At 33.3% G+C, this 57,671-nt stretch carries 59 protein-coding genes and 2 CRISPR repeat arrays (2 of these 61 only partly in view); of the genes, 23 read left to right on the top strand and 36 right to left on the bottom strand.

The window, feature by feature from the left end:
* The 24 genes from SULAZ_RS01520 to SULAZ_RS01405 all read right to left on the bottom strand — a co-directional run.
* On the bottom strand, positions 1-337 hold the 5' portion of the coding sequence (locus SULAZ_RS01520) for an OmpH/Skp family outer membrane protein (RefSeq protein WP_012673548.1). 164 nt of this gene lie to the left of the window's left edge; 337 of the gene's 501 nt are visible here — the first part of the coding sequence; its start codon is at positions 335-337; its stop codon lies beyond the left edge, outside the window.
* 22 nt (positions 338-359) lie between these two features.
* Positions 360-2,603, bottom strand: a complete 2,244-nt coding sequence (bamA, locus tag SULAZ_RS01515) for an outer membrane protein assembly factor BamA (RefSeq protein WP_012673841.1) — start codon at positions 2,601-2,603, stop codon at positions 360-362.
* A 155-nt stretch (positions 2,604-2,758) separates the two neighbouring features.
* Positions 2,759-5,203 (bottom strand): ATP-dependent Clp protease ATP-binding subunit, encoded by a 2,445-nt coding sequence (locus SULAZ_RS01510; RefSeq protein ID WP_012674085.1) that lies wholly within the window; start codon positions 5,201-5,203, stop codon positions 2,759-2,761.
* A 51-nt stretch (positions 5,204-5,254) separates the two neighbouring features.
* A complete protein-coding gene (locus SULAZ_RS01505) occupies positions 5,255-5,932 on the bottom strand; it encodes an ABC transporter ATP-binding protein (RefSeq protein ID WP_012673600.1) in 678 nt (225 codons plus the stop codon).
* Positions 5,925-7,136 carry a lipoprotein-releasing ABC transporter permease subunit gene (locus SULAZ_RS01500; protein ID WP_012674052.1) on the bottom strand — a complete coding sequence of 404 codons (1,212 nt, stop codon included), beginning with the start codon at positions 7,134-7,136 and terminating at the stop codon, positions 5,925-5,927. Before SULAZ_RS01500 ends, SULAZ_RS01505 begins: the two co-directional genes overlap by 8 nt.
* On the bottom strand, positions 7,133-8,437 hold the full coding sequence (gene trmFO, locus SULAZ_RS01495) for an FADH(2)-oxidizing methylenetetrahydrofolate--tRNA-(uracil(54)-C(5))-methyltransferase TrmFO (RefSeq protein WP_012674820.1): 1,305 nt from the start codon (positions 8,435-8,437) through the stop codon (positions 7,133-7,135). Before trmFO ends, SULAZ_RS01500 begins: the two co-directional genes overlap by 4 nt.
* Positions 8,434-8,850, bottom strand: a complete 417-nt coding sequence (locus SULAZ_RS01490; protein ID WP_012673807.1) for a molybdenum cofactor biosynthesis protein MoaE — start codon at positions 8,848-8,850, stop codon at positions 8,434-8,436. Before SULAZ_RS01490 ends, trmFO begins: the two co-directional genes overlap by 4 nt.
* A complete protein-coding gene (locus SULAZ_RS01485) occupies positions 8,847-9,356 on the bottom strand; it encodes a thioredoxin family protein (RefSeq protein ID WP_012674552.1) in 510 nt (169 codons plus the stop codon). The genes SULAZ_RS01490 and SULAZ_RS01485 overlap by 4 nt, the downstream gene beginning before the upstream one ends.
* Position 9,357: 1 nt before the next feature.
* Positions 9,358-10,119, bottom strand: a complete 762-nt coding sequence (locus SULAZ_RS01480) for a hypothetical protein (RefSeq protein WP_012675038.1) — start codon at positions 10,117-10,119, stop codon at positions 9,358-9,360.
* 41 nt (positions 10,120-10,160) lie between these two features.
* Positions 10,161-11,336, bottom strand: a complete 1,176-nt coding sequence (locus tag SULAZ_RS01475) for a pyridoxal phosphate-dependent aminotransferase (protein ID WP_012674279.1) — start codon at positions 11,334-11,336, stop codon at positions 10,161-10,163.
* 21 nt (positions 11,337-11,357) lie between these two features.
* Entirely contained in the window at positions 11,358-12,353 is a 996-nt protein-coding gene (gene waaF, locus SULAZ_RS01470) for a lipopolysaccharide heptosyltransferase II (RefSeq protein ID WP_012674868.1), read from the bottom strand.
* Entirely contained in the window at positions 12,350-13,294 is a 945-nt protein-coding gene (locus SULAZ_RS01465; protein ID WP_012674068.1) for an acetyl-CoA carboxylase carboxyltransferase subunit alpha, read from the bottom strand. Before SULAZ_RS01465 ends, waaF begins: the two co-directional genes overlap by 4 nt.
* Positions 13,295-13,297: 3 nt before the next feature.
* Entirely contained in the window at positions 13,298-14,296 is a 999-nt protein-coding gene (locus SULAZ_RS01460; RefSeq protein ID WP_012673429.1) for a sodium:calcium antiporter, read from the bottom strand.
* The gene (locus SULAZ_RS01455) at positions 14,293-16,014 is read right to left on the bottom strand and encodes a S1 RNA-binding domain-containing protein (protein WP_012675034.1); all 1,722 of its coding nucleotides are present in this window, start codon (positions 16,012-16,014) and stop codon (positions 14,293-14,295) included. The genes SULAZ_RS01460 and SULAZ_RS01455 overlap by 4 nt, the downstream gene beginning before the upstream one ends.
* Complete coding sequence (gene ispH / locus SULAZ_RS01450) at positions 16,011-16,874, bottom strand: 4-hydroxy-3-methylbut-2-enyl diphosphate reductase (RefSeq protein ID WP_012673687.1); 864 nt, start codon at positions 16,872-16,874, stop codon at positions 16,011-16,013. Before ispH ends, SULAZ_RS01455 begins: the two co-directional genes overlap by 4 nt.
* Complete coding sequence (locus SULAZ_RS01445; protein WP_012674396.1) at positions 16,867-17,493, bottom strand: lysophospholipid acyltransferase family protein; 627 nt, start codon at positions 17,491-17,493, stop codon at positions 16,867-16,869. The genes ispH and SULAZ_RS01445 overlap by 8 nt, the downstream gene beginning before the upstream one ends.
* Positions 17,494-17,524: 31 nt before the next feature.
* Positions 17,525-18,070 carry a DUF507 family protein gene (locus SULAZ_RS01440; RefSeq protein ID WP_012674540.1) on the bottom strand — a complete coding sequence of 182 codons (546 nt, stop codon included), beginning with the start codon at positions 18,068-18,070 and terminating at the stop codon, positions 17,525-17,527.
* A gap of 33 nt (positions 18,071-18,103) precedes the next feature.
* On the bottom strand, positions 18,104-19,201 hold the full coding sequence (thiO, locus tag SULAZ_RS01435) for a glycine oxidase ThiO (RefSeq protein ID WP_012673777.1): 1,098 nt from the start codon (positions 19,199-19,201) through the stop codon (positions 18,104-18,106).
* Positions 19,202-19,209: 8 nt separating this feature from the next.
* Positions 19,210-19,959: an MBL fold metallo-hydrolase gene (locus SULAZ_RS01430; RefSeq protein ID WP_484600288.1), complete on the bottom strand. Its 750-nt coding sequence runs from the start codon at positions 19,957-19,959 to the stop codon at positions 19,210-19,212.
* Between the two features lie 8 nt (positions 19,960-19,967).
* Positions 19,968-20,687 carry an SDR family NAD(P)-dependent oxidoreductase gene (locus SULAZ_RS01425; RefSeq protein ID WP_012674847.1) on the bottom strand — a complete coding sequence of 240 codons (720 nt, stop codon included), beginning with the start codon at positions 20,685-20,687 and terminating at the stop codon, positions 19,968-19,970.
* Between the two features lie 3 nt (positions 20,688-20,690).
* A complete protein-coding gene (locus tag SULAZ_RS01420) occupies positions 20,691-22,745 on the bottom strand; it encodes a thioredoxin domain-containing protein (protein WP_012674969.1) in 2,055 nt (684 codons plus the stop codon).
* Between the two features lie 130 nt (positions 22,746-22,875).
* Complete coding sequence (locus tag SULAZ_RS01415) at positions 22,876-23,712, bottom strand: c-type cytochrome (protein ID WP_012674465.1); 837 nt, start codon at positions 23,710-23,712, stop codon at positions 22,876-22,878.
* Between the two features lies 1 nt (position 23,713).
* Positions 23,714-24,898: a cytochrome b gene (locus SULAZ_RS01410; RefSeq protein WP_012674311.1), complete on the bottom strand. Its 1,185-nt coding sequence runs from the start codon at positions 24,896-24,898 to the stop codon at positions 23,714-23,716.
* A gap of 12 nt (positions 24,899-24,910) precedes the next feature.
* Entirely contained in the window at positions 24,911-25,417 is a 507-nt protein-coding gene (locus SULAZ_RS01405) for a ubiquinol-cytochrome c reductase iron-sulfur subunit (RefSeq protein ID WP_012673767.1), read from the bottom strand.
* Positions 25,418-25,581: 164 nt separating this feature from the next.
* On the opposite strand from SULAZ_RS01405, the gene SULAZ_RS01400 reads away from it, so the two are divergent.
* The 12 genes from SULAZ_RS01400 to rpoZ all read left to right on the top strand — a co-directional run bounded on the left by SULAZ_RS01400 (position 25,582) and on the right by rpoZ (position 36,092).
* Positions 25,582-26,430: an IS982 family transposase gene (locus tag SULAZ_RS01400; RefSeq protein ID WP_012674497.1), complete on the top strand. Its 849-nt coding sequence runs from the start codon at positions 25,582-25,584 to the stop codon at positions 26,428-26,430.
* A 112-nt stretch (positions 26,431-26,542) separates the two neighbouring features.
* Complete coding sequence (gene hemW, locus SULAZ_RS01395) at positions 26,543-27,646, top strand: radical SAM family heme chaperone HemW (protein ID WP_012673973.1); 1,104 nt, start codon at positions 26,543-26,545, stop codon at positions 27,644-27,646.
* Positions 27,647-27,658: 12 nt separating this feature from the next.
* Complete coding sequence (locus SULAZ_RS08980) at positions 27,659-27,802, top strand: hypothetical protein (protein ID WP_012673813.1); 144 nt, start codon at positions 27,659-27,661, stop codon at positions 27,800-27,802.
* A gap of 28 nt (positions 27,803-27,830) precedes the next feature.
* Positions 27,831-28,841: an NADH-quinone oxidoreductase subunit NuoH gene (nuoH, locus tag SULAZ_RS01390; protein ID WP_012674574.1), complete on the top strand. Its 1,011-nt coding sequence runs from the start codon at positions 27,831-27,833 to the stop codon at positions 28,839-28,841.
* Between the two features lie 2 nt (positions 28,842-28,843).
* Positions 28,844-29,446: a NuoI/complex I 23 kDa subunit family protein gene (locus SULAZ_RS01385; RefSeq protein ID WP_012673630.1), complete on the top strand. Its 603-nt coding sequence runs from the start codon at positions 28,844-28,846 to the stop codon at positions 29,444-29,446.
* Complete coding sequence (locus SULAZ_RS01380; RefSeq protein WP_012674361.1) at positions 29,437-29,970, top strand: NADH-quinone oxidoreductase subunit J; 534 nt, start codon at positions 29,437-29,439, stop codon at positions 29,968-29,970. The genes SULAZ_RS01385 and SULAZ_RS01380 overlap by 10 nt, the downstream gene beginning before the upstream one ends.
* Positions 29,970-30,272 carry an NADH-quinone oxidoreductase subunit NuoK gene (gene nuoK / locus SULAZ_RS01375; RefSeq protein WP_012674373.1) on the top strand — a complete coding sequence of 101 codons (303 nt, stop codon included), beginning with the start codon at positions 29,970-29,972 and terminating at the stop codon, positions 30,270-30,272. The genes SULAZ_RS01380 and nuoK overlap by 1 nt, the downstream gene beginning before the upstream one ends.
* A gap of 4 nt (positions 30,273-30,276) precedes the next feature.
* Positions 30,277-32,223, top strand: coding sequence for an NADH-quinone oxidoreductase subunit L (nuoL, locus tag SULAZ_RS01370; protein WP_012673737.1), 1,947 nt, complete (start codon positions 30,277-30,279; stop codon positions 32,221-32,223).
* Between the two features lie 12 nt (positions 32,224-32,235).
* Positions 32,236-33,744 (top strand): complex I subunit 4 family protein, encoded by a 1,509-nt coding sequence (locus tag SULAZ_RS01365; RefSeq protein ID WP_012674879.1) that lies wholly within the window; start codon positions 32,236-32,238, stop codon positions 33,742-33,744.
* Between the two features lie 3 nt (positions 33,745-33,747).
* The gene (locus SULAZ_RS01360; RefSeq protein ID WP_012673517.1) at positions 33,748-35,217 is read left to right on the top strand and encodes an NADH-quinone oxidoreductase subunit N; all 1,470 of its coding nucleotides are present in this window, start codon (positions 33,748-33,750) and stop codon (positions 35,215-35,217) included.
* The gene (gmk, locus tag SULAZ_RS01355; RefSeq protein ID WP_012674696.1) at positions 35,214-35,828 is read left to right on the top strand and encodes a guanylate kinase; all 615 of its coding nucleotides are present in this window, start codon (positions 35,214-35,216) and stop codon (positions 35,826-35,828) included. Before SULAZ_RS01360 ends, gmk begins: the two co-directional genes overlap by 4 nt.
* A 48-nt stretch (positions 35,829-35,876) precedes the next feature.
* The gene (gene rpoZ / locus SULAZ_RS01350) at positions 35,877-36,092 is read left to right on the top strand and encodes a DNA-directed RNA polymerase subunit omega (RefSeq protein ID WP_012674410.1); all 216 of its coding nucleotides are present in this window, start codon (positions 35,877-35,879) and stop codon (positions 36,090-36,092) included.
* Here the strand turns inward: rpoZ and SULAZ_RS01345 are convergent.
* Positions 36,070-36,915, bottom strand: a complete 846-nt coding sequence (locus SULAZ_RS01345) for a sensor histidine kinase (RefSeq protein ID WP_012674963.1) — start codon at positions 36,913-36,915, stop codon at positions 36,070-36,072. The two genes, rpoZ and SULAZ_RS01345, sit on opposite strands and share 23 nt — an antisense overlap.
* Positions 36,905-37,558, bottom strand: a complete 654-nt coding sequence (locus SULAZ_RS01340; protein WP_012674039.1) for a response regulator transcription factor — start codon at positions 37,556-37,558, stop codon at positions 36,905-36,907. The genes SULAZ_RS01345 and SULAZ_RS01340 overlap by 11 nt, the downstream gene beginning before the upstream one ends.
* A gap of 56 nt (positions 37,559-37,614) precedes the next feature.
* Between SULAZ_RS01340 and hemJ the strand changes: the two genes are divergently transcribed.
* The 8 genes from hemJ (at position 37,615) to SULAZ_RS01300 (ending at position 44,340) form a co-directional block, all read left to right on the top strand.
* On the top strand, positions 37,615-38,043 hold the full coding sequence (hemJ, locus tag SULAZ_RS01335; protein ID WP_012673795.1) for a protoporphyrinogen oxidase HemJ: 429 nt from the start codon (positions 37,615-37,617) through the stop codon (positions 38,041-38,043).
* 7 nt (positions 38,044-38,050) lie between these two features.
* Positions 38,051-38,890 carry a carboxylating nicotinate-nucleotide diphosphorylase gene (nadC, locus tag SULAZ_RS01330; RefSeq protein WP_012674693.1) on the top strand — a complete coding sequence of 280 codons (840 nt, stop codon included), beginning with the start codon at positions 38,051-38,053 and terminating at the stop codon, positions 38,888-38,890.
* Between the two features lies 1 nt (position 38,891).
* The gene (gene leuB, locus SULAZ_RS01325; protein ID WP_012674776.1) at positions 38,892-39,965 is read left to right on the top strand and encodes a 3-isopropylmalate dehydrogenase; all 1,074 of its coding nucleotides are present in this window, start codon (positions 38,892-38,894) and stop codon (positions 39,963-39,965) included.
* Between the two features lie 74 nt (positions 39,966-40,039).
* Complete coding sequence (locus SULAZ_RS01320) at positions 40,040-41,773, top strand: NADH-quinone oxidoreductase subunit D (RefSeq protein ID WP_012674269.1); 1,734 nt, start codon at positions 40,040-40,042, stop codon at positions 41,771-41,773.
* The gene (locus SULAZ_RS08675; RefSeq protein WP_012673641.1) at positions 41,773-42,123 is read left to right on the top strand and encodes a coiled-coil domain-containing protein; all 351 of its coding nucleotides are present in this window, start codon (positions 41,773-41,775) and stop codon (positions 42,121-42,123) included. The genes SULAZ_RS01320 and SULAZ_RS08675 overlap by 1 nt, the downstream gene beginning before the upstream one ends.
* Position 42,124: 1 nt before the next feature.
* Positions 42,125-42,817, top strand: a complete 693-nt coding sequence (locus tag SULAZ_RS01310) for a NuoI/complex I 23 kDa subunit family protein (RefSeq protein ID WP_012674778.1) — start codon at positions 42,125-42,127, stop codon at positions 42,815-42,817.
* Positions 42,817-43,971: a class I SAM-dependent methyltransferase gene (locus SULAZ_RS01305; protein WP_012674180.1), complete on the top strand. Its 1,155-nt coding sequence runs from the start codon at positions 42,817-42,819 to the stop codon at positions 43,969-43,971. Before SULAZ_RS01310 ends, SULAZ_RS01305 begins: the two co-directional genes overlap by 1 nt.
* A complete protein-coding gene (locus tag SULAZ_RS01300; RefSeq protein ID WP_012674598.1) occupies positions 43,972-44,340 on the top strand; it encodes a hypothetical protein in 369 nt (122 codons plus the stop codon). It begins immediately after the preceding gene.
* Here SULAZ_RS01300 and rgy read toward each other — a convergent pair whose 3' ends face one another.
* Together rgy and SULAZ_RS01290 are read right to left on the bottom strand one after the other, a co-directional pair.
* On the bottom strand, positions 44,341-47,772 hold the full coding sequence (gene rgy, locus SULAZ_RS01295; RefSeq protein ID WP_012674047.1) for a reverse gyrase: 3,432 nt from the start codon (positions 47,770-47,772) through the stop codon (positions 44,341-44,343).
* Positions 47,773-47,860: 88 nt separating this feature from the next.
* Positions 47,861-48,433: direct repeats of the CRISPR family, unit length 29 nt; unit sequence CTTCAATTCCCTCATAGTCGGGAGAAAAC.
* Between the two features lie 73 nt (positions 48,434-48,506).
* Positions 48,507-49,581: a CRISPR direct-repeat array (repeat unit 29 nt; unit sequence CTTCAATTCCCTCATAGTCGGGAGAAAAC).
* Positions 49,582-49,988: 407 nt separating this feature from the next.
* Entirely contained in the window at positions 49,989-50,240 is a 252-nt protein-coding gene (locus tag SULAZ_RS01290) for a DUF6952 family protein (protein WP_012673552.1), read from the bottom strand.
* A 58-nt stretch (positions 50,241-50,298) separates the two neighbouring features.
* Here SULAZ_RS01290 and SULAZ_RS01285 point away from each other — a divergent pair, with 58 nt between their 5' ends.
* Complete coding sequence (locus SULAZ_RS01285) at positions 50,299-51,129, top strand: radical SAM protein (RefSeq protein WP_012674286.1); 831 nt, start codon at positions 50,299-50,301, stop codon at positions 51,127-51,129.
* Between the two features lie 106 nt (positions 51,130-51,235).
* Here SULAZ_RS01285 and SULAZ_RS01280 read toward each other — a convergent pair whose 3' ends face one another.
* The 8 genes from SULAZ_RS01280 to SULAZ_RS01245 form a co-directional block, all read right to left on the bottom strand.
* Positions 51,236-51,694 (bottom strand): type II toxin-antitoxin system VapC family toxin, encoded by a 459-nt coding sequence (locus SULAZ_RS01280; protein WP_012674856.1) that lies wholly within the window; start codon positions 51,692-51,694, stop codon positions 51,236-51,238.
* On the bottom strand, positions 51,684-51,884 hold the full coding sequence (locus SULAZ_RS01275; RefSeq protein ID WP_012674016.1) for a hypothetical protein: 201 nt from the start codon (positions 51,882-51,884) through the stop codon (positions 51,684-51,686). The genes SULAZ_RS01280 and SULAZ_RS01275 overlap by 11 nt, the downstream gene beginning before the upstream one ends.
* Before the next feature lie 82 nt (positions 51,885-51,966).
* The gene (locus SULAZ_RS01270) at positions 51,967-52,923 is read right to left on the bottom strand and encodes a KpsF/GutQ family sugar-phosphate isomerase (RefSeq protein WP_012674650.1); all 957 of its coding nucleotides are present in this window, start codon (positions 52,921-52,923) and stop codon (positions 51,967-51,969) included.
* A complete protein-coding gene (locus SULAZ_RS01265; protein ID WP_012673868.1) occupies positions 52,904-53,740 on the bottom strand; it encodes a PSP1 domain-containing protein in 837 nt (278 codons plus the stop codon). The genes SULAZ_RS01270 and SULAZ_RS01265 overlap by 20 nt, the downstream gene beginning before the upstream one ends.
* A 10-nt stretch (positions 53,741-53,750) precedes the next feature.
* Positions 53,751-54,671, bottom strand: a complete 921-nt coding sequence (locus SULAZ_RS01260; RefSeq protein ID WP_012674807.1) for a DNA polymerase III subunit delta' — start codon at positions 54,669-54,671, stop codon at positions 53,751-53,753.
* Positions 54,668-55,282 carry a dTMP kinase gene (tmk, locus tag SULAZ_RS01255; RefSeq protein WP_012673774.1) on the bottom strand — a complete coding sequence of 205 codons (615 nt, stop codon included), beginning with the start codon at positions 55,280-55,282 and terminating at the stop codon, positions 54,668-54,670. The genes SULAZ_RS01260 and tmk overlap by 4 nt, the downstream gene beginning before the upstream one ends.
* 63 nt (positions 55,283-55,345) lie before the next feature.
* Positions 55,346-55,828, bottom strand: coding sequence for a PIN domain-containing protein (locus tag SULAZ_RS01250; RefSeq protein WP_012674537.1), 483 nt, complete (start codon positions 55,826-55,828; stop codon positions 55,346-55,348).
* Positions 55,821-56,045, bottom strand: coding sequence for a UPF0175 family protein (locus tag SULAZ_RS01245; RefSeq protein ID WP_012673589.1), 225 nt, complete (start codon positions 56,043-56,045; stop codon positions 55,821-55,823). Before SULAZ_RS01245 ends, SULAZ_RS01250 begins: the two co-directional genes overlap by 8 nt.
* Before the next feature lie 107 nt (positions 56,046-56,152).
* Between SULAZ_RS01245 and SULAZ_RS01240 the strand changes: the two genes are divergently transcribed.
* A complete protein-coding gene (locus SULAZ_RS01240; protein WP_012673650.1) occupies positions 56,153-56,392 on the top strand; it encodes a NifU family protein in 240 nt (79 codons plus the stop codon).
* Between the two features lie 93 nt (positions 56,393-56,485).
* Positions 56,486-57,671, top strand: partial view of an ion transporter gene (locus SULAZ_RS01235; protein ID WP_012674340.1) — the 5' portion only. The gene runs 350 nt beyond the window's last position; only the first 1,186 of its 1,536 coding nucleotides appear in the window; the start codon lies at positions 56,486-56,488; the stop codon falls past the right edge of the window.

Raw genomic sequence — 57,671 nt, 5'->3', positions numbered from 1 at the left:
CAGCTTCTGCTTTCATTTTTGCAAGTTCTTCGCTAGCTTGAACTTCTAAGGATTGGAGTTGTCTTGCTAAATCTCTTAACTCTTTTCTTTTTTCTTCTTTTGCATTGTCTTTAAGGGCTGGGCTTTGGAGCTGTTTTTGAATGTCTTGAATTTTAGCTTGTAACTCTTTTGCTTTGTTTTGATAGTAATTTAGCTTACTTTCTAACTCTTTTTTATACTTTTTACCTTTTTCTGACTCATTCATAACCTTTTCCATATCAACGTAAGCCAAGTTTGCCGCTTTTGATACTCCACTAATCACAAAAATCATCAGTAAAACTGATAAAATCTTTTTCATCTCTTTACCTCTCAATTTTATTTTAGAAGAACGTTCCTAGTATAAATCCAAATCTTGAGTCACTTACTCCAGAAGGTGGGTTTAGTACCTTACCGTAGTAAAGTTCAATCGGTGCAAAAGGTGTAATAATTTTAAGTCCAGCTCCCACAGAGTTATACAAGTTTGAGAATGGATTACCTTTATCAAAACCTTTACCTTGATCTAAAAATACAAATCCCCACAAAAATCTCTCTACAATTGGATGGGCAAGTTGATAGTTTAAGACTATCTCTCTTTTTGCTCCTGCAGGGTCTTTATTTTCATCTAGTGGCCCTGCTCTACCCCAGTCAAAACCTCTAATTGTAAAATCACCACCTACAAAGAATAGCTCGTCTAACGGTATACTTTTAGATATTTTTTCAACCAATCCAAAAGTACCTTTTACAGAGAATATAAAGTTAGTATAAAAAATTCTGTCTGGAATTAACTTAGTCCCTGATAAAACCACTTTATAAAAATCTCTTGTACCAGTACCTGCTTTTAACGTTAAGGTTAGATCACTACCACTTGTAGGGAGTATAGGGTTGTCTATAGTGTTTCTGTTTATAAACCATCCAGCTGAATAAAGATCGTATTTACCTGCTTGTTTCTTAATGTAGATAGATGCTGTATCTAAGATATCTTTATACTCACCTTTTTCTGCAGTTAAGGTTAAACCTGTTCTCCAGTATTCTTTAAACTCGTATGATACAGTTGGAGAAAAACCAGTCTTTGTAGCAACAAAAGATGTGTAGTTAATGTAAGTGTCGTAAAGGTTTAATCCAAGGTCTAAAGGTTTGTATAAAAACCATCTGTGAAGGTAGTTTAATGAGTTGTTTCTGTACTTTGAACCTATTGATAGAGATATACCTGCTGTGTCCCCTGTTCCTAAAAAGTTTCCTTTCTTTATAGATGCAAAGAAAGAAAGTCCTGTTTGCTGGCTGTATCCTGCACCTATAGACATCTGACCTGTAAATCTCTCACTTACCTGAGTTGTAAGATCCATCTCGTTATCTGATTTTACGTTGGGGTCAAAACCTACCATATCGTAGTATCCAAGTCTATAAAGCCTTGCTTGAGATCTTAAAAGGTTTTCCTTCTTAAATAGGTCTCCCGGTGCAAGTTTTAACTCCCTTCTTATAGTAGAGTCTCTAGACTCGTAGTTTCCCTCTATTTTTATTTTATCTACGTAGAATATATTACCTTTGTTTATATTGAATACAACATCTACAGTTTTCTTTTCTTTGTTTACAAGTTTGTTTACTTCAACATTAGCAAATATGTATCCAAGGTCGTTGTACTTGTCTAAAATATTTTTCTTTATAAAGTCTATCTTTTCTTGATCGTAGTACTCTCCCGGTTTTATAGCTTTTCTTTTAGTTACTTCAAGAAGCTCTTTATTTGTGTACAGGTCGTTGTTTTCCAGCTTTATAGATTCAACTTTATACCTATCACCTTCATTTATCTTAATAGTTATATGGTATTTTTTACCGTCTATTAGTTTAACTTCTGGTTCTTGAATATCTACATCAAAAAATCCTTTTCCTACATACAGATTTCTTATTTTATCAATGTCCTCGTACAGTGTTTCTTTCACTAGACTTGGATGAAGTTTTAACTTTAATATACTTCTTTCTGATGTTTCCATCACAGAAAGTATTTCTTTAGTTTTTATATTTTTGTTTCCTACTATCTCAATTTTTTCAACGTAAGCTTTAGTTCCTTCTTCTATCTTAAAGACTAATGTATTTCCTTTATAGTAGTAAGAAATCTTCGTGTTATAGTATCCTCTTTTTTCATAGAGGGATTGGAGTCTTTTTACCATCTGTCCTATTTCATCTGTAGATAAAACTCTTCCAAGACCTTTTTTTATTGAAGAAAGTTTAGAGGTAAGCTCTGGTCCTAACGTTGTAAAAGGTAGAGGTTTTCCTGATTCTAACTTTTCAGACAAGTCTAAGCCTAACTCTTTTATAAGGTCATCTTTTGAGATGGCTTTGTTGCCTTCAAACTCAATCCTTTGAACAACAGGAAGCTCTGTAAATACAAAAGTAATATCTATTCCATTTTCTGTATATTTAGTGTAAGCTTCTACGTTTGAGAAGTATCCAAGTTTATAAAGGTCTCTTAAAGTGTTTTCTATTTTATCCCTACTTACGATAGCTCCTTTTCCAAAAGGTATAAGAGGTTTTATTATCTCTTCATTGAAGAATTTTAGACCCTTTATCTCTATTTTTTCTATTCTATACACTTTAGAAAATTCTCCTTGGATTGTCCCGGTTTGAATTTTGGGTTTATCTAGAGTTATATCTTCTGATTCTACTTGATTAGAATGTTTATTTTCTTCTGCAAAAGAGTTAAAAGAAAGTATAAAAAAAGCGGTCGTAGAAACGACCGCAAACCTTTTTATGCTGGTTGAAGTTCTTTCTTTTTCCTTCCTTTTTTCTTTTGTAGAACTTTTAATCCTACTGTGTTGTCTGGATTTAATACTACTTCCACTTGTGAACCAGGTTGTAATTTTCCAGATAGTATCTCCTCTGCTAACAAGTCCTCTACTTGAGATTGAAGAGCTCTCTTTATACTTCTTGCTCCATACTCTGGTTTGAATTCTTTCTCTATCAAGTAGTTTACAAACTCTGGAGATAAGCTTACTTCTATTTGCCATTCTTTTAACCTTTTATTAATCTCTTTAATTTGTATATCTATTATACCTTTAATCACCTCTTTGTCCAATGGTTTGAATACAATTATCTCATCAAGCCTGTTAACAAACTCTGGATTAAACGCTTTCTTAACTTGGTCCATAACATTTTTCTTAAGGTCCTTGTAATCTACAAGAGAAGATTTTGTTTCAAATCCCATCTTTCCACTATCTAAAATCATCTTAGCACCAAGGTTTGACGTCATTATTATTATTGTGTTGCTAAAGTCAACTACTCTACCTAAAGAGTCTGTAAGTCTTCCATCGTCAAATATCTGTAAGAATATATTAAACACGTCTGGGTGGGCTTTCTCTATCTCATCAAAAAGTATAACAGAGTAAGGTTTTCTTCTTACAGCTTCTGTAAGCTGTCCGCCTTCTTCGTAACCTACGTACCCCGGAGGAGCTCCTATAAGTCTTGATACTGTATGTTTTTCCATATATTCAGACATATCAAACCTTATTAAAGCATCTTCTTTCCCAAATAAGTACTCTGCTAAAGCCTTAGCTGTCTCAGTTTTACCTACTCCGGTAGGTCCTAAGAATAAGAATACTCCTATAGGTCTGTGTCTTCCTTTTAGTCCTACGCTGTTTCTTCTTATAGCTTTTGCAATTGCAGTTATAGCTTCGTTTTGGTCAACAACTCTCTTGTGAAGTTCTTCTTCTATGTGAAGAAGTTTTTCTTTGTTAGACTCTGTTAATCTTGCTATAGGTATTCCAGTCCATCTTGCTACAACTTCTGCAATATCTTTTTCTGTAACTTTAGGTCTGTTTTCTTTTTGCTGTTCTTTCCAGTTTAACTTCATAGTTTCAAACTTAGCTCTTAACTTAACCTCTTCGTCTCTTAACTTAGACGCTTTTTCAAAGTCTTCTTCCCTAATTGCTTTAGTTTTTTCTTCTTCTATCTCTTTTATCTTTTCTTCTATCTTTTTAAGGTCTTCTGGGAGTTCAAGCTCTCTAAGTCTGACTAGAGCTCCTGCTTCATCTAAAAGGTCTATGGCTTTATCAGGTAGTTGTCTATCTGATATGTACTTAACAGAAAACTCTACTGCCTTTTCTATTGCATCTTTTGTATACTCTACGTTATGGAACTCTTCAAACTTTTTCTTTAAACCTTCCAGTATCAGTATTGCATTTTCTGGAGATGGTGGGTCAACTATAACTGGTTGAAATCTTCTTTCAAGAGCTCCGTCTTTTTCTATGTATTTTCTGTATTCATCTAAAGTGGTAGCTCCTATTACCTGTATCTCTCCTCTTGATAAAGCAGGTTTTAACATATTAGAAGCGTCTAATGACCCTTCTGCAGAACCTGCTCCAACCATTGTATGAAGTTCATCTATAAAGAGTATAACGTTAGGAGCTTTTTCTAACTCTTTTAGGATGCTTTTTAACCTTTCTTCAAACTGTCCTCTGTACTTTGTTCCTGCAACGATTAAAGCTAAATCCAGTGCAACTATTCTCTTGTTTTGAAGTGTTTCAGGGACTTGTTTGTTTGCTATTCTTTGGGCAAGACCTTCAACGATAGCAGTTTTACCTACCCCTGGCTCTCCTATTAAGACTGGATTGTTTTTTCTTCTTCTTGAGAGTATCTGGATAACTCTTTCTATTTCTTTTTCTCTACCTACAACAGGGTCTAACTTTCCTTCTTTTGCTAAAGCTGTTAGGTCTCTTCCAAATCTGTCTAAATTTGGTGTTGGAGCTGATTTTGTTTGTTCTTGTGAAGGTATCTCTCCAAGGGCAGAAAGTATCTCTCTTCTTACACTATACTCATCTATACCAAACCCTCTAAGTACTCTTCCACCTAAACCTGTTTTTTCTCTGATTATACCTATAAGTAAATGTTCTGGCCCTACAAATGGATGGTGTAAAATACGAGCCTCTTCTACTGCAAACTCAAGGATTCTTTTTGCATCAGGAGCAAACAAAACCTCTCCCGAATGGCTACCTCTTGACATTTGAGAAGTTAAAGTTTTCTTTACTTTATCAACTGTAAGCCCAAACTTGGAAAGAACTAAGATTGTAATATCATCTTCATCAAGGAGTGCTAAGAGAAGATGCTCACTTCCAAGGTAGTTGTTTCTATATGATAATGCATGCTCCCTTGCTGTTAGTATTACTTTTCTTGCTTTTTCTGTAAATTTCTCAAACATCTTACTATACCTCTTAAACTTTATTTTTGCTTTAAATAATCTACCTAAATTTTAAACTTTTTCAATATCTACTAACATACCATCTCTCATATAGTAAATATACTTACAGTATTTTGCAATTTCAATATCATGAGTTGCGATGATAATAGTCATCCCCTTACTTTCGTTTAGGTGCTTAAACAACATTATAACATTTTTAGCATTTTGAGAGTCTAAGTTTCCTGTAGGCTCATCAGCTATAAGAAGAGAAGGGTCGTTTGCTACAGCCCTTGCTATAGCTACCCTTTGCTGTTCTCCTCCTGACATCTGAGATGGTTTGTGGTTTAGTCTGTGTTGTAAGTTGAATTTTTTTAATATATCACTAGCTTTTTCTTTTGGATTTTTTTCTCCTTTTATCTGGATAGGTATCATAACATTTTCTAAGGCTGTAAACTCAGGAAGTAAATAATGGAATTGAAAAACAAAACCTATATTTTCACTTCTAAATTTTGAAAGTTGCTTATCATTTAGACTGTCTATCTGTAGTCCATTTATAACTACTTTTCCTTCTGTGGGGTAATCTATTCCTCCTATAATATGTAATAGCGTACTTTTACCTGACCCAGAAGGTCCCATCACTGCTACCATCTGACCTTTTTCAATTTTAAGACTTATTCCTTTTAAAGCCCATACCTCTTCTTGACCGTTTCTGTAAACTTTTTTTACATTTTCAAGTAAAACACTACTCATAACGTAAGACCTCTGCAGGAGACTCTTTTGATGCGTTTACAGCAGGAAATACAGAGGATACAAAACATATAACCATAGATGATAAAAATATTACTAATACTTCTAATAATGATATTCTTAAAGGTAGATACTCTATAAGGTAAACTTCTGGGTTTAATTTAATTAAGTGGTAAGTATCTCCAAGGTAAACTATCAACAAGCCTAAGGCAGTTCCAAGTATAGACCCAACAACTCCTATTAAAATTCCTTGAAATAAAAATATCTTTGTTATAAAACTTCTATCAGCACCTAATGTTCTGAGTATAGCTATCTCTTTTCTTTTTTCTCTACTTTTAGTTGAGATTAAACTGGCTATGTTGAAAGATGCAACTACAACTATCAATGTAATGACTAAAAACATGGCAAACTTTTCAAGTTCAAGTGCTTGGAAGAGACTTTTATTCATATCCATCCAAGATTTGACTATGTAAGGAAATTCTAAGACTTTTTCTATATCTGATTTTACAGCTTCTGCTTTAAAAGGGTCTTTTAGTTTAAGTTGTATAGCTGTTATACTATCTCCCATATCAAAAAAGTTTTGAGCAAAAGATAGGTTTGTTGCTACGAAAGATGCATTATACTCGTATATTCCTAAATCTGCTATTCCACAGACTTTAACAGGTTTTATCTTTGGTAAAAAGCCAAGGGGTGTTTTTCTTCCTACAGGAGACATTAAGTTTACTTGGTCTCCTACTGTAATTCCCAACATGATTGCAAGGTCCTTTCCTATGATTACACATTCATCAGAAAGGTCGTAATTTCCAAGTATAATTCTTTTGTCAAGGGCTAAAAAGTTCTTATCTTTTTCAGGGTCAACACCTCTTACATACACAGCCGAAACTTTCGAGTCCTTTGATAAAATTCCTTGAGTGTAAATAAAAGGTTGGTAGTCTAACACCTGAGGGTTTTGTTTTATTTTTTGTATTAATTGATTGTAATCGTCAAACTTTTCATCTGCTTTTAAAATCATTATGTGAGGAGTTGTTTGTAGTAGCTTTGATTTTAGACCAAACATAAATCCATTCATTACTGAAAGAGTTACTATTAAAGCTGCAACTCCCAACATTACACCCACGATAGATACAACAGTCATAAAAGAAAGTAGATTTGATTTGATAGATAAAAGGTATCTTAAAGATATTTTAAGGTAAAGGGGGAGTTTCATCTGTTTATTTTCTCTTTAAACTCTTTTATTTTTTCTAAGGCTATTTCAGCTTTTTTTAACTTTCTCTCTTCTTTATTTTTTATCTTTGTATTAATATCTGGAAGTAAGGCAAAGTTTGGACCCATAGGCTGAAGTTCATTTTTTGCAGTTGTAATGTAGTTTATAAGCCCACCTATCATTGTCTCTTTAGGTACAGTTAAAGGTTCTTTACCTTGAAGGATTCTAACAACATTTATTCCTGCTATTATTCCTGTAGCAGCTGAAGCCATATACCCTTCTACTCCCGTTATCTGTCCTGCAAAGAGTATGTTTGGATTCTTCTTAAGTTGGAGTGTAGGAAGTAAAAGTTTTTGAGACTGGATAAATGTATTTCTATGGATAGAGCCAAGTTTTACAAATTCTGCATCTTTTAAGGCAGGAATGAGTCTAAATATTCTTTGTTGCTCTGGGTATTTTAACTTTGTTTGAAATCCAACTAAGGATAAAAGAGTTCCTTCTATATTTTCTTTTCTTAGCTGAACAACTGCAAAAGGTCTTTTTCCTGTTTTAGGGTCTATTAACCCTACTGGTTTCATAGGTCCATACAGTAGGGTTTCTTTACCTCTTCTTGCCATCTCTTCTATAGGAAGACAGCCTTCAAAGTACACAGCTTTTTCAAAATCTTTTAAAGGTACCTGCTCTCCTTTTATAAGTTCTTGGTAAAAAACTTCGTATTCTTCCTGAGATAGCACACAGTTAAAGTAATCTCCAGATCCTTTACCATACCTATCTGCCCAGAAGCCTTTAGAGTAATCTACTGTTGAAGCATCAACAACAGGAGCTATAGCATCGTAAAAGTATAGATATTCTGAAGAAGTAAGTTTTTGAATTTCCTTTGAAAAATCTTCTGAAGTTAGGGGTCCTGTAGCTATAACTACAATATCAGCATCTGGGAGCTGTTTTACTTCTTCTCTTACTATATTTATATTTGGATGGTTTTCTAAAACCTGTGTTACTTTTTTAGAAAATTTTTCTCTATCTACAGCAAAAGCCTGACCTGCAGGGACTTTATACTCTTTGGCAACATCTAACAGTAAAGACCCAAGCTCTTCCATCTCCTTTTTTAACAGACCTGCTCCGGATGTTAAACTTTCACTGCCAAAAGAGTTACTACAAACTATCTCAGCAAAGTATCCCGTTGTATGGGCAGGAGTAAGCTTTTTAGGACGCATCTCGTAAAGGTCTACTTTAAAACCTGCTTGGGCTATTTTATAAGCTGCCTCACTTCCTGCTAATCCTGCTCCTATAACTGCTACTTTCAACTTTCCTTCCACTGACTTTTTCCAGATTTAAAAACTTCTTTTTTCCATATTGGAGCTCTCGCTTTTACATTGTCAACTACGTATCTACAACCTGTAAAGGCTTCCTGTCTGTGTCCAGCCCAAACAACAACTAAAAAGGAAGGCACTCCTACAGGTACAACTCCTGTTCTGTGATGGACAACACAGTGATGTATGTTGAACTTTTCTTTAGCTTCTTGGATAATTTCGTTTATAACTTTTTCTGCCATTGAAACATAAGCCTCGTAGTGTAATTCTTCTACATCTCCATCCTCAGGAGCTGACCTTGCAACACCTATGAATATATCTACTCCACCACACAAAGGATTTTTGTATGAATTAAAAACTTCATCTAAAGAAAACCAATTTTCTCCTATATAAACTTGTGGAATCAACACTTTCCTCCGTTTTCTATATACTTTTGAAATTCAGTTTTCTCATAACATTTAGACCCTATATAATCACCAAGTTTTATAAAGTAATCCTTTGGTATGTATCCAGGTATTACTCCTATAAGTTCGTAATTTTTATCTGGATTAAATACAGCTATAGTTGGATAACCTGTTACTCTGTATATACCAGCTAAAGTTTTTTCATCAACTTCCTTTTTACCTTCTGGGTCTAAAACTTTTCTACTTCCATTAACGTCAACTATAGCAATCTCTATGTTGTTTTTAACTAAGTTTTGCTTAACTTCCATATCTTTTAAAACTTCTCTGTTTAACTTATCACAGTACTGACATGTTTCAGATTCAAAAATTACAATAAGATTCTTTTTATTATCAACAGCCTGTTTTATAACAGGGTTTGGGTCTACTGTAAACTTTGGTTCAGAAGGTTGTTTATTACATCCAAACCAAAACAAACCAAATATCAAAAGTCCAACTAAAAACTTTTTCATTTTACTCACCTCTTTCTTGGTTTAGTTTATCAAAATTTAATATATCCATATACTCCCATTCTCTGTATGCCATTGCGTATATTTTGTTTTTTGTTAGGTAGTTTACTATATCATCTTCTAACCTTAAAGATGCAAATATAGGGACGAGTTTATAGTTTTCATACTCCGGGAATAATGCTTTAAATCTTTCTAATTTTTCATTTTTAAACTCATTTATATAATCTACCTTTGGAGTTGCTTTTACTTCTATTAGATACACAGTTTTACAAGGGTCGCTAACAGCAATCACATCAAACTCATCTTTTAGATTATCTTTCTTTCTTTTCCTATTCATGTGTATATCTGTTATTTCACAGTTAAAGTACTTTTCTAAAACCGGCTTTGAAGCTGGGAAGATTATGTCTTCAACTATAGTTCCCAGCTTGTTAGACAACTCACCCCATTTTTTGTTAAAATCTATTTTCATTTCTGCAACAGTTTTTTCCATGTTTGTTTTAAATCTTTCAGTGTCGGCCTTCATTTCTGTAATAGTTTTTTCTATGTTTGTTTTAAATTCGGCCATTTCTTTCTTGAGGTTTTGAGTGTCAGCCTTTATCTCAGCAATCATCTTTTCTACGCTGGCTTCGAATCGGTCAAGTCTTTCTTCTGCTTTTTTGTGTAAAAGTTGTAGTTCTTTAAGCTCTATCTGGGTTTCTTGTTGCATGTACAAGATTTTCATAATAATCTCTTCCATATGGGAGACTCTATCTTCAAGTAGTTGCATACCACTACCTCTAAATTGGATTAACTATAAAAATTGTTAAATTAACCTAATTTTTCAAGGGCTTGTTTTATTCTTTCTACTCCTTCTTTTATATTTTCCATAGATGTAGCGTAAGAAAGTCTTATATAGCCTTCTTTTCCAAAAGCTGAACCGGGAACTACTGCCACCTTACCTTCTTCTAGTAGGTAAGTTGTAAGGTCTATATCATTTTTTATATCCCCTTTTATGTAGTAAGATACGTTAGGGAATGCGTAGAATGCTCCTTCCGGTTTTGTACATTTTATTCCTTTTATACTATTCAAAGCCTCAACTATGTAATCTCTTCTTTTCATAAACTCACTTCTCATCATTGCAGGAAACTGTCCATTGTCTTTTAAAGCCTCAAGAGCTCCATACTGAGCAAAGGTTGTGGGGTTTGATATTGTTTGGCTTTGGATGTTTGTCATCGCTTTTATGTACTTTTCAGGAGCTGCAACCCATCCAAGCCTCCAACCAGTCATAGAGTAAGACTTAGAAAATGCTCCAACTGTAAATGTTATCTCTCTAACTTCTTTAGATAGAGAAGCGATGCTTACATGGGGCTCTCCGTAAGAAAACTCTTCATAACATTCATCAGAGATTATCATTATACTATGTTTTAAGCAAACTTCTGCTATTTTCTCTAACTCCTTTTTTGGTATTACTGCGCCAGTAGGGTTTGAAGGAGTGTTTAATACAAGTGCCTTAGTTTTTGGAGTTATTGAAGACTCTACAATATCAGCTGTTAAAACAAACCCGTTTTCTTCTGAAAGTTGTGGTATAACAGACTCTCCGTCATTTAATGCTATCTGCTCTGTGTAAGAAACCCAGTAAGGAGCTGGGACTATCACTTCATCTCCGGGATTTAAAAGAATTGCAAATATTTCATACAATCCCATCTTTGCACCTGGAACTACTATAACCTCAGAAGGGGAGTAATCTATGTTATTTCTAGTCTTTAACTTTTGAGCTATTGCTTCCCTTAACTGGGGTATTCCAGCTGCAGCTGTATACTTTGTTTTTCCTTCTTTTAAGGCTTTTATTGCTGCTTCTTTTACAAAATCAGGGGTATCAAAGTCTGGCTCTCCAGCTCCAAAACTTATAATGTCTATTCCTTTTGCTTTTAATTCGTTTGCTTTTGCTGTGATTGCAAGTGTTTGGGAAGGTTTAATTTTCTTAATTCTGTTGGATAGTTCCATAAACTCACCTCTTAAAAATTTTTAACTTAATATTTTATCAACTTTTTCAAGTACAAATTCTGGCTTTATCTTTTCCATACAGTCATGGGTTTTTATAGGACAGACTTTATGTCCGTGAAGTCCACAAGGTCTACATCTTAGATCTTCAACTTCTATAACTACACCGTTTTTGTAAGGATAGAAACCAAAATCTTTTACAGTCGGCCCGTATATATCAATAACAGGAACGTCAAAACTAACAGCCATATGAACAGGAGCTGAGTCGTTTGATATAAGGAGTTTTGAGTGTTTTATTAATGAAAAAGTTTGTCTTAAGTTTGTTTTTCCTACTAAATTAAGAGGCTTTTCTTCTGTTTTGGACAAAATCTTTTCTACAAAGTCTAAATCTTCACTTGAACCTATTAAAACAACTGTTTCTCCTTTTTTTATTAGAGTATCTATTACAGCTGCAAAGCCTTTATCAGTCCATCTTTTAGTTTCCCATTTAGAACCCGGTGCTACTACTATGTAAGAGTTATCTTTTAAACTTATAGATTTGTAAAAGTTATCTTCTTGTGGAGTAAGATACAACTTCGGATTTTTTTCTATCAAATCGGGTTTATAATCTGGTAGTTTTTCAAGAAGCTTTAGATTTCTATCTATCTCATGGGTTGAATCAAAACGGTGAGGGACTAAGTCTGTGTAAAGGAAAGAAAAACCAGCTTTATCAAAACCTATTCTTTTTGGAATACCCGATAAAAATAAAATGTAAGAAGCTCTATGGGACCTGTGGGGAGAGATAGCAATATCAAACTTTTCTCTACGGAGAGTTTTTATCAGGTCTAAAGTAGAGTCTTTACTTTTATCAAAGGTAATTAGTTTATCAACAAAAGGATTGTTTTTTAAGACCTCCCTTCCAAAAGGCTTAGAGATTACAGTTAAGGTAGCGCTTGGATAAATTTTTTTTATAGATTCTATTAAGGGGGTTGTAAGTATTAAGTCTCCCAAAAATGCTGTTTGATAAAGAAGTATCTTCACTTTTCAGCGAATCTTCCCATTGAGTAAAACTTCTTATGTCTTAACTCTACAAGTTTATCCAAATCTATATTTTCTACTTGTTTTAAAGCATTTCTTAACGACCACTTTAAGAGTCTGTACATCTTTTTAGGTTGAAGGTGAGCTCCTCCTCTTGGTTCTCTAACTATACAGTCTATAACGCCTAACTCTAACAAGTCTTTGGCTGTAATCTTTAAACTCTCTGCTGCTATTGGAGCTGATTCTGCAGACTTAAAAAGTATAGCAGCACAGCCTTCAGGAGATATAACAGAGTATATTGAGTTTTCTAACATTAAGATTTTATCTGCAACTCCTAAAGCCAAAGCTCCACCACTTCCACCTTCTCCTATTACTGTGGCAATTATAGGAGTTCTTAAACTTCCCATCACCATAAGACTTTCTGCTATAGCTTGAGATTGGCCTCTCTCTTCTGCACCTATTCCGGGGTAGGCTCCAGGGGTATCTATAAAAGTAAAAACAGGTCTTTTGAATTTTTCTGCAAGTTTCATAACTCTTATGGCTTTTCTGTAGCCTTCAGGATGAGGCATTCCAAAATTTCTTTCGATCTTCTCTTTGGTGTCCTTTCCTTTTTCGTGTCCTATTACACATACAGGTATACCTTCAAAATTTGCAAATCCTGCCACTATTGCTTTATCGTCTCCAAATCTTCTATCACCGTGAAGTTCTATAAAGTCAGTAAATATATTATTTATATAATCTATTGTGTGAGGTCTTTTGGGGTGTCTTGCAAGCTGAACTCTGTCCCATGCAGTTAGGGACTGCATCTTTTTTTCAGACAGTTTTTTAAAAGTCTTTCTAAGTTTTACAAGTTCATCTATAAGATGATGCTCTCCGTTTTTTATTCTTTCTCTTAGCACTTCTATCTGGTCTGATAAGTTTTGCAGCTCTCTATCCAAATCCATAGTTTAATTTACTCCATTTAAAACTAAATAAAGGTATGCTATAAAAAATACAATCCCTGAGGAAAATCCGTAAGCAAAGTACTTTCTATTAATGTAAGATACAGTTAAAACTAAAAATGCAGAAAATATAGCAAATATACCAGATATTAGTGCCAATCCTGTTATATTCCAGTCCGTAAACACTATTCCAAAACTAACAGGTATAGTACTTTGGAATACCATAGCTCCTGCAACGTTACCTGTTGCCAAAGTATCTTTTCCTCTCCAAACCCACGTAATACTGTTTATCTTTTCTGGAAGTTCTGTAGCAATAGGTGCTATTAACAGAGAAAATATAAGTGGGTCTAAACCAAAAGCCAAACTAATCTTTTCTATCCCGTGGACAAACAGATGAGCTCCAGCAATCATTATAACTAAAGAAAACACAACCTGAAATACTATTACCCACATAGGAGGGTGAGGATTTTTTGGTGCAAAGAATAGATGCTCTGTAGCTTCCATATCCTCACTTTCACCTTTTAACGTTTGGAAAACGTAAACCACATATAAAACCAATAAAAATACTGCAGTTAAAATCCTTACAAAATGACTTTCAAAAGGAACAACGAATAAAGCTATAGAGTATGCAAACAAGAAAAATGTTAAATCCCTTCTAAGTCCTGTAGTTTCCGCATGTAAAGATATACTCCTTTTCTTTAACAGGTATCCAACAATAACGGTTAAACCTATCAACGGAAAAGCTAAAGTAGAAAGCATAAAGGGAGCTCCTAAAATTGCACCTACACCTATATCATGTCCCTTGTTTCCCGCAAAAAAGATTATAGCAATAATTGGTATAAGTGTTTCAGGAAGAGCCGTTCCTACAGCTGCCAAAACACTTCCTGTAAAATTTTTTGAAACTTGCAACCTATGACCAAGTGTTTCTATACCGTTGGTAAAAAGTTCTGCAGCTGCTAAGACAAATACTATCCCTACAGCTAAAATAAGTAAATCAATTATCATTTACCTTCTCTCTCCATAAGTTTTTTCCTTATTAATTCTCCCAGTGTTCCTAATCCTTCTCCTTGAGGTTCTTTCTTCTCTTCTTTTTGAGATAATTTTTCTAAAAGTTTTCTTTTAGCTTCTTCTTCAGCTTTTTTCTTTTCTTCCTCTTGTCTTTTCTTTTCTTCTTCCAGTGCTTTCTTTTCTTGGTCTAAGATTAGCTGCTTTATACTTAAAGTTATCTTTTTATTTTGAGTGTCTATTTTTATAATTTTTGCTTCTACTTCTTGGTGTAGAGAAAGTTTATCACTTGGTATCTTTATTCTTTCTTTCGATATCTCAGATACAGGTATAAAACCTTCTATCTCATCAGTTATGTCAACGAAAGCACCTTTTTCTATAAGTTTTTTAACTTTACCTTTAACAACATCTCCAACTTTGTGTTTTGAGACAAAATCGTTAAATGCATCATCTAAAAGCTGCTTAATCCCAAGGACTACTTTATCTTTTTCAATTCCTAAAACTTTAAATCTATAGGTTTTATCTTCTTTTAACAGAGAGGAAATTGATTTAATAGAAGGATTGTCTGTTACATCTTGAAGTTTTACTATACCTTCTATATCTCCTAAATCAACAAAAGCAACCTTTTGTTTTACATCTTTTACTTTTGCCTGTATTACGCTACCTACCGGATTTTCTTTTAAAAACTTCTCTAAAGGATTTTCTTGAGCTTGTTTTATACTTAACTTTACTTTACCTTTTTCTTTATCTATTTCAAATATTTTAGCTACTACTGTATCACCTACTTTTAGATTCTTTTTAGCTTTTACGTAATCAAAGTGGGATATCTCTGAGTTAGGTATAAAGCCTTCCAGTAGTCCTAAATCAACAACTAATCCACCTTTGTTTATATCTTTAATCTTTACCTCTACAACATCACCAATGTTTTTATCAAACTTATCCCAAGGATTACCTTCTAAGAGTTTTAAGGATAGAATAGGCTTTTTATCTTTTATCTCTTTTACAACAACTTCAACCTCATCACCTACTTTTAAAACTTCTTCTACTTTTCTACTTTTGTCCCAAGATATCTCACTTTTTGGCAAAAATCCGTATAAAACATCTTCTATTGATAAAACAGCACCGTTTGGTTGTACTTTTACAACTTTTGCTTTTACTTTTTGACCTTCTTTTAACAGCGATAGTATCTTTTCTTTTTCTAACTCTTTTTCTTCTATCAGGGCTTGTTTTCTGGAGATGACTATATTTGGATTTCTGCCTCTTTCTTCAAACTTTACGATATAAGCTTCAAATGTAAAGCCTTCAGGTAGATTTTCATCTCTTTTTAATGATGACTCTGATAAAGGCATAAACCCTCTAAACCCTTCAACAGAAACAGTATAACCTTTATCTTGCTTACTTAATATAGTTGCTTTTACTTTCTTTTTATTCTCAAAGGCATCTTTTAGTTTTTGTAGTTTTTCTTTATTTACTATTCCTCTTCTTGAAAGGATAAAATATCCATCTTTATCTCTTTTACCTGTAAAAACTGCTTCTATTTCTTGACCTTCTTCTACGTCTTGATCTTCATTTCTATTTAAAACAGCTTCTATTTTTTGACCTATGTCTACAAAGACTTTGTCTTCTGTCACTTTTACTACTTTTCCTTTTATTTTTTGATTTTTTGAGTAGAATCCTGATTCTTTAGATTCTTCCATCAACTTTTCAAACTCGTTCATGCTGTTACTCCTTTTAACTGTTTTATTTTTTCAACAACTTGGTTTATTATCCAATCTGGAGTTGAAGCTCCAGCTGATATTCCTACGTTATCTTTTCCTTCAAACCACTCTTTTTGAAGTTCTTCAGCTGTTTCTATATGGTAAGTGTTCGGGTTTAAGGCTTTTGATATCTGGGCAAGTCTTTGTGTATTACCGCTGTGTTTTCCTCCAATAATTATCATTACGTCTACAGTAGGAGCAAGTTTTTTTACTTCCTCTTGTCTAACAGATGTTGCATCACATATAGTGTTAAAAACTTTTAACTCTTCAGTGTTTTCAGCCAAGTATCCAACAGCTTCTCTAAAGAAGTCTTCACTTTGGGTTGTCTGTGCTACAACTCCTATCTTATTTCTCTTAGGGACTTTTTTTATTAAATCTTCAAAGTTTTCTACAACAACACCTTGACCGTTTACCTCTTTAAGATGTCCTAAAGTACCTATAACTTCAGGGTGCCCCTCTTCTCCTATGATAACTACAAAATAACCTTCTTCTACAAGCTGTCTTACCTTATCGTGGACTTTTTTGACAAAAGGACAGGTTGCATCTAGTACGTTTATATTCATACTTTTTAACTGTCTTTCCGTTTCAGGAGGTACACCGTGAGACCTAATAATAACAGTTTCACCAGGTTTTAGTTGAGAGTAATCTTTAAGCTCTTTTATCCCAATACTTTCTAAGTAAGATACAACTTGTTTGTTGTGAATTATGGGACCGTTTGTATAAGCGTGGCCAAGCTGTTCCCCAGCTTTCTTAGCCATATCTACGGCTATTCTTACACCAAAACAAAAACCTGCTGTTTGTGCTACTTTTATGTTAACCATGACGTTCTCCTTTTAACTTTCTGATTTCATGCATAACCTTTTCTGCAATATGTTCATAAGATGAAATACCCTCAAATTTAATAGGTTTACCTACTATTACATCAATATTATACTTGAATAATTTAGGAAATTTTGAGTTAACTGGTAGTACTTTATCTGTTCCTTCAATTAAAACAGGGATAACTGGCACTTTTGCTTTTTCTATAAGGTATCCTACACCAGGCTGAGGTTTTCTAAACTCTCCTGGTCTTGCCCTTGAACCTTCAGGGAAAATACCTATAACAAAACCTTCCTTTAATAGAGATATAGATTTTTTAATAACTGCCGTATCTCTACTGTCTCTTCTAACAGGTATCGTTCCAGCTTTTTTTATAAACCATCCTAAGACAGGGACTTCAAAAAGTTCTTTTTTAGCTAAAAAGATTACAGGCCTTGGGGATACTATATTGATTACAGGAGGGTCAAAGTGGCTCCTATGGTTTGCTGCTATTATACACCCACCTTCTAAAGGAATGTTTTCCACTCCTACGACTTTTATTCTTAGAATTTTTTTTAAAAAAGGTTTTATTTTAAAGAATATCTTATAACCAAGCTCAGAGTATGGATGTTTATTTTCCAAGTAAGTTCTCTCCTTAGGTGGAGAGGATAATTTACATCAGTCCTCTTTTTCTTAAAGCATCTTCGTATATTCTATTGTAGAGTATCTTCCACTCAGGAGTTCCTTCTATAATCTTTTTAGAGTATGACCTTATTCTTTGTCTAACTTCTTTATCTATCTCTTTTTCTTCTTTAATTAATTTTTTTAATTTGTCTAAGATAACTCTTCTTATTTTATTTGGATGTTCAAAAATCTCTACAGAGTCTTCTGTTTCAAGGTATTTTTTTATTTTATGGGATATTTGGTTTAGCCTTTCTTCAGGGTCTAAATGTATTCCTCTTTCTTCAGCTAACTTTTCCTTTACTTTGTTTACTGCATCTCTAAACCTTATCTCTTCATCTATAAGGTTTATGTGTTTTTCTACCAACCTTTCAGCTTCTTCTTGTATCTCTTTTTCTTCTTCTATAGCTTTCAGTAGTATATTAGTTATATCGTTTTTAAATTTTTCTGGGTCGTCAGCTTCTACAAGGTGTTTATCTAAAAGTTCTTGTGCTATGTTGTGAGATACTATCTCCACCAGCCTCGCTGGTAGTTTCATAAACATCCTCCAAATATTTTAAATAGTTTAAAATTATACCATCTTATGTTTAAATCTGTCAAAACTGAATATTTTAAGGTAAGGGCTTTCTTCTTCTCTATGGATTAAATCTGATATAAGTTTTGCAGTTATAGGGGCAAGTAGTATACCGTTTCTATAATGACCAGTTGCATAGTATAGGTTTTTAACATCTGACTTTCCAAGTATTGGCAATTCATCAGGAGTAGCAGGTCTAAAACCGTACCACGTTTCGGTAATCTCATAATCCTTTGTGTAAGGAAAAGTATCTAAAAGTCCTTTTAATAAAAGTATCATTCCTCCAACTGTATTACCTTCTTTAAAGAAAACGTTTTCTTCTGTAGCTCCAACAACCACGAGGTTAGTATCTTTTCTTGGTATTATATAGGCTCTTCTACTGTAAAATATATTTTTCAACTCTTCTTTTTTCTTTGTTTTAAAAGAAAACATCTGTCCTTTTTTAGGAAAAACGTTAACAGGGTCAAGTTCTCCAGACCAAGCTCCAGCTGCTAATATACAGAAGTCTGCCTCTATCTCACCTTTCTCTGTAGTTATAGATTTAAAAATACCATCTTTCTCATTTATAAACTTTACTTTTTCAAATAATCTAATTTCTATTTTTGTTTTTTTTAGGTACTTTATCAGTGCTATTACCAATCTTCTATTATCAACCTGTTTGTCTTCTGGAAAATAAGCTCCTCCTATTATACCTTTACCTATCTGGTATCCCATATCTTCTATATCTTTTTTTTCAAGCCAAGAAGCGTTATAGCCAAGCTTTTTATAGTACTCAACTCTCTTTATTAACAGTTCTTTTTCTTCTTCATTAAAGGCTGGATATATAATTCCACATTCCCAAAAACCTACGTTATCACCTGTTTCTTTTTCTATCTCTTCCACAAAGGATTTATACATATCTCTACTTTCAACACAAAATTTTAAAAAGTCTCCCATTAAACCTTCTGCTAGTGGTGCAAGCATTCCACCTGCAGCCCAAGAAGCTCCTCTTCCAAGAGTATTTTTTTCAACTATTGTTATATCGTACCCAAGTTTGTAAAGCTGTCTGGCAATAGATAAGCCTATTATACCTCCACCTATAATTACACCTTTCATGAACTCTCCTAAAACTCCACTTTCATACCATCATGTGCTGCCATTACTTCTACCTTGGTTCTTTCTTTAATACCTTCTGCAACTTTTTTAGGGTTGGCCTTTAGCATATTAATACTAAAATGGGTTAAAACTACCTTTTTAGGTCTAACTTTATCAATTATCTTCTCTACCTCTTCGGCAGATAGATGGTAATAGTTTAGATTAGGTTTAACAAATGTTGTGTTAAAAACCATTAAGTCTGGATTTTGAGGGTAGGCGTAAAGCATGTCTTCGTAGAATTTTCCACATGGAACGTATATGAATATTTTGTCTTTATATCTAAATTCAAGACTATAGACTGTAGCTCCTTGGTGTATGTGAGGTATTAATGGTCTTATAGTTATTTCTTCTAATTGATACTGGTTTTTCATAGATATTATCTCAATTCTCTTAAAACCCTTTTTTGTATATTTTAGGACTACAGGGTCTTCCCCATCTAAGGCATCGTAAGGTGCAAGTAAAAGGTCTAACTTGTTTTTGTTTGCATCTGTAGCAGACTCAACTACCGATGCTACATCCGCCACATGGTCTAAGTGTCTGTGGGATAAAACAACTACATTTAAATCTCTTGGTTCTAAACCTCTTTCAAACATTCTGATTAAACTGCCAGGACCTGGGTCTATAATGATATTTTTTCCTCCAAAGTGAAGCCACATTCCTCCAGAATGCCGTAGTTGCCTAAATACTACTGTTCTTCCGCCTGCAGTTCCTAAAAAAATAACAAAATCTAAAATATTAGTCTACCTCCTTCTACAGGTATTAGAGCTCCTGTTGTAAAATCAGTTTCTATTAAGTACTTAACAGCTTTAAAAACCTCTTGTTCTCCTCCCCATCTTTTTAGTAGAGTTTTTTTCAGTGGTATTTCTTTATCTTGCAGGTCTTCTGGTGAGACTATGGGACCTGGTAGTATACCGTTTACTAACACATAAGGGGCAAACTCTTTTGCAAAGGCCTTTGTCATTGTAAGTAATGCACCTTTAGAAACTGTGTAAGGTGTATAGTCTGGATAAGGTAGGATAGCACTGTAATCTACTATGTTTACTATTCTTCCCTCCTTTTTCTCATACATCTTTTTACCAATTACCTTTGAAAGGTAAAAAGGAGCTTTTACATGAATAGAGTAAAATATATTTAAATCCTTAAATGTTGCAGTATCCAAAGGTGTTTTGTAGTAAAGAGATGCATTGTTAATCAAAATATCTACTCCAATATTAACTGATTCTTCTGCTATCCGTACAATATCCTCTTCTTTTGTTAAATCTGCTTTTAACAGGTAGCTTCTAACTCCAAAACTTTCTACAAGAGTTTTTAACTCCTGAGCTTCTCTTTCTGAAGAATGGTAATGAATAATAACATTACAACCTTCTTTTGCCAGTCCAATGGTTATAGCCCTACCTATTCTTTTTGACCCACCTGTTATAAGTGCTGTTTTTCCTTTTATTTCCATAGATTAACCTTTTAGCATATTTATAACATATTCTAAATCTTTTGTCGGTAGATTACAAGCAAAATTTTTACATAGATAGATATAAAAATCTTCCGGGACTTCCATACTTTGTGTGTAATGTGAGATTTTTGATAACTCTTCTTTGTTCTCTGGAGTTTTTACAATTATAACTGTGTTTGGTAAAAACTCTCTGTTTAGCTGATTTAAAGCTTCTATCCATCCTTTTCCCGATATTACAATCTCTGAAGTAGGGAAGAAGTGCATCATTAGAGCTATTAAAAACATCGTGTGGTAAGAAGGTAGTCTTTTTATATCTCCTGCAAAAGCGGTTAAAGTTTCGTAAGATTTTTTATAAAACTCTTCTTGTGCTGTTATAAGGTAAAGTCTGTATAGATTATAAGCCATTACAGAGTTTCCAGAAGGTATTGCCCCATCAAAAGACTCTTTTGGATTTACTATAAGGTCTTGACTTTTGCTTAAGAAAAATCCTCCATTTTTCTCGTCATACAGAGGCTGTATAGCTTTGTTTGTTAAATCTACGGCTGTTTTTAAATACTTTAACTCTCCTGTTGCTTGATAAAGTTCTATCAATCCCCAAACAAGGAATGCATAATCATCTAACATTCCTTCTATCTTTACTTCCTTGTCTTTATAAAGATGGTAAAGCTTTCCGTCTATAATCATGTTATGGATAATAAAGTCAGCTGCTTTTTGTGCATAACTGATATAGTCTTGATTAGAAAATGCTTTTCCTGCCTTTGATAGAGCTGCTATCATCAATCCGTTCCAATCTGTTAGGACTTTATCGTCTTTTAATGGGTGAACCCTTTTTTCTCTCTCTTTAAAAAGTTTTTTTCTAATTTGTTCTAACTTTTGCTTTAAAGTATTTTCATCTATTCCAAGGTCTATAGCATAATCTCTTAAGGTTTTGGAAAGATAAATAATATTTCTACCTGTTGGATGTCCAGTTGCTTCTTCAAGGTAGTTTCCTTCTTCTTTAATGTTAAATATTTTTATTGCTAAATCACTTTCCTCTTTTAGAATATCCTTTATTTCTTGAAAAGTCCAAGTATAAAATTTCCCTTCTTCTCCTTCACTGTCTGCATCTTCTGCACTAAAAAACACTCCTTCTTCGTTTGTCATATCTCTTATTACATACTCTATTATCTCTTGAACAGTTTGTTTATAAAGGTCTTTTTTTGTAATCTGATAAGTTTCTGTGTAAGCCATCAAAAGCATAGCTTGGTCGTAATGCATCTTTTCAAAATGTGGAAGTAGCCACTGTCTGTCTGTTGAGTATCTATGAAATCCAAAACCTACATGGTCATAAATTCCTCCCAGCCTCATGTTTGTTAGAGTCTTTTCTACCATTTGTAGAGCTTCCTCTTCTTTCGTGTGATAGTAATACCTTAGCAAGAACATAATATTGTGGGGAGTAGGAAACTTTGGTTTATTTGAAAACCCGCCGTAAGTATTATCAAATCTACCCTTTAAGTCATAAAAACCTGCATGAATATAGTCTTTTTTTAGCTCTCCATAATTTGATTTATTATCTTCTTTGAGATAACCTAAAACTTTTTCTGACCTCGATATAAGGTCTTCTTTGTTTTCTTGCCAGTACTTTGCAACACTTAAAAGTAAGTCTACAACCCCTATTCTGTTAGGTCTTGAATGTTTTGGAAAGTAAGTCCCTGCAAAAAATGGTTTTTTATCAGGGGTCATGATGATTGTAAGAGGCCAACCTCCACTTCCATTAAAAAGCATACAAACATTCATATAAACAGCGTCTATATCTGGTCTTTCTTCTCTATCAACTTTAATAGGCACAAAGTATTTATTTAAAATTTCTGCAACTTCCTCATCTTCAAAAGACTCTTTTTCCATAACATGGCACCAATGACAGGAAGAGTAACCTATAGATAAAAATATAGGTTTGTCTTCTTTCTTTGCCTTTTCAAAAGCTTCATCACACCAAGGATACCAGTCCACAGGATTGTAGGCATGTTGTAGAAGGTAAGGGCTTTTTTCGTTTATAAGTCTGTTTGGTTTTTTGCTCATAGAATTACCTCTTAAGATTTTAGAAAAGGATTTTAATCTTGAAAAAGAGAATAAACAATAGAGTTGGTCATAAAATAAAAAAACCTGCCAAAAGGCAGGTTAAAGAAAGTGGAGGTAAGCTAAACTTTAATTAGTGTAAGTTTTTCCAGATTTTCCTTTTCCAAGCGTAAGTTAAACCAGCCATTACAACTAAGTATCCTAAAACCCATACACCTAATTTGTTTCTTTGTTCTCTATGTGGGTCTGCTATTTCGTCTAAGTACTTAACAACCTTTTCTGTAGCTTCTTGGGTTAGACCAAGTCTTGGCATAGAAGTTCCGGGTAAACCGTTTTGAGGATTGTTTATGAAAGTTTCTAAATACTCTAACTCTTTTGCTTTACCCATAACAGATAAATCAGGAGGAACTTTTCCAAGGTATGCTTTTAAGTTGTCAGCTGGTGTTTCAGCTTGGATTTTTTGATATTTTATACTGTGACATCTTCCGCAGGCTTCTACCGTTATATCTTTTCCAGTTAGGTCTTTCTTAGCAACTGAAGAAAGATAGGCTATAACGTGTCCTACGTCTTCATCAGATAGTTGAGCCATAGGAGGCATTGCAAACTTAGGATTTTTTGTAGCTTCTTGAGGATTTTTAATAAAAGCAGCTAAAAATTTGTGGTCAACTATAGAAGCAATGTTTGAAAGGTCAGGAGGAACTACATTAAAAGAAGCTATTGCAGCATTTTTATCCATTCCCGGATTTATTCCGTCATTTTTTAATCCGTGGCAGGAAGCACAGTTTGCCATGAAGAGTTCCTTACCTTTTACAGGGTCTCCTGTTGTTAATGCTGTTGTTTGTAAATCAGAATATTTATAATCAGGCTTTTTTATCTCTCCATGCATTACAGAGTGGGCATAGGGCTCTATCCCCCAATACCCGATAGCAACTATAACTATTAAAATCAGAAGTATTTTAAGCTCTTTCATCTTACCTACCTCCTGCTACTTTTTTCTTCTCTATCTTAGATAAGATTGGAAGGGTAAGGAAAAATGCAAAGAACACTAAACTTCCAAAGAATCCAAGCCATGCGTATAAACCGGTAGGAGGTAGTTTTCCAAGTATTGTTAAAAATACAAAGTCAGCTATAAATATCCAGAAAAGGATTTTGTATATAGGTCTGTGTTTAGCACTTTTTATAGGAGAAGTGTCAAGCCAAGGTAAAAACGCAGCAATAAACATACTTAGCACAAACGCAATTAAACCTAAGTTCTGACTAAAGAAGAAACCTCTTAAAACTTCATAGAATGCAAGGAAGTACCACTCTGGGTATATATGTGTAGGTGTTTGTAAGTAATCTGCAGGTGTAAAGTTAATTGGATCCATAGCAAACTTATACTGGTAAAATACTAAATAGAAGAAGAAAATTAAGAAAACCGACATAACAAAGAACTCTTTCGCCATAAACACAGGCCAGAAAGGAACACCTTTACCATGTTTTTTCTCTTCTTTTGTAAGCTCTATACCATCTTCGTTGTTAGACCCCGGTATTCTAACGGCGTAGAGGTGAATAGCTGTAAATACAATTAATAAAAGAGGTAAGAAAACTACGTGTAAAGCAAAAAATCTTGTCAAAGTAGCATCTTCAACTATGTAGTTACCTCTTATCCAAACAACTAAATCAGGTCCTATAAAAGGTATTTTTTCAAAGAGTGTTGTAATTGTTTGAGCTGCCCAGTAAGACATCTGTCCCCAAGGTAGTAGATATCCAGTAAACGCAGTTGCAGACATAAGAACAAAAAGTATATATCCAGTTATCCAAACTATCTCTCTTGGTGGTTTAAACGAACCGTAGTATATACCCCTTGCCATGTGAATAAAAAGCACAAGGAACATTATAGAGGCACCCACTGCGTGGGTATGTCTAAATAACCATCCGTACTCCACATCCATCATAATTGTTTTATTAACACTATCAAAAGCAAGATGAGAATCTGGTTTATAGTACATAAGCAAGAATATTCCACTTACAACTAAGATAGCAAAAACGAGCATCACAAGAACACCAAAACTCCATAGGAAGTTTATGTTTTTAGGAACATAGTACTCTGTGAGCATCACTTTAATAAGCTGTCTTATGGCTAATCTTTCATCAAGCCAATCCATTAATCTCATAACCTACCTCCTTTACACTGTTAATCCTTTTTCTTTCATTTGTTTGTATTCGTTTCCTTCTTCGCCTAAAACAATAGTAGTACCTTCAATTTTAAATGGTGGAACATCTAAAGGTCTTGGTGGTGGTCCAAATATGTTTTTACCGCAAGCATCATACTCTCCACCGTGGCAAGGACAGTGCCATATTTTCTTGTCAGCTTCCCAGTTTGGAATACAACCAAGGTGAGTACATATACCTAAAACAACGGTATATTCTCCTTTAACAGACCTATCTGGACATTGAACCATATCCGGAGTTCTTCTTAAAACAAAAACCGGTTTACCTCTCCAAGAAACTACTTTAATTTGTCCCGGTTCGACAGTAGATAAGTCAAAAGAAACTGTTGCTTGAGCCTTTACCTCAGGTAGAGGCTCCCAAGTCTTATACATCGCATAAAGGACTCCACCAACTCCTACTGCTGCCCAAGCACCCATAGCATACAGCAAGAAGTCTCTACGGGAAACTTTTTCATCTGCCATCTAACAAACCTCCATAGTTTTTTTTCGTGATAATTATCATAACTCAATTTTAATGAGTTTGTAAATACTAACTTTCTTACAACCCTAATTTCCAATTCAAAAAAAGATGAAATAAAAAAACTCCAGTGGTATCATAAAGTAAAACTACCACTGGAGGTAAAATCATGACTTTTAGAGATTATATCATAAACGTTTATATTCTGACAGATGAAATCCTAAAACTCATAAAACATAAACATAAAACAAATAAGCCTAAATTCTCTGATGTAGAGCTTATAACTCTCATCATATTTTCTATGAGCTATAGAAAAGGTGATTACAAAATAACACTTAAGGAATTTAAAGAGAATTACAATGACCTTTTCCCTTATGTTCCTCAATTACCAGCAATAGTAAAAAGAGCTAAAAAACTATATAAACTTGCTCAAGTAATCTCAATCATTCTTACAAATTTATTTTCTGAGAAGATAACCACAGTATACATAGCAGATACAAAACCAATACCTGTTTGTAAAAATCAAAGAATGAAAAGAAACAAGAAAGTTTCTGGTAAGTTATACAAAGGAAACAATGCAGCAAAAGAATGGTTTGGTTTTAAAATAGGATTAATAGTGGATTATTACAAAAGACCGATAGGATATGAGATTATTCCAGCTTCAAAGCATGATATAAACTTTTTAAAGGAAGTAAAAGAGGACAGTGTTTTGATAGATATATTAAACAAAGGGACAATAATAGCAGACAAAGCTTTTAATTCAAAGGATTTAAAAGAAGAATTTAAGAGTTTAGGAATAGAGTTAGAGGCTATAAGAAAGAAGGGGAAAGTACATCACAAACAAAAGGATAAACAAGAGTTTTTAAAGAGAGTAAGGAAGAGAATAGAGACAGTATTTAGCAAGTTATACTATATGGGAATAGAGGATATCAGGGCAGTATCTTTAGAAGGATTTAAAGCTAAGATAAACTTCTTCATTTTAGCTTTAAGTTTTGCTACTTGTCTTGGTTTGTTTTAAAATTATTTAAATTGGAAATTAGAGTTAACTTTCTTACAAAAAAATTGCATTGACTTGCATCAAAAAACATTTTATCATGTCTTTATGATTTTTAAATTTACGAGTTTGTATCTTGATTAAAGGTTTATACATTCACATACCTTTTTGTGAAATTAAGTGTCCTTACTGTGATTTTACTTCATTTGTCTGGAATGAAGACAGCTTAAAAGAAAAGTATGTATCAACTTTAAAAAAGGAACTCTCTCTATACCAAAACCTTGATTTTGAGTTAGAGACAGTGTACTTTGGAGGAGGAACGCCTTCATCTTTAAGCCCAGATTTATTAGTTGATACTATACAGTTTATTAAAGAAAACACAAAAACAAAAAAAGAGTTAGAGATAACAGTAGAGGTAAATCCAAAGACATACAGATACAAAGATTTTAAAATCTTAAAAGATGCTGGAGTAAACCGTATAAGTATAGGTAATCAATCATTCATAGAGAAAAATCTAATATCTTTAGGTAGAAACCATAAACCAAAAGATACACTTCAAACAGTTGAAGACTGTCTAAATGCAGGAATAACCAACATAAACTTAGACCTTATATACGGTATTCAAGGACAGACTTTAGATGATTTAGAAGAAGACTTAAAAATCTACACGAGCTTACCTATAACTCATATATCAGCTTACATGCTTACTCCTTACGAAGGAACTCCCCTTGGAACTCTTGTAAAAAATGGCTGTTATAATCTACCAGACGAAGAAACAACCTTGAAAATGTTTGAACTGATTGACAGCTTCTTAGAAGAAAAAGGCTTTGAAAGGTATGAGCTTTCTAACTGGGCAAAAGAAGGTTATGAGTGTAAACATAATTTATTTTACTGGACAGATATTGAGTTTTTAGGTATTGGTGTGTCTTCTTGGTCTTATGTAAATAATGTTAGGTTTGGAAACACAAAAAATATTCAAGAGTATTTAAATTTGGTAGAAAAATCCATCAAACCTGTAAAATTTAAAGAGGAGTTAGACCAAGAAAAGAAGATAGAAGAAAAGATATTTCTATCTCTAAGACTAAAATCAGGACTGGATTTAAACCTTATAAAAAATAAAGATATTATCAAAGAGTTAGTAGAGGAAGGCTACGCAACCGTCAAAAATGAAAAACTAACTTTACTTCCAAAAGGAATAATGGTTTTAAACGAAATTACAGTTAAGTTAGTTTTATCTTAGAATATTTACATAATGAAAAACCATCTTTACAAAGATGAGATAAACCAGCTATCAAAATCAGAATATCCAATTTATATCAAAGACTTAATTTTAGTTTTTAGAAAAATGAATAAAACAGTGTTTAATTTTTTTAATTCTTGTGTTAATATAATTTAAATGTAAAAAACAATTTACGAGGTTGCTGATGGAGATGTTAGCCACTGTAATAGGAGTAGTTATAAAATCTCTCATATTCATAGTAGGAATGTTCTTAGCAGCAGCTTATCTAACTCTTATAGAAAGAAAGTTTGCTGGACATGTCCAGCAACGACCCGGACCACTCCACGTTGGTTTTCATGGACTACTTCAGCCTATAGCTGACGCATTAAAAGTCTTAACAAAAGAAGACTTAGTTCCAAATAATGTAGATAAGGTCTTATTTTACCTTGCTTCTTTACTTGCCTTTGTTCCAGCTATTATGATTTTAGCAGTAATACCTTTTGGGGAACCTTTTACAATCTTCGGAATAGAGATTAAGCCATACATCACAGATCTAAACATAGGTTTAATATTAGCTCTTGCATTTGGTAGTATAAGTATCTATGGTGTTATCTTTGCAGGATGGGCATCTAACAGTAAATACCCAATGATTGGTGGTCTTAGAAAAGCAGCTGTTTTAATAGGTTATGAGGTTGCTTTAGGTTTTGCAATGGTAGGACCTATAATGATGGCAGGGTCTTTCTCTCTAAGAGAAATCGTTTATGCCCAAGAAGGATTTTTTGGTGCTTTTATATGGTACCAACCTATCGCTTTTATAGTGATTCTGTTTGCTATACTTGCAGAAACAGGCAGAACGCCTTTTGATGTACAAGAAGCAGAAGCTGAACTTGTATCAGGGTACAACACAGAATACTCTGGTATGAAGTTTGGTCTATTTCCACTGGCAGAGTGGTACATAGGAACATTTGTTTTAAGTGCTATAGCTGTGATTCTTTTCTTCGGTGGATGGAAAGGACCTGAGATCTTTGGAGCTTTATCACCTTTCATCTGGTTTTTCTTAAAGGTATTTATGATGTTTATGTTCTTCCTGTGGGTACACTGGACACTCCCAAGGTACAGGGTAGACCAAATAACAGAGATAGCTTGGAAAGTGATGCTTCCACTGTCTTTACTAAACATATTTATCACAGCCATTATAATAATGGTTAAAGGTTAAAAATGGTAAAGTTAAAGTATGTAGAAAGACCAAATTTAAGTCTTATAGAAAAAATATTTTTCTTAGACTTTATAAAAGGTTTAAAAGTTACCCTTAAAAATCTATTTAAAAAAACCATTACAACAAAATATCCGTATGAAAAGATAACACCACCTAAGAGATTTAGAGGTACCCACGCTCATAGGGTTAAAGATGGAAATGAACCGCCATCTTTTAGTGTTTTAGAAAAGTTTATGGATATAAATACAGGTGAAAGTAGATGTGTTGCCTGTTATATGTGTCAGCAAGCCTGCCCTATGCCTTCTCTATTTAGAATAGAAGCAGTTCAACTTCCTAATGGTAAGAAGAAGGTTGTAAGGTTTGATATGAATTTACTCAACTGTTTATACTGTGGTCTTTGTGTTGATGCATGTCCTGTTGACTGTCTTATAATGACCGATATCTATGAGACAGCCAAATATCAAAGAGAAAAGTGTGTTATCCAGATGGATGATATGAGTGAAAGAGGAAGAGATTTTGATTCAAGAAGGTTGAAAGAGCCTGATAGAATATGGATAGATGACCAAGAAAGAATTAAGTTATGGGGGCAGATAAAATGGAGTTAAGCGTAGTAGCATTTTGGGTTCTATCTACTATAGCGGTTTTATCTGCTATAGGTGTTGTGTTTTTTAGAAACATTGTTTACTCAGTACTATCTTTAATATCGGCTCTAATAGCTATATCGGGACTTTTCTTTAACTTAGGAGCTGAGCTTATAGGAGCTCTTCAAATACTGATTTACGCTGTTGCTATCGTTGTATTTTACGTTTTGGTTATATCAACAGTTCCTCAGTATAAAGGTGAAGCGGTAGACCCTAAATATGCATTACTATCAGCTCCATTTGGCTTTATCCTCTTCTTAGAACTTGCTTATGTATCAGTTTACGGTTTATGGGCATCTAATACAGGTATATTCTCACCTGATATATTCAACCAGATATCCAATGCTAAAGCAGTTGCAACACTGCTTTTCACAAAGTACCTATTTCCATTTGAAGTAGCTTCTTTAATACTTCTTGTAGCTATGATAGGAGCAATTTTATTAGGTAGAAAAGATATTGTAGAAGAAGAAAAAGAAGGAGGAGCATAATGGTTCCTTACGAGTACTACGTAGCTTTAAGTGGTCTTTTAATGGTTTTAGGTTTTATCGGTGTTATAGTTAGAAAAAACATAATAGCTATGCTTATATCTACGGAGTTGATGTTAAATGCTGTAAATGTAGCGTTTGTAGCCTTTGATATGAAACTCCACGATGTTGTTGGGCAAGTTTTTGTGTTCTTTATTCTTACTATTGCAGCTGCAGAGGCTGCTATAGGACTTGGTCTTATAATGGCTATATACAGAATGAAAAAAGATGTAGATGTAGAAAAATTAACAGAACTAAAGGGGTAAGGCTATGGAGTACTTGTGGATTATACCTTTTTCACCGCTAATTGCCTTTATTATCATAGGTTTGTTTGGTTATAAGTTTCTAAGGGAACCATTAGCCGGTATAGTTGCAGTTATAGCTGTAGCAATTTCAGCTATAGCTTCTATTAAAGGGTTTATTGATGTAGCATCAACAGGAAACTACTACAATTTAAAGCTTTTTAACTGGATGTCTATAGGAAATTACAACATCTCTGTAAGTATACTATGGGACCCGTTATCTGCTTTAATGACCTGTGTAGTTACCTGCGTATCAACATTTATCTTTATATTTGCCACTGGATATATGAAAGGTGATGAGTCCTATCCAAGATTTTTTGCATACCTTTCTCTGTTCGTTTTTATGATGCTTATGCTCACATTATCTGACAACCTTGTTCAGCTATTTTTTGGATGGGAGGGTGTAGGTTTAGCATCTTATCTACTAATTGGTTTTTGGCATTATAAAAAGTCAGCAGCAAATGCTGCAATGGAGGCATTTGTAGTTAACAGAGTTGGTGACTGGTTATTCTTACTTGGTATATTACTTGCCTTTACTACATTTGGAACGTTAGATTACCTTGATATCTTTCAAAAGTTAGCAGGTGTTGATTATATAATCATAACAGCTATAGCTTTACTCTTGTTTGGTGGTGCCGTTGGTAAATCTGCTCAAATACCTCTACATATATGGCTTCCTAACGCTATGGAAGGTCCTACTCCAGTTTCTGCATTAATTCACGCAGCTACAATGGTTGCAGCTGGTGTATACATGGTTGCAAGGTTAATGCCTGTGTTTGCAAGCTCTGAAATAGCTCTTGATACTGTATTATTTATAGGAACTATGTCAGCTTTCTTAGCTGCTACAATGGGTCTTGTTCAAAACGATATAAAGAGAATTATAGCCTACTCAACACTATCACAGCTTGGATACATGTTTGCAGCTGAAGGGTTAGGACTTTTCGGAGAAGGAATGTTTCATCTTACATCTCACGCTGTATTTAAAGCATTGCTATTTTTAGGATCCGGTAGTGTTTTAATAGCTCTTCACCACCTTTTAGACGTCCAAAAGATGGGTCAGATTGGAAGGGCTATGCCCATTACAATGGGAACATTTTTAATTGGTTCTTTAGCACTAGCAGGTATTCCACCGTTTGTAGGATTCTTTAGTAAAGATCCTATTATAGAAGGTGCTTATGAGATAAACATATTCGCTTTCATGTTCTTATGGGCTGGAGCATTTTTAACAGCATTTTACATCTTTAGACTATTCTTCCTTACATTCTTTGATGGAGATAGGTTAGACCCTCATATTAGAGAGCATGTTCACGAATCTCCCCCTAACATGACTATACCTTTGATAGTGTTAGCAACAGCAACAGTAGTCCTTGGTTTCTTTAGAGAGTTTTTCCTAAACTTCTTAAAACCTTCCTTAGACCCAAGTTATATGAAGTTTCTACCGGAAGAAGTAAAAGTGTTAGTTAGTGAAGGTTTATCAAGAAGCCACCATGTACATATAGATGCTAACGCCTTTGAGTTTTTAGGACACTCTTTAACCTCTTTCCTTGGAATAGTATTACTACTTACAGCTGTAGCAGGGATATTAACTGCATACGTGATATATCAATTAAGAAAAGTAGACCCTGTAAAAATTGGAGAACTATTCCAACCTCTTTATAAACTCTTTTACAACAGATGGTATTTTGATCATATATACTACGCAATATTTGTTTACGGTTATTACAAATTCTCTAAAGTATTATGGTTTATAGGTGATAGGGTAATTATTGATGGTATAGTTGATGGTTCTGGTAAAGGTTCGCTGTTTGCAGGAGAGTTGTTTAGAAAAACCCAGATGGGCAGAATAAGTGGATATGTACTACAGATGCTTATAGGTATAGTAATATTCTTATCTTTATTCTTGTTTTTAAAGTAGGAGGAGTAGGAGATGGCACCAGAGTTTGTTTACGCACAGTTTCCATTAATAAGTATATCTATACTGATACCTCTTATAGCAGCTGCTATTGTGTTTTTTACGAGTGAAAAACTTGCAAAACCCGTAAGTATAGTTTCTTCTATTATAGTTTTTATAATAGCATCATACATGCTCCTTACCTACGACCCATCAGGATACAAAATTCAGTTTTATGAAAAGTACTCATGGATTCCTCAATTTGGTATAAACTACGAAGTAGGAGTTGACGCCCTCAGTCTAACTATGGTTTGGCTTACTGCCATATCTTTTGTTGTTGCTTTTATCTGGAGTACCAATATAGAAAAAAGGATTAAAGAGTATTTTGTAGCCTTTTTAGTCCTTGAAGCTGCGTGTATAGGAGTATTTGTAGCATGGGACTTGGTAGCTTTCTATGTATTTTGGGAAGTTATGCTTATACCTATGTTCCTTATAATTGGTGTATGGGGGTATGCAGAAAGGATATATGCAGCAACTAAGTTTTTCATATACACATTCTTTGGTTCTCTCTTTCTACTTATCGGTGTTATAGGAATGTATATTTACAACTATATGGAAAACAATGTTTTATCAATGAGTTATTTTGATCTTTTAAAACTGTCTCTTCCTCACAACCTTGAGATAATATTCTTCTTACTTTTAGCCCTTGGTTTTGCCATAAAGGTTCCTATGTGGCCGTTCCATACATGGCTTCCAGCTGCCCACGTTCAGGCTCCTACTGCTGGTTCTGTGATTCTTGCAGCTGTTCTTTTAAAAATGGGTACCTATGGATTTGTAAGATTCAACCTTCCTTGGTTCCCAGAAGCTTCTAAATACTTTGTGCCTGTAATGTTTGCTCTTGGTGTTATCGCTATAATATACACAGCAATGATGGCAATTGCCCAAACACATATCAAAAGACTTATAGCTTACTCCTCTGTTTCTCACATGGGTTTTGTAACTATCGGAACATTTGCTTTAAATACAGAAGGTGTAAACGGTGCAATTATAACCATGATATCCCACGGTTTAACATCTGGAGCTCTGTTCCTTGCTGCAGGGTTCATATACGAAAGACTTCACAGTTATGAAATGAAAGACCTTGGAGGTATGGCTAAGTTTGTTCCTGTGTTTGCTACTTTATTTATGATATCTGCTATGGCATCGGCAGGACTACCCGGACTGTCCGGATTTGTAGGAGAGTTTTTAGCATTACTTGGAACGTTTAAAGTTAGTATCTTAACTGCAGCGTTGGCAGGTTTGAGCCTTGTAGTTGGAGCTGCTTACACGTTATGGCTTTATAAAAGAACTATGTTTGAAGAAGAGTTGCTAACAGAAGAAAAGAAGAAAGAGTACTCCCATTTAAAGGACTTAAATACAGCTGAGCTTTGGTCTTTCTTACCACTGGTTATATTTATGTTCGTAATTGGTATTTATCCAAAATGGTGGATTGACCTTATAAACAATACAACTACCTTTGTGCTTCATAAGATAGTAGGAGGGTAAGCTATGACAATAGTTCAACAGCTTGTAGCTGGATTAGGTATTCCAAACTTCCAAGTCTTAATTCCAGAAATTATAGTTTTAACAACTGCTATATTAGTATTTATCTTGGAACTATTCACTAAAAGCAGGTCTTTATTAACTTTAGTTTCGGTTATAGGACTCTCCCTTGGAGCTCTGTCTATTTTAACCATAAGTGAAGGAGCTATAACTTTATACGGTTTATACATAGTAGATAGCTTTTCACTGGCATTCAAGTTTTTCTTGATAGTATTTACTATACTGGCTATTATGAACCTTCAACCTTACGTTGAAGCTAAAAAAACATACTACGGTGAGTATTACTATTTAATTATCTTTTCTTTACTTGGAATGATGATTATGGTATCTTCTCCAAACCTTGTTAGCTTTTACATAGGTCTGGAGCTTATGTCTGTATCAACTTACATCTTAGTTGGATTATGGAGAAGAGACTACAAATCCAAAGAAGGTGCATTTAAGTACCTTATTATGGGTGGTGCTGGAACAGCTATAATAAGCTACGCAATAGCTCTAATATATGGAAAAACTGGAAGTTTTGATTTTGCAAGAGTATTTAACCAAATTCAAGACAACCCAGATTTAGCTACAACTGCTGGAATTGGACTTCTTATAGTAGGACTTGCTTTAAAGGCCTCTGCTGTACCTTTCCACTTCTGGACACCTGATGCTTACGAGTCAGCTCCTACTCCAATAACAGCATTTATGGCAAGTGTTTCTAAAATAGCAACTTATGCAGTTATTTTAAGAGTCATGGTTGAGGCATTTCCTCTTGTTAACTCTGTTTGGTCTTACGGATGGGCAGTACTGGCTGCAGTTTCTATGGTTGTAGGAAACTTTGTTGCATTAAAACAAAGAAATGTTAAAAGAATGCTCGCTTACTCTTCTATCGCCCATACAGGATACATTTTAGCAGCTTTAGCATCACCTAACGGAATGGGATTTACAGCTTTAATCTTTTACTCCCTTGTTTATCTTTTTATGGCACTGGGTGGTTTTATATTCTTATCAGCTTTTGAGAAAAATGGAAATTGGACAAACGATTTAGAAGATTTTAAAGGGTTAGCTAAAAAACATCCAATAATGGCTCTTTACATGCTTATATACATGTTCTCAATGCTTGGAATACCACCAACAGTTGGATTTATGGGTAAGTTTGGTGTGTTTATGGCTCTTATTTCAAGTAATGTTTGGTGGCTTGCAGTTGTCCTTGTAATTACAAGTATAGTATCTGCCGGATACTACTTAAGGGTTGTTTCATACATGTACATGTATGAACCCGTTAATGAAGGTAAATTTAACTTAAACCCTATCGAAAAGTTTACCGTTGGATTTTTAGCTGTAATGATTCTTGTTATAGGTATATATCCAACTGTATTTTGGGAAATATCTAATGTATTAACTTCTATTCTTATTATGAATATAGGAATGAGATGAAAGGTAGGCTATACATAGTATCATCACCAGCAGGAGGAGGTAAAACAACAATAATAAACCTTCTGCTGGAAGAACTGCCTTTTTTAAGAAGGGTTATAACTTACACTACAAGACATAAAAGGAAAAATGAAATAGATGGAGTGGATTACGTATTTATAAAAAAAGAAGAGTTTGAAAGATTAATCCAAGAAAATGCCTTTTTAGAGTATGCTTTAGTCCATGGAAACTATTACGGCACGCCTAAAAAAGATGTTTTTCAGCTCCTTGAAGAAGGATACGATGTTGTTTTAGTTATAGATGTCCAAGGAATGAAACAGGTAAAACAGATTTATCCTGATGTTATAACCATTTTCATACTCCCACCATCTTTAGAAGAACTTGTAAATAGAATGAAATTAAGAGGAGATTCAGAGCAAGAGATAGAAAAACGTCTAAATACTGCAAGGAAAGAAATACCATTCTGGAAAGAGTATGATTATATAGTTGTAAACGATAACCTTTTTCAAGCAAAAGACCAAATAAAGTGTATCATCACCGCAGAAAAATGTAAAGTAAGTAGATTTGACTTAGACAACATAAAAGATGAAAGTTTAAAGTCTTTGATGATTTAATTTTCATGTTATAATATTGGATTACCAAACAATTCGGAGGTGCTGGTTTTGAATCAAAGACCTTTAATTGAGCAAGCTTTAAAAAAAGTTAAAAGTAGGTATGAGCTGGTTCATGCTGCATCTAAATTGGCAATAGAGCTTTATGAAACTGGAGCTGAGACCTATGTAACAGAGGAAGGAATACCTCTAAAGAAGACAGTAATTGCTATCGATAAAATAGCTTCTGGAGAAGCTAAAATAATCAGGAAAAATCAAGAAAAATAGTAAAAGTTTTTTTCCTAACTTTTTTACAAAACCGAATCTGATTAAGATTACACAAACTCTCTACTATTAACAATCCTACTCCTGTTCCTCCCTCCACGTTTTCCTTTGTGTCGTTTCTAATAACTAAATACCTTTTCACAGTTTTTATATGAATATATCTGTCTGAGTATTTAAAAGCGTTTTCTAAGATGTTGTAGATTATTAAATCTATATCTGTTTTATTTGCATACTTTTCGATAGGTTTTATATTTAAAATTACTTTTTTTTCTTCTATCTCAAAATTTTTCAAAGATTCTAATATCACTTCTTTTATATCAACGTTTTTATAAGTTCTATCTTCAAACTCTAACTTTTTAAAAGTATCTGATAAAATCTTTACATCTTTAGAAAGGTCTAAAACAACTTTTTCAATCCTGTCAAGTTGCTTTGAGTTTACTTTGTTTTTCAAAATTTCTACATTTGTTAAAATACTTGATAAACTGTTTCCAAATTTGTGGGACACAGATAGAATTATAAGCTGTAAAAAAGATTTGTATCTTTGTTCCTTTTTTATGTATCTATCCATTACAAGGTAAATAACAAAAGAAGTTCCAAGTACTAAAAAAGCTTCCCATAAAAATATAACAGTGGCATACTTCTCTTTTTTTTCAAGAATACTTTCAACTTTCATTTTTTCAAAAAAATCTGGGTATACTCTGGATTGAATATCTAAGTAATCTGATATAAGCTGGTTTATAATGTACAAATTAACAAAGTTTATAATTGAAAGACTTAGTATGAAAATAAACATTATAGATAAAAAAATCTTTAACTCAAACTTCATCTTTCAATCTATAACCTATACCTTTATGTGTTTCTATTGAGTCCGGAGGAAGGATTTTTCTCAGTTCTTTAATATACTGCCTTACTATCTCATCTCCAACGGCTTTATCAGGCCAGACATAGTTAAGTATTATTTCAGTAGAAACAACTTGACCTTTCCTTTTTAACAGTAAAGCAAGAAGATTCCATCCAGTTTTTGAAAGTTTTACCTCTTTCCCTTCTTTTAAAACAATCTGATTTTCTAAATCTATCTCCACATCTTTTATTTTATACTTATTAGGTATATGTACTCTTTTACTTAAGGCTTTTATTCGTAGTAGCAACTCTTTTGGATTAAATGGTTTTGTAAGGTAATCGTCAGCTCCAAAGTTAAAGCAAGTTTCTTTGTCTTCTATTTTATTTTTTGCAGTTATTATAATAACTGGTGTTTTAACTCCTTTATCTCTTAGCCCTTTTAGTATACTCTCTCCTTTTTCATACTTTAATATTAAATCCAGAACAATTACATCGTACTCATTCATCTGTAGAGCTTCGTCTAATTTTCTATCATCACTAATCCAGACTACTTCCACTTGATTTTCTTCTAAGTACTCTTTTAAACTTTCTCCCAGCACTAAGTCATCTTCAACAAGCAAAACTCTCATATGTATATTATCGGCTTTTATTGTAAAATATTTTAAATATTTAGGAGGATGAAAAAGTGTATATATGGTTAAAAGTTATTCATATTATCTTTATGGTCTCTTGGATGGCTGTTTTGTTTTATTTACCAAGGTTGTTTGTGTACCATGCCGAAAATAAAGATAACAAAGGGTTTGTTCAAGTTGTTAAGGTAATGGAGAAAAAACTGTTTTACTTTATAGGTATTCCTGCATTTGTTTTAACAGTTGTATCGGGTTTAGGAATGATAGCTTTAAATCTTTCTTTACTTACAAGTGGTGGCTGGCTTCACGCAAAAATAGTTTTGGTAATTCTTCTTACTGCTTTCTTTTTCCATAATGAGTATGTTAGAAGAAAGTTTTTAAAAGACCAGTGCAGTAAATCAGGTAAGTTTTTCAGAATGTACAACGAAATTCCAACTATTATACTTATTTTAATAGTTATCCTTGTAATAGTAAAACCTTTTTAGGTGAGTAATGTTAGATAGAGTTTTTGTAAGGAGAAAGATTTTAGAGTTTTTAGAGGAAGATATAGGATACAGAGACTTAACAACAGACAGTCTTGATGTAGATAAAAACGTTGAAGGCTTTTTTATTGCAAAACAGTCTGGAGTAGTCGCAGGAACTGTTTTTGTAAAAGAAGTTTTTAATGTGTTTGGAGATGTATCTTTTCAAAGTTTTAAAAAAGAGGGAGATTATATAGAGAAAGGAGAGATAATAGGTTTAGTCTATGGAAACTGTAAAAGTATTCTAAAAGGAGAGAGAGTAGCTTTAAACATTCTTCAAAGGTTATCAGGAATAGCCACTTTAACAAACCTTTTTATAAAAGAGCTTGAAGGAACAAAAACAAAGCTTCTTGATACCCGCAAAACAACACCAGGATTTAGAGCTTTTGAAAAGTATGCCGTAAAAGTGGGTGGTGGAGAAAACCATAGGTTTGCTCTGTACGATATGGTAATGTTAAAAGATAACCACATTGCTTTGGTAGGAAGTATAAAAGAAGCTGTAAAGCAGGTTAAAAGTAAAGTTTCACCGATTGTTAAAGTAGAAGTAGAAGTGTCAAACTTTGACCAGCTTTATGAGGCTCTGGAAACGGAAGCTGATATTATAATGCTCGATAATATGACTCCTACTCAGGTAAAAGAAGCTGTAGAAATAATCAATGGAAAAAAGTTAGTGGAGGTTTCAGGAAATATTACACTGGAGAATATAAAGCAGTATGCTTTATCTAACCCTGATTTTGTGTCAACAGGGTCTGTTATCCATTCTGCAAAATGGCTTGATATAAGTTTAAAATTAAATACTGGAGGAGTTTAAAATGAAAAAGCATTTTAAGATTGCAGTTTTACCGGGAGACGGAATAGGTCCAGAAATCATTGAATCAGCGTTAAAGGTGTTAGACGTCATATCAAAAAAGTATGGTATAACTTTTGAGTATAAACACGGGCTTGTAGGAGGAGCTGCTATAGATGAGACAGGAGACCCACTTCCACCTGAGACTTTAAAGATATGTAAAGAAAGCGATGCTGTTTTATTTGGAGCTGTAGGTGGAGAAAAGTGGGATAACTTACCTACAGACAAAAGACCAGAAAAAGGATTACTTAGAATAAGAAAAGAGTTAGAGCTTTTTGCAAACATAAGACCAGCTAAAGCCTATGCACCACTACTTAGCTCTTCACCTCTCAAAGAAGAAGTTATAAAAGGAGTTGATTTAGTAGTTTTAAGAGAACTTACAGGCGACGTTTACTTTGGAGAGCCAAGAGGTAGAGAAGTTAGAAACGGTGAAAGAGTTGGATACAACACAATGATTTACTACGAACACGAGATAAAGAGAATAGCAAAAGTTGCCTTTGAGATGGCAAGAAATAGAAGAAAAAAAGTAACAAGTGTAGATAAAGCAAACGTACTGGAAGTAAGTGGTCTTTGGAGAGAAGTTGTAAACGAAGTCCATGCAGACTATTTAGATGTAGATCTTGAACATATGTACGTTGATAACTGTGCAATGCAACTCATAAGAAGACCAAAAGATTTTGACGTTATTGTTACAGGTAACATATTTGGAGATATAATATCAGATGAAGCAGGAGCGTTAACAGGAAGTCTTGGAATGCTACCATCTGCAAGTATTGGAGAAAGGTATGCTTTTTATGAACCAATACACGGCTCAGCACCAGATATAGCAGGAAAAGGAATAGCAAACCCTATAGCAACTATTCTATCAGCTGCTATGATGCTTGAAATAACCTGTAAACTCCCACAAGCAGCTAGAGACATAGAAAAAGCCGTAGAAAAAGTATTAGAAGATGACTACAGAACAGCAGACATATGGTCTCCGGGAACTAAAAAAGTAAACACTGCAGAAATGACAGAGGAAATAATCAAGAGATTGTAATACTTGAATTTATTTAAGAAAAAGGTTAATATTTTATAACAATGTTTTATTAAAAACTTTTTGAGGAAGGAAGGATGTCTTGGATAAGCGTTGAGAAGGCAAAAAAGTTAGAAGAAAGATTTGGATATCCAAAGGTATCACAAGATAAAAGTGGTGTTGTGTCTGTAGAAGTTCCAAAAGATAAATTTATAGAATTTTTAAAATTTCTAAAAGAAGATAAAGAGTATGACTTTAGAATGTTTTTAGACCTTACCATAATAGACCACGGTGAAAAAGAAGACCCAAGGTTTCAAGGAGTAGTTATACTCTTTTCTCCTACTTACCAACACAGAATAATTGTAAAAACATGGGCTTTAGACGAGACACTTCCTACACTAACTAACCTTTGGAAAGGTGCGAAGTGGGCAGAAAGAGAAGCATGGGATATGTTTGGTATAAAGTTTGAAGGTCATGAAAATCTAGTAAGAATGCTTCTATGGGAGACATACCCATACCATCCTTTAAGAAAGGACTTCCCTCTTGAAGGAATAAAAGACACTTACCTTCCTTCTTTAAATGAAACCTTAAGGGGAGATTCATTAGAAGGTCTGTTTAACTACGATAGAATGCATACTGCCATTCCAACGATGGAAGACCTTGAAATAACTCAAAAGAAAAGAATGCCTGTTAAAACTTCCCAGATAGTGTTAAACTGGGGACCACTACACCCAGGAACTCACGGGACAATATGGTTTTTATTTGACCTTGATGGAGAGTATGTAAAACAGTGTGATATTATCATAGGACAGCTTCACAGGGGTGTAGAAAAACTTGGAGAAAACGTTAACTGGCAACAGTTTATACCATATACTGACAGAATGGACTACATTGCTGCAATAAACGAAAACCACGCTTACGTTTTAGCTGCTGAAAAGCTCCTTGGCATTGAGATTCCAGAAAAGGCTAAGTGGATAAGAACAATGATGGCTGAGCTTTCAAGGATAAACAGCCACCTTCTATGGCTTGGAACTTATGCCTTAGACCTTGGAGCTCTAACAATGTTTTTATACACCTTCAGAGAAAGAGAAAAAATTATGGACATTATAGAAGGTATATCAGGAGCAAGGTTTACAATAAATTACTTTAGAATAGGTGGTGTTTTTGCTGACTTACCTTACGGTGCATTAGATGCGATAGAACATCTTATAAAGGATCTTCCAGAGAGAATAAATGACTACGAGACACTCTTGACAAGAAACAGAATATGGCTTTCAAGGAATAAAGATGTATGTATCATTACAGAAGAAGATGTTTATGAGTATGGTTTAACAGGAGCTGTTGCAAGGGGTTCTGGTGTACCTTACGATGTTAGAAAGATAGATAAGTATGATGCTTACGGAGAAGTAGAGTTTGATATTCCTGTAGGAGAGACAGGAGATTCTTACGACAGATACCTTGTAAGAATGGAAGAGATGAGACAAAGCATAAGGATAATAGAGCAGTGTGTAGCAAAATTAAGAAGAATGTCTAAAAATGACCCTTACTTTTTCCAGACTCCGGATGAGAAAAAATTAAAAGTTACGATAGATGGTAGAGGTATGAAGCTTCCAGCAGGTGAAGTATACGCATCTTCAGACAACCCAAGAGGAGAGCTTGGATTTTACATTTATAACAAGAAAGATGGGTTAAAAGCCCACAGAATGAGAATAAGGTCCGGAGCGTTCTACAACTTACAAGTCTTCACAAAGGCAATCATAGGAAGACCTATAGCTGATGCAATTACTTTACTTTCAACAATAGACCCAGTAGTTGGAGAGACTGATAGATAATGAAGATTTTAAGAGCTGTTTTTATCTTAATTATATGCTTACCGTTTTATGTGAAAGCTGATAGTTTTACAGAAAAAGATAAAGAACTTCTTATAAATCTCAGTATGCAACTTTCTGAGTTAAAGGCTAGATTAGAAGAGATAGATAAAAGATTAGGGCAAGTAGATAAAAGAATTGACTCAACGGATAAAAGGATTGATTCCGTAGAGAAAAGAATAGACCAGATAGACAAAAAAATAGATCAGCTTTACACATTTTTATGGATAATTACAGGAATATTTACAACTTTGACGGCTACCACTATAGGCTTTGCATTGTGGGATAGAAGAACCTATTTGAAGGAGGCATAAAATGGGTATAAAAAAAGTAGGTGCAAAACCTCAAACATTAGTTGAAAAAATATTTTTCCTTGATTTTATAAAAGGATTGAAAACTACTATAAAGCACCTATGGAAAAAAGTTATAACTGTTGACTTTCCTTATGAAGTAGTAACCCCTCCACCAAGGTTTAGAGGTGTGCATGGACTTAGAACTGTAGATGGAACTGAAAATCCAGAGTTTGATTCTTGGGTAAAAAGACTTAAAATAAAACCACCTGAACCGGGAGAGACAAGATGTATAGCTTGTAAATTTTGTCAAGCAGCTTGTCCTGTTCCAGAACTTTTTGATATACAATCAGAAAAGTTGGACGTACCAGAAGGCCATCCACACTATGGTTTAAAAGTTATGACAGTGTTTAATATGGACTTATCTAAATGTACTTTCTGTGGTCTTTGTACTCAAGCCTGTCCTACAGACTGTATAATAATGACAGATATATATGACTTATCCTCTTACACAAGAAGAAGCTGGGTTTTAGATAAGGATATGCTTACACAGATAGCAAACGACTTTGTAGCAAGAAGAGGAAAAGAAAAATTTGACGAAAAATCTCAATGGAGAGAAGACCAAAAACTATGGCCTGAATACGATAGGACAAGAGAGAAACTTTGGGACTTTAATATGCCTAAATTAGGTCTTAACTACCACGACCAAACAGCTTAATGAAACTATCAGGGAAAAAAGAACTAATAGATATAGTCCTTAATGATATAAAAAAGAGGGGAGGGATTAGTTTTAAAGACTTTATGGATTACGCTCTCTACTATCCTTCCCTTGGATACTACACTTGTGATAAAGAAAAAATAGGTGGATACGGAGACTTTTTTACAAGCTCAGAGTTAGACCCAGTATTTGGTCAGCTTTTGGCAAAACAGTTTAACGAAATCTATCTAAACTACTTTAAAGGAAAAAAAATAAAACTTGTAGAATTAGGGTCAGGAAAAGGTGTTTTAGCTTTTGATATTTTAAACGAGATAAAAACAAACTACCCAGAATTTTATGAAAATCTTGAATTCATCTCAGTAGAAAAATCCCCTTTCCATATTCAGCACCAGCAAAAAGTTTTAAACGGATTTAATGTTAAATGGTTAGAAAGTATTGAAGATTTAGAAGATATTGAAGGTATAGTTTACTCAAACGAACTTTTTGACGCTCTTCCTGTCCATCTTATAAAAAAGAAAAACGGAAAAATATACGAAATTTATTTAAACGAAAAAGATGGGGAGATAGTAGAAGAGTTAAGAGAAATTTCTGAAGATGTATTAACCTACATAAAGGAGTTAAAAATAGATATTCCTGAAGGTATGACTACAGAAGTTAACCTACTGGCTAAAGATTTGATACAAACAATAGGACAGAAACTTAAAAAAGGATTCGTCTTTACAGTTGACTATGGTTATCCTTCTAAAGAGCTGTACAAACCCTACAGAATGAAAGGAACTCTTTTATGCTACTACAAACACACTTACAATGAAAACTTTTATGAGAATATTGGGTTTCAAGACATCACTTCCCATGTTAACTTCTCAGCTCTTGTTTACTATGGAAAAAAAGCTGGACTTGAGTTTACAGGATTTACAGACCAAGCGCACTTTTTGATAAACTTAGGCCTTGGAGATATTATGATACAGCTGCAAGAAAAAGGAGATTCAAAATCTTTTGAAAGGATAAACAGGCTCAAAACCCTCATACTTCCAAAAGGTATGGGAGAAAAATTTAAAATTTTAATCCAGCATAAAAACATTAAAAACCCAATTTTATCAGGACTAAAGATAATACCACCTCAAAACGACAGATACAAGATAGAGGAGATTTAAATGCTTTACAATTTTATCGTTGCCTTTTCTTTTTTATTAATAGCCACATTTTCTTACTGGTACTCTTCAAAACTTGCCAACTATAAAAAAACTTCATTTTTTATGTCTTTTTTTGTTGTACTTATTCCTTACACTCTATCAGGGGGTTTAAAACTCCTTACAGAAAAGTTTATATCTCACTACTCTCTTTTAGTTATGTTTTTAGCGTTAATTATTCTACAAACTTACTTTGGGAAGCTGATTTTTAAAGAAGATTTAAAAAAAACATTAATAGCATCCTTACTTGGCTTAATAGTAACAGTTATAATAGGCCTCCCGATACTTGTTTTATCGGGAATAGCCATAACCTACTTGAATTTAAAACAATAGTTAAGATATCTTTCTAACTTTGACAAATAAATCCTTTAAAACAGTAATGTAATCTTCTTTTCCTTCTTCTACTTTGTCCATTATCTCTTCTAACTTCCTTGTAAACTCTTCTGATAAAAACTCTTTTAGGTTTGGTTTATTTGTAAGGAAGTTGTAAACTGTTTTTCCTAAGTTAGTAGGTATTAAAAATCCTTTTCTTTCTATAACATAACCTCTCTCTAATAGTTTTGCTATTATAGTTGCATAGGTAGAAGGTCTTCCTATCCCTTTTTCTTTCATCTCTTTAACAATTTCTCCGTGGGTGTAAAGGTATGCTTTTGGTCTTTGGAGTAGATTTTTATACTCTTGTACATCTATTTTTCCTTCTATCAATGGTCTTGTTTCAATACCTAAAACAAGGTTCCAACCATCTTGTAATACTTTTGTTTTTATCGTTTCTTTTATCTCAAAGTTTAAGGCTTTTATTACGATATCAGCCATCTCAACTTTTACTGGAATCATCTGAGAGGCTATAAATCTGTTGAATATTAGCTTGTAAAGTTTTATATGGTTGTAGCTCAAACCTTCTATCTGTTTACTTAGCATAAGGGACTCTAAATCTTCTGGAGTTATGTTTTTTGTTGGTCTTATACATTCGTGAGCTCCACCTTCTCCCCAAACTCTTGGTTTAAAGTAGTTTTCTCCAAACTCTTGAGTAATAATTTCTTTTGCAAGGTATATTCCTGCATCAGAGACTCTAATAGAATCTGTTCTGTGGTAAGTAATGTATCCAAGTTCAAAAAGAGTTTGGGCTAAGTCCATCGTTTGAGGAAGTGTAAATCTAAATTTATCACTGGCATCTTTAAGTAGTGTATCTGTTCTGTAAGGTGGAGGTGGATTTTCTACCTCTTCATACCTTTTTTCTACTACTACCTCAACTTCTTTTAGATTTTGATAAAACTTTTCTGCTTCTTCTTTTGTCTCAAAGGTTATCTCAAAGGAAAACTTTTTATCTTCTACAGGAATACTAACATTGATTACGTATATTTTCTTGCTTGCCTCTTGTTGACGTTTTATTATCCAACCTAAAACAGGTGTTTGGACTCTTCCAGCAGAGAGCCAATTTTTTTGAAACTCTTTTTGAAGGAGTTGAGAGTACTCAAAGCCTACCCATCTGTCTGCAACCCTTCTAACTATTTGGGCTTTAACTAAGTTTTCATTTATATCCCGTGGGTCGTTTATTGCTTTTGTTATAGCTTTTTTTGTTACTTCGTGAAATTCTATCCTTTTAATGTTTTTTAAAATTGGTTTTAAAAGGTCTTGTAAATCCCAAGATATCTTTTCTCCTTCTGCATCTGGGTCTGTTCCAAGTAGTATCTCCATATTTTCTATTGCAAGTCTTCTAAGGTTTTCTACTGTTTCCTCTTTTCCTTCAATTGTTTCATATATAGGAATTATCTCTTTATCCTCTACTATTACTCCGTGGTATGCAATATTCTTAACAAGGTCTAAAATATGTCCCAAAGAAGCTGTAATCATCAAGTATCTTCCTTCGGTAGATGTTTCTAAGACTTCTGTTTGGTTTATCTTTCTTCTTACAGGTTTTCCAAAAAAGTTTGCTATTGTTTTTGCCTTTGTAGGTGATTCTACGATTATTAAAGTTGGCTTTAGAAGGTCTGAAGATGATATGGTTTTAGTTGAATTGGTTAAAAAGTTTCTAACCTTTTCTCTATCTTCGTCAATCTGTTTTATCAGCTGGTCTAAGTTTACCTGGTTTATGTTTACAAATTCTATCTCTTCACTAAACCATTTTACTCTTTTGTTTAAATGTTTAAAAGCTGATTTTTCGTCAATTAGTATTAGGGAAAGTCCTTTTGTAATTCCACCTGCGTAAAGTCTTGATGTTCTTCCACTGGCTTGGAGGTATCCAGTGGCATCTGACACTATTAAGTAGTATCCGTCTTCTTTTTGTTTTAAAACAATTTCGTCTGAAGACTTTAAAACTTCTAAAACTTCTGGTCTTTGGAAAAAGTCTCTTATCTCTTTCTGTAGGTTTTCTATCTTTTCTTTAAGTTGTGGGTTGTTTTGAATAAAGTCCAGTGTTAAGTTTTGGTACTTTTGGAGCTGGGTAATCCATTGGTTTATTTTTATAGTGATTTCTGGAAATTTTTTAATCACATAACTTCTTATTGAAGTTAAAGCCCAGAGCATATGGGAAAGATTTTCTTCTAACTTTAAGGATATTGATATTTTAGGCACTCCGTAGAATAGAGCATACCTGATAACATGAGGAAGGTCTAAACCTCTTGCAAGTGGGTTTCTGTAAGAAGATATACCTACTAAAACTTGAATTTTACCTTCTTCAAACTTTTTGAGATTTTTGTCATCTAACTCTTCGTAAGATACGGCTTTTATCTTGTGTTTGTTTAGCTTTTCTACAACCTCATCTACAAACTCTTTTCCTTTATCAGAAGGAATAAATACAAGTCCACCTTTTCCAAGTTTGTTTATCCAGTAAAGGAGTTTTTCAAAGGAGTATTCTTCATCGTAGCTGTCTACTATATTTCTTAAATAAAAAGTTGGGCTTGATATTTCAAATCCTAAAAGTTCTCTAAAAAGTTTAACTCTGTTTGACCTTGGTTTAGATGTGGCAGAGGATACTATTAAGACTCCTGTTATTTTTTTCCTTTGTTTTTGAAGGTATTCTGTCAGCTGATTTATTTTATCCCAATCTTCTTGGGTTTTGTTTGGTTTTGCTTTTAGTTTTATAAGTATTAGAGCTTTTTCTATATCTTCTTGTGTAAAACCAAGTAGATACAGAGCTTTATCTATATTTTTTGCTGTTTTTACAAAAGAGTCTACATCATCAACGAATATAAACTCAAAGTCTCTGGGGTAAATTTCAAAGTTTTTGTATAGGAACATCGAAGTTGTGATGAGTATTTTAAAGTCTGCGTTTTTTAATCTTTCTTTGTTTTCTTCTTTTTCTTTATTTGATTTTTCTAATCCTATTGCGAGTATATCTTTTTTGTCTACTCCAAAGTTTTTTACTTTTTCATAGACTTGTTTTACTAGTAGTTTTGTAGGGAGTAAGATGTAGGATTTTTTGCCTTGTTTTGCCAAAAATGAAGCCATAGATATACCAAATGATGTTTTTCCTATTCCTGTTGGTGCAAGTAAGACAAAGGAGTGCTTTAAAAAAACTCTTTTTGCCCATGTGTTTTGTAAGTTCCATGGTTTTGATTTTATATAGGTTTGGAAATGTTCTTGCCATGTTTGGAGCGTGTCTTGAAGATGACATAACTGTTTTATATCTCCTGGTTTTACGTGTTGGCATACGTCTAAATCTTCGTCAGGTAAGCATTTTTTACAAGGCAGACCTTTTTCTAATCTATAGGAAGAAATCTCTCCATGACAGTTAGGACATAGTTTTTCAAAAATAGCATAAATCATCAGCTTCAGACCCTCTTTTTTGATTTTGAAATTATTATATCAATTTTGATGAAAGATAGATGTTAGAAGTTAAGAAAAAGTTGAGAAACTTCAATTCCCTCATAGTCGGGAGAAAACTATGACAAAGCTATTGTTACAAAAAAGAGTGGTAGACTTCAATTCCCTCATAGTCGGGAGAAAACCAAAAATCATAGAATAATAAACCAGGAATTTGACGAGCTTCAATTCCCTCATAGTCGGGAGAAAACGAAAAAAGATGGACAGAAATTCTTAATATTGATGGCACTTCAATTCCCTCATAGTCGGGAGAAAACATTTGCTCACATGCTATTCTCAAGTGACAATTAGAGCTTCAATTCCCTCATAGTCGGGAGAAAACAACCTATTTGACCTATCCGATTGATAACATCTTGATATCTTCAATTCCCTCATAGTCGGGAGAAAACCAGAGAAAATAAAAGTACGCTGGTACCGAGAATTAAAAAATGTCAAAAAGCGACTTCAATTCCCTCATAGTCGGGAGAAAACTTAAATTTCTTGATGTTCACTATGTAGAGTTAGAAATCTTCAATTCCCTCATAGTCGGGAGAAAACTTCAATTTTTACGATAGTTCGTACGATTCGATTTATACCTTCAATTCCCTCATAGTCGGGAGAAAACAGGTCTATTACTTCAGTAACCTTGGTGACTTGGTGATATATATATCACCAAGTCTCGTAAAATTTGACTCGGATCTTCAATTCCCTCATAGTCGGGAGAAAACTTTTTGGAGTGTCTATTTTTGTATCAAAGTCTACACTCTTCAATTCCCTCATAGTCGGGAGAAAACAAGATCCGATCTGGTTAAGTTTAAGAGAAATAGAAGCTTCAATTCCCTCATAGTCGGGAGAAAACGAATAATGAGTTCGATAACCTATCATCAGATATACAGCTTCAATTCCCTCATAGTCGGGAGAAAACCGCGTGCCAACCTTTGAATGTTTTATGAATAATGTTCTTCAATTCCCTCATAGTCGGGAGAAAACAAAAATTTTTTGGAGGTGTAACATGATAACAGTAAACTTCAATTCCCTCATAGTCGGGAGAAAACCAAAAAATTTTAAAAGGAGGATGTATCATGGTTAAAGCTTCAATTCCCTCATAGTCGGGAGAAAACTTAACAACTCACTACATTGATTACTGTGATTCAGAACTTCAATTCCCTCATAGTCGGGAGAAAACTATTATACAATAAGAAATGATGAATTTTATGAACTATCTTCAATTCCCTCATAGTCGGGAGAAAACTGGTTGGTATCCTCCAAATTCGTCTGTTTGTTTTCCCTTCAATTCCCTCATAGTCGGGAGAAAACAGATGTTACTAAACCTGTCTCACAGAGTACTTGCATCTTCAATTCCCTCATAGTCGGGAGAAAACATTCATTGAAACTTCATCTACAAAAATAAAAATTCACCTTCAATTCCCTCATAGTCGGGAGAAAACCATCTTTCATATTTAATACCCCACAGCTTTTTTAAACTTCAATTCCCTCATAGTCGGGAGAAAACGGCATCATGGAATGTACTTATTCCAGAAAATAGTGACTTCAATTCCCTCATAGTCGGGAGAAAACGTGAAACGTTTGAAAACACTACTTAAATTTGATTTTCTTCAATTCCCTCATAGTCGGGAGAAAACCTAGCTAAATATCAGTATGCAGAAAGAGACAAGAACCTTCAATTCCCTCATAGTCGGGAGAAAACGTCCAGTCTTTCTAGAAGCCACCCAGTTAACTGTTCCTTCAATTCCCTCATAGTCGGGAGAAAACCCGTTAATTTTTAAAAATAAAAAAAATTAAATAATCAAGTAATGACGCTACTTTGTAGGCAATTTTTATTTTCGTTAACCGCTTGCAAATTGAGGTTAATTGCATCGTAGCTCACATAATGCAAATATATTTTCTATTATATTCCCACTTTCACCCGCATCACTATTTGAATATTACAATAATATATTTTCTGTTTTCACGATGCAAAGCTAAATGATACTTAATATCAAGTAGCAAAATTCTCCTATTTTTCAAAAATTTAAGTTAGTTTCACCTATTCAGTTGTCAAGGTCTAACTTAGTAATTATCAACTATCAAATAGTATACTATACTTTCCAAAAAAATGCAACTATAATGTATTGTCAACATATGAAGCTAAAATTTTGATAGGACAACAACTCTATTGCTTACTTAACTGACTGGATTTCTCTTATCCTTCTTGCAAGTTCTCTTATAGCTTCTGTTTCTGTCATACCCTTTTCTATCAGTTCTCTAACTGTTTGAGCCTTTGCAAGGGTGTTTAGTACTTCAACTATATCTCCGGATGGATTACAACCTTCTGTTAAAGGTTTTCCATGTTGTAGAGCTTCGTTTATACACTGTTCTATCTGCTGGGGAGTAAATTTTTTTGCAAGTTCTTTTATCTCTTTTATATTCACAGCATCACCTCTTGTATAATGTTGTTTATAAGTTAAATTATAATCTTTGGTGATGGATATGGAAGTGGTAAAAATCATAAATGATGATTTAAATACGCTTTTTGAGATAAAAACTGATGACGGCTACACTATAGAGTCTGTCCACTACAGAAAAACTCTATGTGTTTCATCCCAAGTAGGATGCTCTATAAAGTGCTCTTTCTGTGCTTCTGGGCTAAACGGCTTGACTAGAAATTTATCTTTTGATGAGATAATAAATCAGTATTTAATGGTAAAAGATAAGGGTTATGAAATAGAAAGTATAGCCTTTGCAGGGATAGGAGAGCCTCTTTTAAACTGGGAAAATGTTAAACAGGCGTTTGACTACTTTAAATCTCAAGGTTTAAGTGTAAGCTTCTACACAACAGGTTTTCCTATATCAAACTTTAAACAGCTCCTTGCTCTAAATCACGACGGAGTAAACTTGTCTCTCCATAGCGTTTTTGAAGAAAAAAGAAAATCCCTTATTCCAAACTCCCACACAATATCCCAGCTAATACAAGTATTTAAAGACCACCTACAACAACTATCAAACAGAAAGAAAAAACTTTACAACATAGCCTACATTTTAATATACGGAGAAAATGACTCTTACGAAGAGATTGATAAATTAGGAGAAATTGCAAAAGAGTTAGGTATAGGAGTATCCCTTTTAAAGTACAACGAGATTGAGTTTTTCCCTTACAAATCAGTCCCTGACGACAGATACGAAGAACTGTTTTTAAGACTGAGAGAAAAAGGTATAAGAGTCACTCTATCCAACAAATACAGAACAAGAAAGATAGGCGGATGCGGAACCTTGATGGTGAATAGGTTAGAATTACATAAATTAAATTTTACGATTTTTTAAACTAGACATATAGTAGGAAATTGTTAAAAAATCATTAGCAAATTATATTGTTTTCAAGTTAAAAAAATAAAATGCAAAAAAGCCTATAGATATTATGTGTATGTTTTTATTTCAAATCATTTACATTTCTTATAAGTTTGATATTTTCGTTTGTAGTTGCTTTTTCAAAGTCCGTATCCAACGAAGCTATTTTATCTATTTCGTAATACTTGCAAGTGGCTAAAATTAAAGCATCATTTGTTAATAAATCATATTTTTCCATTAGTTTTAGAGATATATCTAATATTTCTTTATTTTCTTCTAGAACATTGAATAATAAAAGTAATTCTGAATAACTTTCTAATTCTTTCATTAAAGATGAAATGAGATTTTTCTGGTTTTTGATTGTTAAGATAGATTTACCTGATTTTAAAACTATTAATTTAAAAATAACCTCTGAAAATACTATACTGTTTATAAATACGTCAAAGTTATCAATTGCTACTTCCAGTATTTCTTTTGCTGCAGTATTTCCCTTAAAAGTTTCAATAAAAATAGAACTATCAATAAATATTTTATTGTTCATACCATTCTAACTCTGATTTTATTTCCAACTCTCTATTCTCTTTTAAGGTGTTAAATGTAGCGTTTAGAAGTTTCTTTGCTTTTTCTTTTTTTTCTATTCCTTCAATTAAATTCTTTATTTGTTCTAAAGTTAAAGAGGTTTTTATCTTTAATTCTCCGTTATCTTTGGTTTCTATTATAACTTTACCCATAAAAGCACCTCATTAAATAAAACTTTTATAAAACTAAATATAAAATCTAAAAGCAATTTTATCATAAGGCTTTATAAATTTTTTAAATAACCCCACTTTTTAGTATATCGTGAATATGGATTATTCCAACCGGTTTTTTGTCTTCTACTACTGGTAAAACTGTTATATTATGCCTTTCCATAAGTTCAAGGGCTTGTAAAACTAACCAATCAGGAGAAGCTGTTTTTGGATTTTTTGTCATAGCATCTTTCGAAAGAGAGTTATCTATACTTTTTCCCTTGTTTATAAATCTTCTTAAATCACCGTCTGTTATTATACCTGTAAGGTTGTTGTCTTTATCTAACACAAGTGTAGAGCCAAGACCCTTTTCAGACATAACTATTACAGCTTCTTTCAAAGGTGTATCTTCACAAACTATTGGCAGGTCTTTCCTCATTATATCAGCTACTTTCATAAGCTTTTTACCCAAAGACCCACCGGGATGGAACATTGCAAAGTTTTCTGGTGTAAAGTTTCTAAGTCTTAGCAAAGCAACAGCCAGAGCATCTCCTAAAACAAGTGTAGCTGTAGAAGATGAGGTAGGAGCAAGGTTTAAAGGACAGGCTTCTTTATCTACATTCAGGTATAAAGACACATCAGCGTACTTTGTTAAAGATGAATCTCTTTTGTTTGTTATAGCAATGATTTTATTTCCCCATCTTTTGAGGATTGGGATGATGGCTAAAAGCTCAGGAGTTTCTCCACTGTTTGATATAGCTATTATCAAGTCTTTCTTTTCAACCATGCCAAGGTCTCCGTGGAGAGCTTCTGCCGGATGGAGGAAAAAGGCAGGTGTTCCCGTAGATGACATCGTTGCTGCAATCTTTTTACCTATAAGTCCAGACTTTCCCATCCCTGTTATTATTACTTTCCCTTGAGCCTCTAATATAAGTTTTACAGCTTTCTCAAAACTCTCATCAAGACATTCTTTTAATCTATTTAAAGCCCTTATTTCTTCTTCTATTGTTTGCTTACCTAAATCAATGATTTGCACATCCATTACAGCTTCCACATCCTTTTGGTTTTAACAGGTTCATACTTTCAAGCTGTGTAAAAGTAATATCTCTAAGGTTTCCTTCTTCATCTGCAACTATTACCTTTTCTCCAATAAAATCGTACATTTTAACTGTGTAAGGTTTCCCTTCTATCTCTATAACAGATTCTATTTCAGGTAGGTCATTTTTTATGCTGTATGTTTCTTTTTCAAAAGTTAAACAGCACATAAGTCTTCCACATACTCCCGTAAACTTTGTAGGAGTTGGCGGAAGGTTTTGTTCTGTTAAAATCTCTACAGATATATTTTCAAACTTATCTAAAAATAAATTACAGCAACATTGATGTCCACAAACACCAACAGCTCCTGCTATCTGGACTCCATCCCTCACTCCTACCTGTCTCATCTCTATTCTCATTTTTATTCTTTTTGCCATTATTTTTACTAACTCTCTAAAATCAACCCTATTTTCTGCTGTGTAATAAAAAAGTGCTTTTGTCCGGTTTAAGGGTATATAACTTTTCAGTAGATTCATCTTTAGTCCAAGTTTTTCAGATTCCTCTTTACATATATTTAAAAACTCTTGAGCTTCTTCTTCATGTTTATCAAATATCACTATATCTTCTTTGGTTGCTTTTCTTATAAACTGGTAATTTTTTGTATCGTCTGTATAAACACAGTTTCCCATAACTAAAACAAGCTCATGACCTTTTTCAGACTCTATTACTATAAAATCTCCTTTTTTTATGCTTGTTGGTACTATAACTTCTGAAAATTTGTTTGTGTCTAAAAATCTTATTCTTACTGGTTTTATGTTATCCATCTACTTTACCTCACTTTAAGTTGTAGTACATTCCTTCTAAAACAAGCTTCTTTTTTACACCTCTTAGTACTGCACCTTTTGCCTTTTTAAACTCTGATATAAAACTTTCTGCAAAATTGTTATCCACTTTACCACTTTGTAAATCTTGCTCAAAAAATCTTAAAATTATATCAAAAAAAAGATTTGTATCATCACTGTCAAATTTATCTACTATTGGTGTTATAGAAAACAGTCCTTCTTGATGCTTCTTAGTTTTTATAAGTTCATAGTAAGAGTGGGCTAAGTTGTAAACGTTTTCTTTGTTTATAATGCTAAAAGGCAAACATAAACTACCACCAGATATTTTAGACAGATTTTCAACTTTTTTCTCATCACTTATTTTCAATCTTAATATATCTCTAACTTCTTCTTCAGACAACTTTCTAAATCTTATCTTTTTTAACCTTGACACTATGGTAGGTAGGAGCTGATTTTGGTTTGAAGTTGTTAGTATTATTAAGGTGTTTAAAGGGGGCTCTTCCAGAGTTTTAAGTAGGGCGTTTGCACTTTCGGTGTTCATATTTTCTGCTTTTTCTATTATCAATACTTTACCTTTATCTGATTTTAAAGTTAGAAAAGATATAGCTTCTCTGATTTGGTCTATCTTTATCTCTTTTCCTTCGTAGGGAATAAATTTTATGTTTGGATGGGGTGTTAGGTTTTCTTTGTTGTATACGTTTGATATAAGGTTGTTTACAAGCTTACAATCGTGGCATTCTCCACAGCCTAAACCTTGTTTCTTTTCACATAAAAAACCTCTTGCAGTTAGAAAAGCTATAAGTTTCTTTCCTATACAGTCTTTCCCTTCGTAAAGTAATGATAGTGAGTCATAGTTTTTACTTAGGTATTTTTTTATAAGTTCAATCTCTTTTTGATGACCGATTACCTTCATAGTATTTTTCTTTCTTTTAAAATGTTTAATATTTGGTTAAATATTTCATCTGGACTTTTTAATCCATCTAAAACTATCACTCTATCTTTTTCCATATCTGCTATCTTTAAAAACCCCTCTCTTACTTTTTGGTGAAAATTTAAACCTTCACTTTCTAATCTATCTTTTTCTCTGTTTAACCTTTTAAAAGCTTCTTGGACAGGTAAATCTAATAAAAATGTTATATGGGGTTTAATTCCTTCTGTAGCTAACTTATTTAAGTAATCTACAATACTATAATCTATGCCCCTTGCGTAGTGTTGGTAGGCTGTAGTTGAGTCGTAAAATCTGTCTGATATAACGATGTAATCTTGTTGAAGTAGTGGTTTTATAATGTTGTTAACATGTATGTTTCTGTCAGCTTGATAAAGTAGGAGCTCCGCTATAGAAGGAAAGTTTTCTTCCCAGTGGGACAGTAGAATCTCTCTTATCTTTTTACCTATTGAAGTCCCACCCGGCTCTCTTGTTAAGTATGCTTTTATACCTATATTTGTTAAATATTCATATAGCCTTTTTGCTTGTGTTGATTTGCCACTACCTTCAATTCCTTCAAATGTTATAAAAACTCCCATAAAACCTCATAAAAATATTTTTCCTTCTTATAGTATAAAATCTTATCATAAATAAGATATAAATTACATCTCTCCTGTATGTTGAAGTATTAATTTTATAAAGGATTCTTCGTAATAATTGCCTTTCTCTATTAATTCATAAATAAAAGGTTTTACTTCCTTTATAATCCCTTGCTTTTTAGCTTTAATTAAAATTCCTATTGTTCCTGAAATCTTTATACCTTTCTCTTCAGCTATTCTTCTTCCAAGTTTTTCATCTATTAGCAATAAATCTGCAGGTAGCTCTAAAGATAAAGCAATTGCTTCTGCTTCGCCTTTATCCAACTCTTTTTCTAATTGCTCTAATATTTTTCTATTTTCAACTTTGAGAATCTCTATCCAAGGTTCTTTTGAAATATCAATGTAATATTTATTTTTACCTTCTTGTATTTCGCCAAAAACAGCTTCAGGAATTAGAATTCTCTCATAAATTTTTTCTAAAATGTCTATTCTATTTAATTTGATAAAAGAAAGTATGGGAGTAGTGTTTGACACGACTTTACGCATTTTCTATATCTTTTATAAGTTCTTCTTCAGTATCTGGACTTATTTGGACTTTATATTTACCAAGCAAATCTAAAAATTCAATACGGGATATACCTAAAAGTTTTGCAGCTTTCCCTGAAGATATTTTTCCAAGTTCATATAGTTTAACTATAGCAGCTGTTTTTACTTCCTCTTCTTTTAGTTTTAGCTCATCAGGTAAATTTATTACGATTTTCACAGCTTCTCCTCATATAATGACTATATATGCATTCTGGTATTAATCATAAAAATATTTTTTTTATAGTATATAATCTTATCATAAATTAAAAATCAGGAGGAGAAAAGATGGCAATAGATAGACAAAAAGTTGAAGAAGTTTTAGAGCAAGTAAGACCTTACTTAAGATTTGACGGTGGAGATGTTGAGCTTGTAGATGTTTCAGAAGATGGAACAGTTTACGTTAGACTTATGGGAAGTTGTTCAGGATGTGCTATGTCTCTATGGACTTTAAAAGGTGGTGTAGAAGCAAGATTAAAACAAGCTATTCCGGAAGTAAAAGAAGTAGTAGCTGTAAACTTAGGATAAAACTACTAAGGGAGTTCTAAAACTCCCTTTTTACTTAATCTTAATTAATAGTAAAATATAATTTAGATAAAAACATCTTTACTGAGTAAAAGATTGATAAAATCAAAAAATAAAAAGTATCTATCCTATATTAAGCGAATAAAGATTTTTCTTTACAATGTCTTAGAAAATGATAGGAACTCGTTAAATCACATCTACAGTTTAGTAGCCCTTTTTATAGTTATAACTTCATCTATCACTGTATTTTTACTAATTACACCAGAAGCAGAAAAACTACCCCCCGATTTACATTCTTTTTTAAAAGATTTTGAGGAGATTACACTTTACTTTTTTGCTATTGAGTATATTCTAAGATGGTGGGTTATTTCAGATTTCTTTGAAGATTTTAAAACTGTTTTAACACAAAAAAAAGAAAGAAATTTCAAGGCTTACTACAAAGCCTTTTTATACGCTTTGAAAATTAAACTAAAGTGGATGGTTAAACCACTTTCAATTATAGATTTAATTGCAATTTTACCTATTTTTAGACCTTTTAGAACTTTAAGAATTCTTCAAATATTAAGGATATTAAAAGTTGTTAGATATTCATCAGGATTAAAGAGTGTTTTTCAAGCTTTAAGAGAACAAGGATTTATCTTTATTTTTTCTACTTTAATGATACTTCTTAACATAGTTATTTTTTCTATCATAACTTACATATTTGAATACAACGCTAAAAACGACGCTTTTAAAAACTTGTTTGATGCGCTTTACTGGGGAGCTATAACTTCTTTTACTGTAGGGTATGGAGATATTACTCCTATAACAGATACGGGAAAATTTATTTCTTCCCTTATGACCTTTATTAACATAGTTTTAATATCTGTTTTAACAGCAGGATTTTCTGTATCATTTATAAATAGATTACTTGAATTAAAGGAAGGAGAGGTTAAGATGCCTGATTTAGAAAATCATATAGTAATATGTGGTTATAATGAAACATCTGAAGAGATTTTAGAAAACTTGGTAAATCTTGAAATTGATAAAGAAAGACCTGTTGTTCTAATAACAAACTACGATAAAAAAGATTTAGATGTAAATCTGTCAAACATTATTTATAAAAAGGGAGACTTTATAAAAGAAGACATTCTATTAGATGTAGCTATAGACAAAGCTTCAGATGTTATTTTAGTTGGTGAAAAATTACCACACCTAACAGATAGAGATATAGATGCAAGGACTGCTTTAGCTGGAATGCTTATTAAAACCTTAAACCCTTACGCAAGACTGTATGTAGAGG

Source organism: Sulfurihydrogenibium azorense Az-Fu1 (genome assembly GCF_000021545.1).
Lineage (GTDB): Bacteria > Aquificota > Aquificia > Aquificales > Hydrogenothermaceae > Sulfurihydrogenibium > Sulfurihydrogenibium azorense.
This window is presented reverse-complemented; position numbering and strand designations above follow the sequence as displayed.

Bases quoted from the DNA above. Each gene is read 5' to 3' on its own strand.
- SULAZ_RS01320 (WP_012674269.1), top strand. From the start codon at position 40,040: ATGTCTTGGATAAGCGTTGAGAAGGCAAAAAAGTTAGAAGAAAGATTT.
- SULAZ_RS01440 (WP_012674540.1), bottom strand. From the start codon at position 18,070: ATGAAACTACCAGCGAGGCTGGTGGAGATAGTATCTCACAACATAGCA.
- SULAZ_RS01410 (WP_012674311.1), bottom strand. From the start codon at position 24,898: ATGAGATTAATGGATTGGCTTGATGAAAGATTAGCCATAAGACAGCTT.
- SULAZ_RS08980 (WP_012673813.1), top strand. From the start codon at position 27,659: ATGAAAAACCATCTTTACAAAGATGAGATAAACCAGCTATCAAAATCA.
- SULAZ_RS01360 (WP_012673517.1), top strand. From the start codon at position 33,748: ATGACAATAGTTCAACAGCTTGTAGCTGGATTAGGTATTCCAAACTTC.
- SULAZ_RS01345 (WP_012674963.1), bottom strand. From the start codon at position 36,915: ATGAAGTTTGAGTTAAAGATTTTTTTATCTATAATGTTTATTTTCATA.
- SULAZ_RS01275 (WP_012674016.1), bottom strand. From the start codon at position 51,884: ATGGGTAAAGTTATAATAGAAACCAAAGATAACGGAGAATTAAAGATA.
- SULAZ_RS01405 (WP_012673767.1), bottom strand. From the start codon at position 25,417: ATGGCAGATGAAAAAGTTTCCCGTAGAGACTTCTTGCTGTATGCTATG.
- ispH (WP_012673687.1), bottom strand. From the start codon at position 16,874: ATGGTTAACATAAAAGTAGCACAAACAGCAGGTTTTTGTTTTGGTGTA.
- SULAZ_RS01425 (WP_012674847.1), bottom strand. From the start codon at position 20,687: ATGGAAATAAAAGGAAAAACAGCACTTATAACAGGTGGGTCAAAAAGA.
- SULAZ_RS01505 (WP_012673600.1), bottom strand. From the start codon at position 5,932: ATGAGTAGTGTTTTACTTGAAAATGTAAAAAAAGTTTACAGAAACGGT.
- SULAZ_RS01500 (WP_012674052.1), bottom strand. From the start codon at position 7,136: ATGAAACTCCCCCTTTACCTTAAAATATCTTTAAGATACCTTTTATCT.
- SULAZ_RS01300 (WP_012674598.1), top strand. From the start codon at position 43,972: ATGCTTTACAATTTTATCGTTGCCTTTTCTTTTTTATTAATAGCCACA.
- SULAZ_RS01250 (WP_012674537.1), bottom strand. From the start codon at position 55,828: ATGCGTAAAGTCGTGTCAAACACTACTCCCATACTTTCTTTTATCAAA.
- SULAZ_RS01340 (WP_012674039.1), bottom strand. From the start codon at position 37,558: ATGAGAGTTTTGCTTGTTGAAGATGACTTAGTGCTGGGAGAAAGTTTA.
- gmk (WP_012674696.1), top strand. From the start codon at position 35,214: ATGAAAGGTAGGCTATACATAGTATCATCACCAGCAGGAGGAGGTAAA.
- SULAZ_RS01305 (WP_012674180.1), top strand. From the start codon at position 42,817: ATGAAACTATCAGGGAAAAAAGAACTAATAGATATAGTCCTTAATGAT.
- SULAZ_RS01455 (WP_012675034.1), bottom strand. From the start codon at position 16,014: ATGAACGAGTTTGAAAAGTTGATGGAAGAATCTAAAGAATCAGGATTC.
- nuoH (WP_012674574.1), top strand. From the start codon at position 27,831: ATGGAGATGTTAGCCACTGTAATAGGAGTAGTTATAAAATCTCTCATA.
- SULAZ_RS01310 (WP_012674778.1), top strand. From the start codon at position 42,125: ATGGGTATAAAAAAAGTAGGTGCAAAACCTCAAACATTAGTTGAAAAA.
- SULAZ_RS01400 (WP_012674497.1), top strand. From the start codon at position 25,582: ATGACTTTTAGAGATTATATCATAAACGTTTATATTCTGACAGATGAA.
- SULAZ_RS01415 (WP_012674465.1), bottom strand. From the start codon at position 23,712: ATGAAAGAGCTTAAAATACTTCTGATTTTAATAGTTATAGTTGCTATC.
- SULAZ_RS01270 (WP_012674650.1), bottom strand. From the start codon at position 52,923: ATGGATGTGCAAATCATTGATTTAGGTAAGCAAACAATAGAAGAAGAA.
- SULAZ_RS01285 (WP_012674286.1), top strand. From the start codon at position 50,299: ATGGAAGTGGTAAAAATCATAAATGATGATTTAAATACGCTTTTTGAG.
- SULAZ_RS01265 (WP_012673868.1), bottom strand. From the start codon at position 53,740: ATGGATAACATAAAACCAGTAAGAATAAGATTTTTAGACACAAACAAA.
- nuoK (WP_012674373.1), top strand. From the start codon at position 29,970: ATGGTTCCTTACGAGTACTACGTAGCTTTAAGTGGTCTTTTAATGGTT.
- SULAZ_RS01260 (WP_012674807.1), bottom strand. From the start codon at position 54,671: ATGAAGGTAATCGGTCATCAAAAAGAGATTGAACTTATAAAAAAATAC.
- SULAZ_RS01385 (WP_012673630.1), top strand. From the start codon at position 28,844: ATGGTAAAGTTAAAGTATGTAGAAAGACCAAATTTAAGTCTTATAGAA.
- nadC (WP_012674693.1), top strand. From the start codon at position 38,051: ATGTTAGATAGAGTTTTTGTAAGGAGAAAGATTTTAGAGTTTTTAGAG.
- SULAZ_RS01380 (WP_012674361.1), top strand. From the start codon at position 29,437: ATGGAGTTAAGCGTAGTAGCATTTTGGGTTCTATCTACTATAGCGGTT.
- SULAZ_RS01280 (WP_012674856.1), bottom strand. From the start codon at position 51,694: ATGAACAATAAAATATTTATTGATAGTTCTATTTTTATTGAAACTTTT.
- SULAZ_RS01480 (WP_012675038.1), bottom strand. From the start codon at position 10,119: ATGCAACTACTTGAAGATAGAGTCTCCCATATGGAAGAGATTATTATG.
- tmk (WP_012673774.1), bottom strand. From the start codon at position 55,282: ATGGGAGTTTTTATAACATTTGAAGGAATTGAAGGTAGTGGCAAATCA.
- thiO (WP_012673777.1), bottom strand. From the start codon at position 19,201: ATGAAAGGTGTAATTATAGGTGGAGGTATAATAGGCTTATCTATTGCC.
- SULAZ_RS08675 (WP_012673641.1), top strand. From the start codon at position 41,773: ATGAAGATTTTAAGAGCTGTTTTTATCTTAATTATATGCTTACCGTTT.
- SULAZ_RS01460 (WP_012673429.1), bottom strand. From the start codon at position 14,296: ATGATAATTGATTTACTTATTTTAGCTGTAGGGATAGTATTTGTCTTA.
- leuB (WP_012674776.1), top strand. From the start codon at position 38,892: ATGAAAAAGCATTTTAAGATTGCAGTTTTACCGGGAGACGGAATAGGT.
- SULAZ_RS01485 (WP_012674552.1), bottom strand. From the start codon at position 9,356: ATGAAAAAGTTTTTAGTTGGACTTTTGATATTTGGTTTGTTTTGGTTT.
- SULAZ_RS01465 (WP_012674068.1), bottom strand. From the start codon at position 13,294: ATGGATTTGGATAGAGAGCTGCAAAACTTATCAGACCAGATAGAAGTG.
- SULAZ_RS01365 (WP_012674879.1), top strand. From the start codon at position 32,236: ATGGCACCAGAGTTTGTTTACGCACAGTTTCCATTAATAAGTATATCT.
- SULAZ_RS01475 (WP_012674279.1), bottom strand. From the start codon at position 11,336: ATGGAACTATCCAACAGAATTAAGAAAATTAAACCTTCCCAAACACTT.
- nuoL (WP_012673737.1), top strand. From the start codon at position 30,277: ATGGAGTACTTGTGGATTATACCTTTTTCACCGCTAATTGCCTTTATT.
- SULAZ_RS01420 (WP_012674969.1), bottom strand. From the start codon at position 22,745: ATGAGCAAAAAACCAAACAGACTTATAAACGAAAAAAGCCCTTACCTT.
- SULAZ_RS01240 (WP_012673650.1), top strand. From the start codon at position 56,153: ATGGCAATAGATAGACAAAAAGTTGAAGAAGTTTTAGAGCAAGTAAGA.
- rgy (WP_012674047.1), bottom strand. From the start codon at position 47,772: ATGATTTATGCTATTTTTGAAAAACTATGTCCTAACTGTCATGGAGAG.
- SULAZ_RS01510 (WP_012674085.1), bottom strand. From the start codon at position 5,203: ATGTTTGAGAAATTTACAGAAAAAGCAAGAAAAGTAATACTAACAGCA.